The organism is Bacillus sp. SB49 (assembly GCF_000469135.2).
In the GTDB taxonomy this organism is placed as follows: domain Bacteria; phylum Bacillota; class Bacilli; order Bacillales; family Halobacillaceae; genus Halobacillus.
In genome coordinates, this window is the sequence record NZ_CP048117.1 from 1193679 (window position 1) to 1250520 (window position 56842).

General features: G+C 48.8%; 61 protein-coding genes (1 of these 61 running past the window's edge). 49 read left to right on the plus strand and 12 right to left on the minus strand.

From position 1 onward, the window contains the following. The 4 genes from preA to M662_RS06210 all read left to right on the plus strand — a co-directional run. Positions 1–351: the 3' portion of an NAD-dependent dihydropyrimidine dehydrogenase subunit PreA gene (gene preA / locus M662_RS06195; RefSeq protein WP_008636560.1), read on the plus strand. It extends 936 nt beyond the left edge of the window; only the last 351 of its 1287 coding nucleotides appear in the window; the start codon falls outside the window, past its left edge; it ends in the stop codon at positions 349–351. A 16-nt stretch (positions 352–367) separates the two neighbouring features. Further along, positions 368–1783, plus strand: coding sequence for a dihydropyrimidinase (hydA, locus tag M662_RS06200; RefSeq protein WP_008636559.1), 1416 nt, complete (start codon positions 368–370; stop codon positions 1781–1783). Positions 1784–1845: 62 nt separating this feature from the next. Then, entirely contained in the window at positions 1846–3339 is a 1494-nt protein-coding gene (locus tag M662_RS06205) for an NCS1 family transporter (RefSeq protein WP_008636558.1), read from the plus strand. 15 nt (positions 3340–3354) lie between these two features. After that, positions 3355–3591 carry a hypothetical protein gene (locus M662_RS06210; RefSeq protein WP_026578388.1) on the plus strand — a complete coding sequence of 79 codons (237 nt, stop codon included), beginning with the start codon at positions 3355–3357 and terminating at the stop codon, positions 3589–3591. Positions 3592–3745: 154 nt separating this feature from the next. Here the strand turns inward: M662_RS06210 and M662_RS06215 are convergent, their stop codons facing one another. Then, complete coding sequence (locus M662_RS06215) at positions 3746–4534, minus strand: helix-turn-helix domain-containing protein (protein WP_035388451.1); 789 nt, start codon at positions 4532–4534, stop codon at positions 3746–3748. 249 nt (positions 4535–4783) lie between these two features. Between M662_RS06215 and M662_RS06220 the strand changes: the two genes are divergently transcribed. The 13 genes from M662_RS06220 to M662_RS06280 all read left to right on the plus strand — a co-directional run bounded on the left by M662_RS06220 (position 4784) and on the right by M662_RS06280 (position 16174). Further along, entirely contained in the window at positions 4784–6373 is a 1590-nt protein-coding gene (locus M662_RS06220; protein WP_026578390.1) for a PucR family transcriptional regulator, read from the plus strand. Between the two features lie 344 nt (positions 6374–6717). Continuing rightward, complete coding sequence (locus tag M662_RS06225; RefSeq protein WP_026578391.1) at positions 6718–8058, plus strand: aspartate aminotransferase family protein; 1341 nt, start codon at positions 6718–6720, stop codon at positions 8056–8058. A gap of 119 nt (positions 8059–8177) precedes the next feature. Beyond that, positions 8178–8417: a phage holin family protein gene (locus M662_RS06230; RefSeq protein WP_236096542.1), complete on the plus strand. Its 240-nt coding sequence runs from the start codon at positions 8178–8180 to the stop codon at positions 8415–8417. Positions 8418–8523: 106 nt separating this feature from the next. Then, positions 8524–8847, plus strand: coding sequence for a PadR family transcriptional regulator (locus tag M662_RS06235; protein WP_026578393.1), 324 nt, complete (start codon positions 8524–8526; stop codon positions 8845–8847). After that, positions 8844–9392, plus strand: a complete 549-nt coding sequence (locus tag M662_RS06240; RefSeq protein WP_008636551.1) for an HAAS signaling domain-containing protein — start codon at positions 8844–8846, stop codon at positions 9390–9392. The genes M662_RS06235 and M662_RS06240 overlap by 4 nt, the downstream gene beginning before the upstream one ends. A gap of 2 nt (positions 9393–9394) precedes the next feature. After that, positions 9395–10279, plus strand: a complete 885-nt coding sequence (locus M662_RS06245; RefSeq protein ID WP_026578394.1) for a DUF4097 family beta strand repeat-containing protein — start codon at positions 9395–9397, stop codon at positions 10277–10279. Between the two features lie 247 nt (positions 10280–10526). Beyond that, positions 10527–10787, plus strand: coding sequence for a hypothetical protein (locus M662_RS06250; protein ID WP_008636549.1), 261 nt, complete (start codon positions 10527–10529; stop codon positions 10785–10787). A 69-nt stretch (positions 10788–10856) separates the two neighbouring features. Continuing rightward, positions 10857–14255: a hypothetical protein gene (locus tag M662_RS06255; RefSeq protein WP_026578395.1), complete on the plus strand. Its 3399-nt coding sequence runs from the start codon at positions 10857–10859 to the stop codon at positions 14253–14255. 62 nt (positions 14256–14317) lie between these two features. Further along, a complete protein-coding gene (locus tag M662_RS06260) occupies positions 14318–14491 on the plus strand; it encodes a hypothetical protein (protein WP_161484891.1) in 174 nt (57 codons plus the stop codon). 115 nt (positions 14492–14606) lie between these two features. Then, positions 14607–15176 carry a histidine phosphatase family protein gene (locus tag M662_RS06265; RefSeq protein ID WP_008636546.1) on the plus strand — a complete coding sequence of 190 codons (570 nt, stop codon included), beginning with the start codon at positions 14607–14609 and terminating at the stop codon, positions 15174–15176. Between the two features lie 48 nt (positions 15177–15224). Next, a complete protein-coding gene (locus tag M662_RS06270; protein WP_026578397.1) occupies positions 15225–15566 on the plus strand; it encodes a VOC family protein in 342 nt (113 codons plus the stop codon). A 25-nt stretch (positions 15567–15591) separates the two neighbouring features. Then, positions 15592–15933 carry a hypothetical protein gene (locus M662_RS06275; protein ID WP_051348953.1) on the plus strand — a complete coding sequence of 114 codons (342 nt, stop codon included), beginning with the start codon at positions 15592–15594 and terminating at the stop codon, positions 15931–15933. A 19-nt stretch (positions 15934–15952) separates the two neighbouring features. After that, complete coding sequence (locus tag M662_RS06280; protein ID WP_008636543.1) at positions 15953–16174, plus strand: hypothetical protein; 222 nt, start codon at positions 15953–15955, stop codon at positions 16172–16174. Positions 16175–16226: 52 nt separating this feature from the next. On the opposite strand, the gene M662_RS06285 is transcribed toward M662_RS06280, so the two are convergent. The 3 genes from M662_RS06285 to M662_RS06295 form a co-directional block, all read right to left on the minus strand. Beyond that, on the minus strand, positions 16227–17645 hold the full coding sequence (locus M662_RS06285; RefSeq protein WP_081694924.1) for a cell wall-binding repeat-containing protein: 1419 nt from the start codon (positions 17643–17645) through the stop codon (positions 16227–16229). Positions 17646–17762: 117 nt separating this feature from the next. Next, positions 17763–17966, minus strand: coding sequence for a helix-turn-helix domain-containing protein (locus tag M662_RS06290; RefSeq protein ID WP_008636523.1), 204 nt, complete (start codon positions 17964–17966; stop codon positions 17763–17765). 11 nt (positions 17967–17977) lie between these two features. Next, positions 17978–18544, minus strand: coding sequence for a DUF2975 domain-containing protein (locus M662_RS06295; RefSeq protein WP_026578398.1), 567 nt, complete (start codon positions 18542–18544; stop codon positions 17978–17980). A 167-nt stretch (positions 18545–18711) separates the two neighbouring features. Here M662_RS06295 and M662_RS06300 point away from each other — a divergent pair, with 167 nt between their 5' ends. Further along, positions 18712–19194: a PH domain-containing protein gene (locus M662_RS06300; protein ID WP_152522232.1), complete on the plus strand. Its 483-nt coding sequence runs from the start codon at positions 18712–18714 to the stop codon at positions 19192–19194. After that, the gene (locus M662_RS06305; RefSeq protein WP_026578400.1) at positions 19184–20704 is read left to right on the plus strand and encodes a PH domain-containing protein; all 1521 of its coding nucleotides are present in this window, start codon (positions 19184–19186) and stop codon (positions 20702–20704) included. The genes M662_RS06300 and M662_RS06305 overlap by 11 nt, the downstream gene beginning before the upstream one ends. A gap of 28 nt (positions 20705–20732) precedes the next feature. On the opposite strand, the gene rlmN is transcribed toward M662_RS06305, so the two are convergent. Then, entirely contained in the window at positions 20733–21818 is a 1086-nt protein-coding gene (rlmN, locus tag M662_RS06310) for a dual-specificity RNA methyltransferase RlmN (RefSeq protein ID WP_026578401.1), read from the minus strand. A gap of 222 nt (positions 21819–22040) precedes the next feature. Here rlmN and M662_RS06315 point away from each other — a divergent pair, with 222 nt between their 5' ends. Next, positions 22041–22520 carry a site-2 protease family protein gene (locus M662_RS06315; protein ID WP_008636517.1) on the plus strand — a complete coding sequence of 160 codons (480 nt, stop codon included), beginning with the start codon at positions 22041–22043 and terminating at the stop codon, positions 22518–22520. A 1-nt stretch (position 22521) separates the two neighbouring features. On the opposite strand, the gene M662_RS06320 is transcribed toward M662_RS06315, so the two are convergent. Next, positions 22522–22845, minus strand: coding sequence for a nucleoside triphosphate pyrophosphohydrolase (locus M662_RS06320; RefSeq protein WP_035388459.1), 324 nt, complete (start codon positions 22843–22845; stop codon positions 22522–22524). A gap of 184 nt (positions 22846–23029) precedes the next feature. On the opposite strand from M662_RS06320, the gene M662_RS06325 reads away from it, so the two are divergent. The 3 genes from M662_RS06325 to M662_RS06335 all read left to right on the plus strand — a co-directional run bounded on the left by M662_RS06325 (position 23030) and on the right by M662_RS06335 (position 24527). Continuing rightward, on the plus strand, positions 23030–23212 hold the full coding sequence (locus tag M662_RS06325) for a hypothetical protein (RefSeq protein WP_008636515.1): 183 nt from the start codon (positions 23030–23032) through the stop codon (positions 23210–23212). Between the two features lie 359 nt (positions 23213–23571). Further along, positions 23572–23937: a response regulator transcription factor gene (locus M662_RS06330; RefSeq protein WP_051348956.1), complete on the plus strand. Its 366-nt coding sequence runs from the start codon at positions 23572–23574 to the stop codon at positions 23935–23937. Between the two features lie 53 nt (positions 23938–23990). Beyond that, positions 23991–24527, plus strand: coding sequence for a hypothetical protein (locus M662_RS06335; protein WP_026578403.1), 537 nt, complete (start codon positions 23991–23993; stop codon positions 24525–24527). A 121-nt stretch (positions 24528–24648) separates the two neighbouring features. Here M662_RS06335 and M662_RS06340 read toward each other — a convergent pair whose 3' ends face one another. Further along, positions 24649–24771 (minus strand): YjcZ family sporulation protein, encoded by a 123-nt coding sequence (locus M662_RS06340; protein ID WP_008636509.1) that lies wholly within the window; start codon positions 24769–24771, stop codon positions 24649–24651. A 511-nt stretch (positions 24772–25282) separates the two neighbouring features. Here M662_RS06340 and ilvE point away from each other — a divergent pair. From ilvE to ilvA, 9 genes are all read left to right on the plus strand, one after another. Then, positions 25283–26185, plus strand: coding sequence for a branched-chain-amino-acid transaminase (gene ilvE, locus M662_RS06345; RefSeq protein WP_008636505.1), 903 nt, complete (start codon positions 25283–25285; stop codon positions 26183–26185). Positions 26186–26588: 403 nt separating this feature from the next. Next, positions 26589–28304, plus strand: a complete 1716-nt coding sequence (ilvB, locus tag M662_RS06350; RefSeq protein ID WP_008636503.1) for a biosynthetic-type acetolactate synthase large subunit — start codon at positions 26589–26591, stop codon at positions 28302–28304. Further along, positions 28301–28822 (plus strand): acetolactate synthase small subunit, encoded by a 522-nt coding sequence (gene ilvN / locus M662_RS06355; RefSeq protein ID WP_008636501.1) that lies wholly within the window; start codon positions 28301–28303, stop codon positions 28820–28822. Before ilvB ends, ilvN begins: the two co-directional genes overlap by 4 nt. A gap of 25 nt (positions 28823–28847) precedes the next feature. Beyond that, positions 28848–29879, plus strand: coding sequence for a ketol-acid reductoisomerase (ilvC, locus tag M662_RS06360; protein WP_008636499.1), 1032 nt, complete (start codon positions 28848–28850; stop codon positions 29877–29879). After that, positions 29866–31413 (plus strand): 2-isopropylmalate synthase, encoded by a 1548-nt coding sequence (locus M662_RS06365; RefSeq protein ID WP_026578405.1) that lies wholly within the window; start codon positions 29866–29868, stop codon positions 31411–31413. Before ilvC ends, M662_RS06365 begins: the two co-directional genes overlap by 14 nt. Before the next feature lie 16 nt (positions 31414–31429). Then, positions 31430–32536, plus strand: a complete 1107-nt coding sequence (leuB, locus tag M662_RS06370) for a 3-isopropylmalate dehydrogenase (protein WP_026578406.1) — start codon at positions 31430–31432, stop codon at positions 32534–32536. 24 nt (positions 32537–32560) lie between these two features. Further along, entirely contained in the window at positions 32561–33973 is a 1413-nt protein-coding gene (gene leuC / locus M662_RS06375) for a 3-isopropylmalate dehydratase large subunit (RefSeq protein ID WP_026578407.1), read from the plus strand. A gap of 4 nt (positions 33974–33977) precedes the next feature. Beyond that, positions 33978–34583 (plus strand): 3-isopropylmalate dehydratase small subunit, encoded by a 606-nt coding sequence (gene leuD / locus M662_RS06380; protein ID WP_008636491.1) that lies wholly within the window; start codon positions 33978–33980, stop codon positions 34581–34583. Positions 34584–34597: 14 nt separating this feature from the next. After that, on the plus strand, positions 34598–35557 hold the full coding sequence (ilvA, locus tag M662_RS06385; RefSeq protein WP_035388525.1) for a threonine ammonia-lyase: 960 nt from the start codon (positions 34598–34600) through the stop codon (positions 35555–35557). A gap of 105 nt (positions 35558–35662) precedes the next feature. Here ilvA and M662_RS06390 read toward each other — a convergent pair whose 3' ends face one another. Then, complete coding sequence (locus tag M662_RS06390; RefSeq protein ID WP_026578408.1) at positions 35663–36466, minus strand: alpha/beta fold hydrolase; 804 nt, start codon at positions 36464–36466, stop codon at positions 35663–35665. A 178-nt stretch (positions 36467–36644) separates the two neighbouring features. On the opposite strand from M662_RS06390, the gene M662_RS06395 reads away from it, so the two are divergent. From M662_RS06395 to M662_RS06415, 5 genes are all read left to right on the plus strand, one after another. Continuing rightward, complete coding sequence (locus M662_RS06395; protein ID WP_026578409.1) at positions 36645–37598, plus strand: ABC transporter permease; 954 nt, start codon at positions 36645–36647, stop codon at positions 37596–37598. Beyond that, positions 37588–38535: an iron chelate uptake ABC transporter family permease subunit gene (locus tag M662_RS06400; RefSeq protein WP_026578410.1), complete on the plus strand. Its 948-nt coding sequence runs from the start codon at positions 37588–37590 to the stop codon at positions 38533–38535. The genes M662_RS06395 and M662_RS06400 overlap by 11 nt, the downstream gene beginning before the upstream one ends. Beyond that, positions 38532–39287, plus strand: coding sequence for an iron ABC transporter ATP-binding protein (locus tag M662_RS06405; RefSeq protein ID WP_026578411.1), 756 nt, complete (start codon positions 38532–38534; stop codon positions 39285–39287). The genes M662_RS06400 and M662_RS06405 overlap by 4 nt, the downstream gene beginning before the upstream one ends. A 15-nt stretch (positions 39288–39302) precedes the next feature. Then, entirely contained in the window at positions 39303–40259 is a 957-nt protein-coding gene (locus tag M662_RS06410; protein ID WP_026578412.1) for a siderophore ABC transporter substrate-binding protein, read from the plus strand. A gap of 84 nt (positions 40260–40343) precedes the next feature. Continuing rightward, on the plus strand, positions 40344–41165 hold the full coding sequence (locus M662_RS06415; RefSeq protein WP_026578413.1) for a MerR family transcriptional regulator: 822 nt from the start codon (positions 40344–40346) through the stop codon (positions 41163–41165). A gap of 38 nt (positions 41166–41203) precedes the next feature. Here M662_RS06415 and M662_RS06420 read toward each other — a convergent pair whose 3' ends face one another. Beyond that, positions 41204–41404, minus strand: coding sequence for a hypothetical protein (locus M662_RS06420; RefSeq protein ID WP_026578414.1), 201 nt, complete (start codon positions 41402–41404; stop codon positions 41204–41206). Positions 41405–41550: 146 nt separating this feature from the next. Between M662_RS06420 and M662_RS06425 the strand changes: the two genes are divergently transcribed. After that, positions 41551–41973, plus strand: a complete 423-nt coding sequence (locus tag M662_RS06425; RefSeq protein WP_008636481.1) for a DUF1801 domain-containing protein — start codon at positions 41551–41553, stop codon at positions 41971–41973. A 121-nt stretch (positions 41974–42094) separates the two neighbouring features. Further along, entirely contained in the window at positions 42095–42358 is a 264-nt protein-coding gene (locus M662_RS06430) for a hypothetical protein (protein WP_008636480.1), read from the plus strand. Between the two features lie 316 nt (positions 42359–42674). Here M662_RS06430 and M662_RS06435 read toward each other — a convergent pair whose 3' ends face one another. Continuing rightward, positions 42675–43547, minus strand: coding sequence for an NAD(P)-dependent oxidoreductase (locus M662_RS06435; RefSeq protein ID WP_008636479.1), 873 nt, complete (start codon positions 43545–43547; stop codon positions 42675–42677). 184 nt (positions 43548–43731) lie between these two features. Between M662_RS06435 and M662_RS06440 the strand changes: the two genes are divergently transcribed. Beyond that, complete coding sequence (locus M662_RS06440) at positions 43732–44100, plus strand: nuclear transport factor 2 family protein (protein ID WP_008636478.1); 369 nt, start codon at positions 43732–43734, stop codon at positions 44098–44100. A gap of 284 nt (positions 44101–44384) precedes the next feature. Here the strand turns inward: M662_RS06440 and M662_RS06445 are convergent, their stop codons facing one another. After that, entirely contained in the window at positions 44385–44693 is a 309-nt protein-coding gene (locus M662_RS06445) for a hypothetical protein (protein ID WP_008636477.1), read from the minus strand. Between the two features lie 203 nt (positions 44694–44896). Between M662_RS06445 and M662_RS06450 the strand changes: the two genes are divergently transcribed. The 8 genes from M662_RS06450 (at position 44897) to M662_RS06490 (ending at position 54289) form a co-directional block, all read left to right on the plus strand. Then, positions 44897–45472, plus strand: a complete 576-nt coding sequence (locus M662_RS06450; RefSeq protein ID WP_026578415.1) for a TetR/AcrR family transcriptional regulator — start codon at positions 44897–44899, stop codon at positions 45470–45472. Positions 45473–45544: 72 nt separating this feature from the next. After that, the gene (locus M662_RS06455; protein WP_026578416.1) at positions 45545–48706 is read left to right on the plus strand and encodes a bifunctional cytochrome P450/NADPH--P450 reductase; all 3162 of its coding nucleotides are present in this window, start codon (positions 45545–45547) and stop codon (positions 48704–48706) included. A gap of 277 nt (positions 48707–48983) precedes the next feature. Next, positions 48984–50195 carry a formaldehyde dehydrogenase, glutathione-independent gene (gene fdhA, locus M662_RS06460; RefSeq protein ID WP_008636474.1) on the plus strand — a complete coding sequence of 404 codons (1212 nt, stop codon included), beginning with the start codon at positions 48984–48986 and terminating at the stop codon, positions 50193–50195. Between the two features lie 157 nt (positions 50196–50352). Then, entirely contained in the window at positions 50353–51369 is a 1017-nt protein-coding gene (locus tag M662_RS06465; RefSeq protein WP_026578417.1) for a C45 family autoproteolytic acyltransferase/hydrolase, read from the plus strand. 6 nt (positions 51370–51375) lie between these two features. After that, entirely contained in the window at positions 51376–52227 is an 852-nt protein-coding gene (locus M662_RS06470; RefSeq protein WP_026578418.1) for an alpha/beta fold hydrolase, read from the plus strand. Positions 52228–52289: 62 nt separating this feature from the next. Beyond that, the gene (locus M662_RS06475) at positions 52290–52733 is read left to right on the plus strand and encodes a cell wall hydrolase (RefSeq protein ID WP_026578419.1); all 444 of its coding nucleotides are present in this window, start codon (positions 52290–52292) and stop codon (positions 52731–52733) included. Positions 52734–52869: 136 nt separating this feature from the next. Continuing rightward, positions 52870–53973 carry a bifunctional histidine phosphatase family protein/GNAT family N-acetyltransferase gene (locus tag M662_RS19680; protein ID WP_328700175.1) on the plus strand — a complete coding sequence of 368 codons (1104 nt, stop codon included), beginning with the start codon at positions 52870–52872 and terminating at the stop codon, positions 53971–53973. A gap of 136 nt (positions 53974–54109) precedes the next feature. Further along, complete coding sequence (locus M662_RS06490; protein WP_026578420.1) at positions 54110–54289, plus strand: hypothetical protein; 180 nt, start codon at positions 54110–54112, stop codon at positions 54287–54289. A gap of 6 nt (positions 54290–54295) precedes the next feature. On the opposite strand, the gene M662_RS06495 is transcribed toward M662_RS06490, so the two are convergent. After that, a complete protein-coding gene (locus tag M662_RS06495) occupies positions 54296–54910 on the minus strand; it encodes a cupin domain-containing protein (protein WP_026578421.1) in 615 nt (204 codons plus the stop codon). A 485-nt stretch (positions 54911–55395) separates the two neighbouring features. On the opposite strand from M662_RS06495, the gene M662_RS06500 reads away from it, so the two are divergent. Further along, entirely contained in the window at positions 55396–56667 is a 1272-nt protein-coding gene (locus M662_RS06500) for a hemolysin family protein (protein ID WP_026578422.1), read from the plus strand. Positions 56668–56842: the final 175 nt, after the last annotated feature.

A 56842-nucleotide genomic window follows, 5' to 3' on the forward strand; every position in this document is an offset into this window, starting at 1 on the left:
CTCGTCGGCAAATCGGTCGGGAAGTATTCGGATTGGGGGAACCTTGATCTCAATCATCAGATTGTCGCAAAGATCAATAATGATGTGTGCATCAATTGCAATAAGTGCCACATCGCCTGTGAAGATACGTCCCACCAGTGTATCGATATGCTGAAGGATGAGGGCGGAAACGATATCCTTCGTGTCAGGGAAGAAGACTGCGTCGGGTGCAACTTGTGTTCGATCGTCTGTCCTGTCGACGGGGCGATCGATATGGTGGAGTATGCCAACGGCAAGCCGCCGATGACTTGGAACGAGCGGCAGACAGCCATCGGTGCCGCAGCAGCGTGTGACGTCGATTTAATCAAATAATATACGGAGGGATAGAATGAAGAAACTCATCAAAAACGGAATGATCGTAACGGCATCCGATTCCTACAAGGCCGATATTCTTGTAGAGAATGGAAAGATCGCTTTGATTGGTAACCAGTTATCCGAAGCGGGGGCAGAAGTCGTGGATGCGGAAGGGAAATACGTTTTTCCGGGCGGCATCGATCCGCACACTCACTTGGAAATGCCGTTCGGCGGCACGGTAAGTAAAGACGATTTTGAAACGGGGACCATTGCGGCGGCTCACGGCGGGACAACGACCGTGATCGATTTCTGTCTGACGAACAAAGGGAAACCGCTTCAGGACTCCATTGATGAGTGGCATGCAAAATCCAAAGATAAGGCGGTCATCGACTACAGTTTCCACTTGATGATCAGCGAAATGAATGAGAGCGTTTTGGAACAGCTTCCGAGCGTGATCGATGAGGAGGGCATCACTTCCTTCAAAGTTTTCATGGCTTACAAGAACGTGTTCCAAGCAGACGATGGAACATTATTCCGGACGCTGGAAGAAGCGAAGCGGCTCGGTGCGCTTGTCATGGTCCATGCGGAAAATGGAGATGTCATCGAACATCTTGTTAATAAGGCACTCGCAGCCGGCCAGACGGAGCCGATTTATCACGCGTTGACAAGGCCGCCGGAAGTGGAAGGGGAAGCGACCGGACGCGCTGCGCAATTGACAGGGCTTGCCGACTCCCAGCTCTATGTCGTCCACGTCTCCTGCGGACAGGCGGTCAAAGAGATAGCGGAAGCAAGGAAAAAAGGCTATCACATCATTGGAGAGACGTGTCCACAATATTTGGTTCTCGATCAATCCTATTTAGAGAAGCCGGATTTTGAAGGGGCGAAATACGTCTGGTCCCCTCCGCTCCGTGAAAAGGAACATCAGGATGTGCTGTGGAATGCTTTGAAAACAGGTGTGCTGCAGACGCTCGGTTCGGATCAATGTTCGTTTGATTTCAAAGGCCAGAAAGATATGGGCAAGGACGATTTTACGAAAATACCGAATGGAGGACCGATTATCGAAGACCGGATGACGATTTTGTTCTCAGAAGGTGTGAAGAAGGGCAGAATCAGTCTGAACCAGTTCGTGGATATCACATCCACCCGGATTGCGAAGACGTTTGGACTTTTCCCACAGAAGGGGACGATCAGCATCGGTGCTGATGCCGACCTCGTCATTTTTGATCCGGATATTGAGCGGAAGATTTCCGTCGATACAAGCCATATGGCTGCCGACTACAATCCTTTCGAGGGGATGGAAGTAACAGGACAACCTGTCAGCGTTTTGTCACGCGGATCGTACGTCATCAAGGACAAGGAGTTCGTCGGTGAAATTGGAAGCGGCAGCTACTTGAAGCGGGCCCGCTTTGGGGAAAGGAAAGAAAATCAGCAGGAACTGTACCAGAATTGATGGTCCGGCCGCCCTCTCCTAAGGGCGGCCGCCTCAAATTCATAAGTAGGAGGAGTCCGACTATGGACAAAAGTAACAACCATTTAAAGTCGCCGGACCTTATGCCGATTCCTCACCGCGAAAGGAAAATCAGTACGCTCGGATTTACATTCATGTGGGTTGGGATGGCAGTTGTGTTAGCCGCCTTTGCCATCGGTGGAGCAGGTGTTCAGTCCATTTCCTTGATTTGGGTCGTCCTCGGTACGCTGATTGGAACCATTCTGATCGGGCTTTTCATTACGCTCACGGCGGATATAGGTATTGAACATGGTATTTCCTTTCCTGTCTATATGAGAGCACCGTTCGGTACGATCGGCACGCACTTTCCCTCCATCGTAAGAGGAGTTGCTGCCTCGATGTGGTTTGGAATCAATACGTATTTCGGGTCGACGGCCATCAATGGAATTTTGAACATCCTCACAGGCTTTGATAACTGGTTCATCTGTTACGTTCTTTTTGCTTTATTTCAATTATTCAATACTGCGTTGGGTATTAAAGCTGTAGAGAAATTTGCTGATTTGGCAGCTCCAATCATTATCCTGATTGGCGTATGGATGTTCTTTAACCTGTCCGGAGAAGCGGCTGCTCAGAACAAAGACATTTGGTCATGGGTGGAAAGCCCGGTTACCGGAGGAGCCGCCTTCACAGCCTTTATGATCGTCGTAGTCGGAAACATGGGGTATTGGTCGACGCTTGCTGCCGATATTTCATCGATTTCCCGCTTCATCAAAGCTCCGAAGCATGAGCGGAACTGGGTGAAAAGGAATAAAGGTGCGCTCGTAGGCAGCCTCGTCGCCCTGCCGCTGACACAGACGTTCATTGTCGTACTCGGAGCGGTTTCCTATATTGCCGTTTCCAATTTCGACCCGGTCGTCGCCCTGCAGGAGTCTGCCAGCGGGCTCGTTCTTGGTATTCTTTTGCTTATGATTGTTCTCGCTCAATGGTCGACGAACGTCTCTGCAAATATTGTACCTGCTGCCACTATTTTCTCTAACGTGGGCGGACCGAAGCTGCCGTTTTGGGCGGGGGTATTTATGGCCGGTCTGATAGGGACTATCATTCAGCCGTGGAGTATTTTTAACCTGCTCATGTCCGTCCTGCTTATTGCTGCCGCAGTTCTTTCCGTCATAGTCGGCATCATTTTTGCAGACTACTATCTCCTGCGTAAACGGCGGATGAATGTTTACGATCTGTATGAACATAAAGGCCAGTACCGTTATGACGGGGGTGTGAATTGGGCCGGAATTATTTCCTGGGTAATAGGAAGTGTGCTTGCCTATTCCTTCAGTACGTATTCCTTCTTCGTCGGATTCGCTGCGGGTGCCGCCATTTATTATGTCCTTGCAAAATACTGGTACTTCAACAAACACCGGCAGGCAGAAATCGACAACCCTAGTGATGAGGACTACCTGGGTATTACAGTAGGCCGGGATTGGGAAATAGGGGAGCGCTTTGTCGAGGAACGGTTGGGTAAGAAAACCGGAACGGATGAATTTAAACCGAAAGCAGAAGCTTAAAAGGAGGAGATGGACATGTCCAGTTATCAGGAATTTGAAGCGGAACGGGAGAAAATCGATTTTTTACTGGAGCAGGGATATATCATCAAAGGGGTGACGGAGAATCTCGATGGTGCCTTCCTTGAGTTCGATTATCAGGGGAACGATTCCACGAGATCGAAAACGGAGAGGCTGCATATTCTCCATCCGGATTCCCGAAAATACTTTTCCACGATTCTTGTTCAGCAGCAGAAGAAGGCCGGGATTTTATAAGGCTGCAGCTGCGTGAGAAAAGTTCCTTGTTAGTAGACGAAGGGTAGATCGAGTGCTTTATGATAAAGAACGATTCTGCCTGTACCCCACGTTAAGGCAATTTAACGTTTCTGGACAACCTGAACAGCCGGCGTTAGCGCCGGCTGTTTTCTGTTTAAAACCATTCTTTCCATAATTTCCGCCATTTCTTCTCAGAGCGTGCTTGGAGAGCTTGGATATGTTGTTCATTATGCACAAGCAGTTGATAAGCGGCCAATACAGGGAGCGTCCGGAAGAGAGCTGCTGCACCAATTCCGATCAAAAGCACGAAAACCGGGTAGTATGCTGTTAAATACCCTTGTGTAATCCCGTTCTCCTCTAATGCAAAGGATAGAACCCCGATGATGATAAAAGTGATGCCGGCGCCGATCCATATAGAAAACCGCTTTTTTATCTGCTCGTATTGTTCCGTCAACTGACTGAGGTAAGTATGGTCGAACGTGAGCGGCTTTGTGGTTAGAACGTCGTACTTCTTCGATTCTTTGGACACGGCATAAATAAAGGTAAGCAGACCTGCACTCCCGAGCAGCACGATGAGAAATGCGTACACCGCCGGACGGGTGAAAAGTAAATAGGGGACAAAGGCAGAGGCTATCAGAACTGCACTCCAAGAAAACGGCCGTGCCATTTTCGTCATTTGATCAACGTATCCTTCCGCCATTTCATCACTGACGTAATAGGTTTCTGCTTCCGGTGCACTTGTTCCGTAGGACTGCTTTAATAGGTAGTCGATGGAAACTCCGAAATAGGTGGCGATCGTAAGAAGTTTTTCTGTATCAGGGTAACCTTGATCATTTTCCCATTTACTCACTGCCTGCCTTGTCGTATCCAATTCCTCTGCTAATGCCTCCTGCGACAATCCATCTTCTTTTCTTAACTTTCGGACCTTCTCACCAAACGTCATCTGTAAACCCCTCTCGTTTCTTATACTCTTATTGTATAGAAGGAAGGGAAGAGTTTCTATAAAATTCCAAAGGCATCTTGTCAACGGACGGTTGCGTTTATGTCATGATTAGGTGACATCGCGCTTCACCTGTGTAAATAGTCCGGCATGCAAGAAATGTATAGGAGGATTTTTCTGTTTTGTAAGATTTTCTCACAATTAATTAGATTTTTCTGATAGTTTGTAGTACTTTGGAAGAGGGGTATTTCTATGAAGTATCGCATTTCAATGAAGGATGTCTTGAACAGAAAGCACTTCGATTCTGCAAAGGTCATTGCAGGACATAATGGAATGAACCGCCTGGTCAAGTGGGTCCATGTATTCGAAATGATCGATGTACGCAGTAATTTGAAAGGCGGAGAGCTTGTATTATCCACCGGCTTCGGCTGGAAGGATGACGACGGGTTGTTTGTCCACCTTCTTCATCAGCTGATCGACCGGAAAGTCGCAGGCATCTGCATCGAGTTAGGCAGCTTCGTTCACGCCATTTCTGATGAAGCCCTGTCGATTGCAGAGGAAAATTATTTCCCGATCATCGTTTTCGAAGAGGAGGTCTCGTTCGTCGAGATTACTCAGGATATCCACGCCAATTTAATCAATCATCAATACGAACTCATTTCGAATCTGGAAGATTATGCGCAGCGACTGAATAAGCGCGTGCTTGCTATTGACAATTATTTTGAAATTCTTAAATATCTCCAGCAGTATGTCAACTGCCAGCTGGTTTATATTGCGAAAGATCATAAAGTCGTAACCATTCCCGGACTTCGGGAAGTGGATCGGGAGAAGGTTATTTCTGATCTGAACCGCCGGTCGAAGGAACAGTCGAAGCACGTGATCAAACAGCCGGTTCACGTTTTCGACCGCGAGTTCGCTTCGATCTATTTAGTGTGCAACCGGAGAGAGTTCGGTGAATTTGAATCCCTTCTCCTTGACCGGACAGCAACGGCGCTTGCTCAATATCTGCTCCGGGAGCTCTACACCGAGGAGAAGCGGAAAGCCAAGGAGACGGAATGGCTCGTCGAATGGCTGCAAGGGGTGCACACCATGGAGGAAATCAGAGATCATCTTACCCATTATAAAATCCGTTCGGAAATCTCCGGCGCTATCGTTTTGACCGTGAAGCTGCATATGAGTGAATCACAGGCCAACAATCCGGATATTACGTATTTAAATATGCTGCTTCATAACATTTTCGATCAGAACGGTTACTTCGTATTTCCTGTCGAGAAACGCCATTTGCTGACCTTTATTCTTCTCGATAAGAAGGACGGAGAAGAGTGGAAGCCGCGTTTGAAGAAGGGAATCGACCGGCTGCGCAAGATCAGCATGCTTCATGATTCGAGCATCGAATCCTTCCAAATTGCAGGTGGGAAATATGTGAAGCGTCTGGATCAATTATGGGAGAGCTACGAGACGGCCCAGGAGACACTCGGAATTCAGGATAAGCTTCCATGCGGGAACGAAAAGTATTTTTATGATGATATGCACATGTACCGGCTGATCTCCCTCGTACATAAACACAGCAGTCTCGACAGTCTCGTCCATGAATACCTGGAGCCGATCATTGACTATGATGAAAAGCATCATACGAATCTATTGGAAACGCTGCGGGTCTACTTAGCATGCAACGGATCCAAGAAGGAAACGGCCAGCCGGGTGTTTGTCGTCCGTCAGACGCTTTACCATCGACTGGAAAAGCTGGAAATGCTTCTTGGCGCTGATTTTATGGAGTCTGAGAAAAGGCAGGTCATCGAATTTGCCCTCCTCGCTCATGAATATCAGGAAACGATCCATTGAAAACACGTGTGTACCTGACTTGTTGAAGAGGGATAATAGGAGAAGGTGGTGTTTCCGGGAAAATGGGGCGCTCTCTACGGCACGGCAGGCGAGCCTTCTTCCTGCTTTCTCCTTTAGGTCGGAGTCTGCCCACTTCCCTGCTCCCTGTACTCAAAGGCTGTTCTTACATCCTTATATTTGTTGTTTTAAGTCTCTTAACCGGCTGAACAGAACGTATCCACTGGGATGCGTTTTTTTTATAGTCAAAATGTTTAAATGGAACGTTGAGTGTTTGACACAATGTCTAATGCGCCTGCCTTTGTCATATCAGATAATGGAAGTAACCAAATAAAGGAGGCGGCAAGATGGCAAAAGCGGATGTTAAAAGTGAACTGCACGCTCAGGATGAGAAGTATGTATGGCACGGCATGAAGCCGTACAATCCTAAGGAAACGATGATTGTAAAAGAGGGGAAAGGCGCCTGGATCACGGATGTCGACGGCAACCGTTATCTGGATGCGATGTCCGGCCTTTGGTGTGTGAATATCGGCTACGGACGGGAGGAGCTTGCCCGGGCGGCTTATGATCAAATCAAACAGCTGTCCTATATGCCGATGAGCCAGAGTCATGAATCCGCCATCAAGCTGGGGGAAAAGCTTAATCAAATGCTCGGAGATGAGTACGTTATCTTCTTCTCCAACAGCGGCTCGGAGGCGAATGAAGCGGCTTTCAAGATTGCCCGGCAGTATCATCAGCAAAAAGGGGATACCTATCGTTCTAAATTCATTTCCCGCTACAGGGCTTACCACGGCAATTCCGCCGCTGCCCTTTCTGCAACAGGTCAGGCCCAAAGAAAGTTTAAGTACGAACCGCTCGCCCCGGGATTCCTCCATGTCGCTCCGCCGGATACGTACCGGAATAACCACGATGAATCAGACCGATGGGGAGCGAAGGAAATCGATCAAGTGATGACATGGGAAATGAGCGAATCCATCGCCGGCGTCATCATGGAACCGATCATCACCGGAGGTGGAATCATTACACCGCCGGAATCATATTTAAAAGAAGTGAAAGCGGTATGCGAGAAGCACGGGGCGCTTCTGATCGTCGATGAAGTTATCTGCGGTTTCGGACGCACGGGCGAACCGTTCGGCTTCATGAATTATGGTGTGAAACCGGATATCATTACGATGGCGAAAGGAATTACGAGTGCCTATCAGCCTTTGTCTGCCACAGCTGTCCGCCGGGATATCTACGAGGCGTTCTCGGGGGAGGATGCGTATGATTTCTTCCGTCATATCAATACGTTCGGTGGTCATCCTGCCGCCTGCGCCGTCGCGCTGAAAAACATTGAAATTATGGAACAGGAGAATCTTTTCGATCGTTCGAAACAGTTGGGGTCCCTTTTAAGAAATGAATTATCCGACCGTCTCCAGTCCCACCCGCATGTCGGAGATGTGAGAGGGAAGGGGCTTCTTGTAGGGATCGAGCTTGTCCGGGATAAGGCATCGAAGGATCCGCTCGACATAAGCAAGGTGAATAAAGTCATCGGTTACTGCAAGGAGAAGGGGATCATCATTGGCAAGAACGGCATGACCGTTGCCGGGTTCAATAATGTTCTGACGCTTGCTCCACCGCTTGTCATCGAAGAAGAAGACTTGAATTTCCTGATTGAAACACTTGTAGAGGGAATTCAACAGATATAAGAAGAGCGTCCTGCTGATGGAAGCAGGACGCTTTTTGTCGTTGGCGTACTTGAAAGGATTGGCTGTGAATACGTATAAGTATATGTCTTAATAAAGAAATGAGGATGATGATGGACTTCATGACAGGGTTCACACCGTATGCAGGCCTTGCGCTCGTCCTTTATGCCATCCGGCAGACGGACAGGGTACCGAACCGGTTCATTCCGATTCTTGCTATCGTGCTCGGGGTTGCATTTTCTTTCTGGCAGAACGGCATTACTCCGCAGTCCACAGTGACAGGACTGCATTACGCCCTGCTCGGTATCGGGACGGTGGCAGGGATCAAGTATTTTTTGGAGAAAAAAGAAACCCAGGCTTAGCGGGTCCATGGAAAGTCTCAGGACTTTCATTTTTTTCATCCAGTACCTTGCAATGTTCACTACTGAGTGATATTCTTATACCAACAAATGGAAAGTTGGTGTCAGACTGAATATACAATTCAAGAAAGGGGCGCTTGAGCTGTGTGTGTTGATCTTGATTGCAGAGAAAGATCAGTACGGCTACGAGCTCGCTCAAAATATATCCGAACATATGGAGATCGGGGAGGGCTCGTTGTATCCCCTGCTCCGGAGGTTGACGAAAGAGGCGTACTTGGACACGTATATGGCTCCGTCGAGGGAGGGGCCGGCGAGGAAATACTACCAGTTGACCGAAGAAGGAACACAGAGGATGGAAACGCTCATGGAGGAATGGACGCGTTTAGCGGAAGCCGTCAATGGGTTGATGGATAAAAGGAGGATGAAGGAATGAAGAAGGCCGTATTCATGGATCGATTGGCACGGGAGCTGCGCGGTCTCCCGGAAGAGGAACGAAAGGAAATCTTATTTGATTACGAGGAACACATCCGCGTCGGGATGAAGGAAGGCAGGGAAGAGGAGGAGGTAATCCGTGAACTGGGGCACCCGAAGCAGGTAGCGAAGGAATATATCGCGAGTACATTGATAGAGAAGGCGGAGAAGCATCGCACCTTTCCGAATATCTTCCGTGCCATTCTGGCAAGTCTCAGTTTGAGCCTTTTTAACCTTGTCATCGTACTCGGTCCGGCACTAGGCATTCTCGGGATTTATGTCGGCTTGGTCGCTACGGCAGCAGCACTGGCATTGACGCCGTTTGCCTTCCTGTTCATGCTCATCACCCGGACGTATTCTAATATCTTTGCCGACTTTTTCATGGCGATGACGATGGGCAGCGGCGGCATCATGCTGATGATCGGTTTGTGGCATTTAGGTAAATGGCTGTATAAAGGAAGTTTGACGTATCTGAAATACAATAGGCATCTCATTAAAGGAGAATGAGCATGAAGAAGTGGTGGATCGTATTAGTCAGTGTGTTCGTCGTAAGTGGGATCGGGAGCATCGTCTCTTTATTCGTGATTGATGCGGAAGAAGTACAGGCAACAGAGAAGTACGACATATCAGAGCTGAAGAATCTTAAGATGGACGTGACATCGATGGATGTTCATCTCGTTCCTGCAGAGGGAGAGGAACTGACGTTGGTGTATAAGGGCCCTGCTAATAAACGGAATAAAGAGATGTACGCTGTAAAGGAAGGGAAAAGGACGTGGACACTTCAGCAGCTTGACTCCGGACCGTCTGTCAATCTCTCGTTCGGTCTTCAATCAAAAGGACCGGAAGTGGAGATCGCGATTCCTGAAGAACTGTTTGCATCCGTCACGATTAAAAGCGAGTCCGGCGATATCCGGATAGAGTCTCTGAAGGGGAAGGAGGCGGACGTAGATACTGCTTCCGGTGATTTTCAAATGGTAGACAGCGAGTTTTCCACCCTGCACTGGAAAACAGAGAGCGGGGATGTGTCGTTGGAACAAAATGAGGTAGGTTCGGGTGACTGGAAATCCCAAAGCGGCTCCTTCCGTTTCGAAGAACTGTCAGGGAAAGAGCTGGGTTTATCCACGCATTCCGGCGATGTGATCGTGAAGAAGCCTTCGATTCATGGAACGGCAGACATAAAGACCCACAGTGGGGATGTGGCTTGGGATTACCAAGGAAAGGAACCGAAAAATCTTGAGGTCCAATTCGCATCTCATTCCGGGGACGGCACCGTTCGTCTGGATGACCTCGTTTATGAAGAAAAGGAAGAGCACCGCTTGAAAGGGATGCGTGGAAGCGGTAAGGCGCCTGCTTTAACAGTAGATACGAAGTCGGGGGATTTCATTATCCGCTGACCGTCTCATTTACTTTTTTTGCTTTGAAGCGCCTGTTTCCCGCATCAAGCCCTGAAAAATGATGTCTTTCCACAGCCTGTTAGTCTGGTTCTTAGTATAGAACCGGACTTTTTTTATGTAGAAGAACAGCCGGGAAGTCCCTTATTTTATACAAATTTCGTCATAGAATTCCAAGCTGTGGTACGATAAGATAGAATTTCCATTTCGTGTATGTTACATCATAGATTAGTTGGGGGTTTTTGGTGCAATGGAAAGAAAAAGAATCTATTACATTTCCTCACTGGTATGCTTTTTGATCTGTATCATCGTCTGGATTCCGAATCTGTTCTTCCGGTCGGACAGCCCGCTTTGGATGGCTACCTTCCTGTTCGGACCAATCGGTATTCTCTTTGCCGCGTTTATTGAGAAGTATTGGCTGATGATCGTCAATACCGTCATGCTTTTCAGCTTCTTTTTGTTGATGGCGGTCAACTATTATTTGAATTACATAACGATCGGCCATCCATAAAGGCAGACCCACACGTCTGCATAAGCCGGAGCGTCCGTTTCGTAAGATAGAGGGAGAGGGGAGGATGCTATGAATCATTCATCAGAAGATACACAGCATGATGTGTTTAAAGAGAGATTGGCTCATCTTCGGAGGGAGGGTTACTTGTCCGAAGAAACGTATCGTACGGTCATGGATGCGAGTGTAAAGTACCTGCACGACAGAAGAGTGGAACGCGAGAATAAGGAGGACGTGCGTGTCGATCCCCCTGTACCGGTGCAGGAGAAGCCGTCTCCTGCTGTTAAAAAGCCGGAACCTGTAAGGAAATCAAAGGAAGAGGTCCGCGAGCGGAATATCACGTGGTCGCTCATCCTTGGTGTCGCGCTCCTTCTCATTACCGGGTTGATTGTTGCAACAAGCCAGTGGGACCAGATGGGGGCAGGGATGAAGGTGTTTTCCATCGCGTTCGTTTCTTTGTTCTTCTATAGTCTCAGTTATGGAACGCAGCGGTTCTTGAAGATCGAAAAGACGGCCTTCGCCTTTTTGACGCTCGGAAGTCTGTTGATTCCGATCGCTGTCGTCGCCATCGGGTATTTCGAGCTGTTCGGGAGCTTCCTCTCTTTGACGGGGGAAGGGAGATACCTGCTCGGATTTCTTGGTGCCTTCCTGCCGCTTCCTTTATACGTAAAGCATGCGTTCGATCATCAATCACGTCTGTATGTCTGGATATCGCTCGTCTTTCTTTCGTTGACGGTCGGTTTTGCATTGGGTGCTCTGCCGCTGTCGATAGACGTTTTCTATACGTTTCTAATGGTATTCAATGCAGGGCTGCTGGTGATTTATACGAAATACGGCACGTTTGACAAGTGGCGTCTGTTTACAAAAGAACTGCCTTTATATGCTCAGTTGAATTTGATCCTTTCGACGATGCTGCTTTTATTCTTTTTCGAAAATGAGGTGCTGTACAGCTTTAACCTTCTGCTTACCGCCTGTATTTATATGGCGATGGTATTCGTGTACCGTACGAAGGAATATCAGTTCGTCTTCTCCGTCATGTTCGTGTATGCCGTTTATCAACTCGTCGACCATACACCGCTTCAGGCTGTGGACGGGGTCGTTTACGCCGTCGCTGGAGGAGTTTATCTCGGCTTCGCCTATGCTTTCCGGAATCACGACTTTATTCAGAAGGTGTTCCGTTATACAAGTGCCGTCGTCTCGTTCTGTGCCTTCTTATATATCAGCTACGAGAGTGTTTTACTCAGAGAAGGCGAAAGTTCCTGGATGTTTGCCGCCGCTTATTTAGTCGTGGCAGGCAACTACCTTGTGCTGGCCAATCTGCTTCGTTATCCATTATTCAGCTACATGGCGCCGGTATTCTTCTATGTCGGCTTGTGGCAGGTATGGGAGCAGATCGCGGTCTTCCCACTGTTCCTGGAGCTGTTCCTGACGGCTGTTGTCACCCTCCTCTATGTCGGACTCTGGACGAAACAGCCTTGGCTCCAATCGGTGAAGGAAAGCAGTCTCGTGGTATCGGCAGTCCTTATGGCAGGAACCATCTGCTACAGCTTTTATGAAATTCTATACGGATACAGCGCGTTCCAGCTGTTTGTTGTCGGTTGTCTTGCCTATGTGGTGAAGTGGAAACAGTCGGCAGAATCTGTAGAAAAAGCTGTCGTATGGATCCAGCCGGCCTCCTGGCTTGCGGCCTCTGGTGCCTTGTATTTAAAGGTAATCGAGTGGGTGCCCGGCTATGCCGATACGTTCGGCGTCCCGTTCCACCTGGCTTTGACCGGTGTACTCCTTTGCCTGCTGCATCTTTTCTGGAAGCGGATCGGTGAGAACGGCCTGTCGAAGGCCAGCTTTAACATCGGTCAAGGTGCGTATATCTTCGGTATAATTTTTCTCGGTACGGCCGACGTGGACCGGATGTTCATCGCTCCGCTGATTTTACTTGGCGGCACGGCTATGCTGTACTGGCTCATCCGTTCCACCGGTCAGTCATCGCTTTGGATTGCGGTATCCATCGTCACTTTATTCTTTTACTTTTCATTAGCCGAACCGCTCTCACTAGAGAGCTTTGCGTCTTTACTTATCTTTACTGCGTTCGCCCCTGTAGTGATGGTCGCTCTTGGAGAGTTTGGACGCACGAAGTGGGAAGGGATGCAGCCAAACTTCTATTGGACCGGACACGCCGTCCATCCGCTTGTTATCCTCGCCTGTCTGTTTGATCAGGTCACACCCGAACCGGCGGTCCATCCCATCCTGCTTGTCGTTCCGGCCGCTGTCTATCTTTTCAGTGCATGGAAGGCAGAGAGGGAGTGGGAAATCAAGCTGATGCTGTACTTCGGGATGAGTGTAGTCTTCCTGTTTCTCTTCACACTGGGAAGCTATTATTCTCTGTATGAGGATGTGTTCAGCGGGTATACCTTCATGGTGGCAAGTGCGCTGTTTCTTGGTGCTTGGGCAGTCCTTCCCCTGGTTTGGAAAAGCCGCTTGGAATGGTATTGGATTCCGTTTTCCATCCTCGGTCTCCTGTACTTTACTGTCTTCCGACAGACGTGGGCGCCTTGGGAATTTCTCCTCCCGCTCGCCTATGCGGTTTCTATCCTTTATTTCCTGCACCGGAGAAATTGGAGCATCGTCCGATTTGCGCCGCTTTTGATTTTGGTCGATCTTCTGGAGAACCAGGCGTGGGATCGTGGGATCAAAATTGTTGTCGTCCTTGGATGTGTAGCTCTGCTTCTTGCTGCAGGGAAGAAATTCCACCGCATGCTCATCGGTTCTAATTATGAGGTGGACGCGTATTCTTTCTCTGCGCTTGTGTACCTGCTTTTCCTGAACGGTTTGTCGTTCGGTGATGATTCGGTATGGATTCGGATCCTTCCGCTTCTTGCTTTGACGGCATGGCTGTGGGTCAATGCATCCAAATGGATGGGACGGAATGCAGACAGAATTTCTTATACGGCCGGAGCCGGTAGTTTATACGCATCCTACCTGCTTATTCTTCTGGCATACGAGGCTTCCATTCCGGACATATTCATGGCGGAGCTTCAAGTGCTTCCGCTCCTTGTCGTACTCGCTCTCATGAGGAAAAAGCTGTGGTCGGATGCACCTGGTGTGATGAACAAAATCCAATTCGCCGCAGTCCTCCTTGTCGCTGCTTATCTCGTTGTTGACGCGATAAAGAGCCATACGATCTGGGATGCATGGATCATCGGAGGTCTTTCCCTTCTGTCGATGGTCGCCGGTATGCAGTTCAAAATCAAATCGTATTTCTTCGTCGGTATGGGCGTTCTTATTTTCAACGTCCTTTATCAAACCAAACCATACTGGGGAAACGTTCCATGGTGGGTGTACCTGCTGATGGCGGGACTTGTCCTGATTGCGGTTGCAAGTTACAATGAATGGCAGAAGCAGCAGGAAGGAAAGGACCGTCCGATTGAGCGGAAGCTGAAAGGTTTGTGGCATGCGCTGAAGAAGTGGAATTGATAGGGAACGTTTACCGGAAGGAATTCGTACATGTAGTAGCGAAACTTACAGGAGGGTTCTTTTTGAAAAAGAAAATAACGTTGGCTGTCATCGTCTTATTCGGGTTACTGGCCGGTCTTCTGCAATCGGACACACCGACAGAGAGTGTCGTATGGCTGATTGCCGGAGCCTTCGGGCTTTTGGGAGCCTTGACGCTCGGCACTAGTTATAAGGAACTGTTCAAAAGGGACGAATAGGAAGTAGAGAGCATATCCCTCGGATGATATGCTCTCTTTCTTCATACATAATGGTTACAGCTTCCAGATATGAAGGCCGGGAATAAGGGTCTCATCTCATGGGAGGAGGTTGGAGATGGAAATAGCTTTGATTCGACATGGGAAATCGGCATGGGTAAACAATGAACCCATCACCGGGGAGGAGTTCAACGATTGGGTTAAAGGTTATGATGCAGCTGGAGTAGTCGCGGAGAAGGAATATGACTTCTTTCTCGTAAGGAAAGTATCCGGTTCTGCATGCCTCTTCACCAGTCACCGGGCACGTGCCATTGAATCGGCAAAGCATCTGAAGGCCCGGGGAACGATTATTCAAGATCCGCTTTTTGATGAAGTGGATCTCCCGGAAATCGAGGGTCCGACGTGGCGGCAGCCTCCGAAGTGGTGGCTTGTCGCCTTGAGAATCCTTTGGAGATTCGGATATACGAACAATTGCGAATCGATTGATTACGCCCGTGCGAGGGCACACAAAGCTGCGGAAGTCCTGAGTGAGGCAGCAGCAGAGCATGGAGATACGGTGCTTGTAGGACACGGTATTTTCAACCGGTTGATTGCAAGGGAACTGCGCCGGGACGGCTGGTCCGGAAAAAGGAAGGCCAATACGGAGCATTGGAGCTGCACGATTTATACGAAAGAGGAGAGCGGGTAACAGAGCAGGGAACGCTCGCTTCGTCCTGAATAAGGAGGCATCTCGATTGTGTTGAAACGATTGGATACAGTATGTCTGATGGTGAAAGATATCGAACGGGCAGGTTGCTGGTACGAGAAATCTCTTGATCTTAAAGAAGTTTTCCGAGGGAACGGATACCGTGTCTTGGCTCCGGAGGCCGGAGGGGTGCCAATTACGCTGGAAGAAGGAGTTCCGGAGAGTGGAGGAAGTTATCCTATCTTCTTTGTTGAGGATGCAGAACAGGTCCATGACGCGTTGAAGCAGCGTGGAGTGAAAACAAGTGCGGTTCAAACAGATAAGGACAATCGCTTTTTCGACTTCTGGGATCCCGACGGCAATCGGATGCAGGTTTGTTATTACATAAAATGATAGTAGTTGGAAGGGGCTTGAATCGATGGGGAATATTATTAAGCGATTGATCGACGCGGGTTACCGTGTGACGAATGTTACCAAGAAATCAACGGAACTGGAACATGGACCGAGTGGGAAGTATCTCTACCTATTACCGAACAAAACGATAACCGTCGTTCTGGATCCGTTGACTGTCGAAGCGGACAAGGAATTGGAGAGAGCTTCCGCGGGCATGAATCATAACACGTCCTTCAAGCAGTTCCCGGTCCGTGATAATGGAGGGGCGGGGCCGATTACGTATGGCTATGCTTTTCGGTTCTCATCCGCAGAAGAGGCTTTTACTTTTATACAGCACGCATTAACAGTGCCTACGGAGAAAATTTAAGCAGAAAGAAGGTCTGTCTGTGAAAGAAAATATGACTTTTGCCTGGATCGCTTCCTGGTTTGCATTGGTCGGTCAGCTGTTGTTCTTCCTTATTGTTTCGTTACTTACAGGGAACTGGATGTACGCTATGTGGAGTTTTGTTGTAAGTATGGCCGCAGGAGTACCGAGTATGATCCGGACGTGGCAGCGCAGTAAGGTAATAAAAGCAGGGAAGGAAAACGCGTCCGATCCTATATCCTGACGCTTCAACCAATAGAAAGAGATCAGCCGGAATGGCTGATCTCTTGTTTTATTTATTCGAAAAGGGAGCGGATTTCGTCTTCGATTTTTTCACTGACTGCTCCGGTTCCTCCGAAAATCCGGAAGAAAGTTGTCTCATTTGCTTCAAAATAGGCTTTTACGCTTGGGGCAAGCTGCTTTTTCGGTGTCAGCAGCACCGGCTCGCCAAACGTATAGACAGATCCTGTGAGGGCATCTGCGAAATCTGCGCCTGTTGCGATCTGGACGAATTGGTTATCCATCTCGAACGTCTCTGCAACTGCAACGGATGTTTCATAACGGTCGGACCCAGCAATCCGTTGCGCATCCGGAAGCTTTTTAAATACGCCTGCGCTGATGGCTCCCCTGCCGCCGACTGCGAAACTATGCTCATACTGCTTCAGCTGTTTTTCTGTCGCTTTCGGCAGGGAATTTTTTTCTGTCAAAAGGATCGGCAGGCCGTAAGTTGCTGCAACCGGAGCAGCAGATAAGGCGTCCGGGAAGTTACGTCCGTAGGTAACGATGGCAGCGTCGGAAGGCGGAAGCAGCTCGGCGATGGCGGCTGCTGTTTCAAACCGGTCCGTTCCGCTTACCCGTTCTACTTCCAGACCAAGATTCTTCTTCAAATAGTTCTCCACATCTTTGGATACAGCACCCGTACCTCCGAGTATGGTCACCCGTTCCGTATCCAGCGTTTCCAGTGCGTATTCCGTCACTTGTGGCAGCTTTCCTTTCTTTGTCAGAAGAATCGGGGCATCCATCCAGGATGCCAGCGGTGCACCCGCGAGGGCATCAGGATAATCTGTGCCTGTAGCAAGGACGACATCTGCCGCCGGATAGCCACCGGTTTTACGAATAGCGATCTTAGCTGCTGTTTTGTAACGATCGGCTCCGGAAATACGTTCGATTTCTGCCTGCGGTACATACACATAAGCAGTCACGCCGTATTCTTCCCCGTTATCCAGATTTGCCAGGTCGGAAGCCTCGATATAATAGGTGCCGGGGTGGACCGTGTAGAAAGCGCCGAATCCATACTCATCTATTTCCTCGAACTCCGCTTCGATTCTGTTTCCATCGGCATCATAGAGGACGCCGTTCAGCTCCATTTCCGTTCCATCTTCCAAGGTCGAAAATACACCGGTAGATAACTCCACCGGGCGGTCGCCGATGACTTCGATCTTATACATGTCTTTGTCGGAATCGGTCAACGTGCCAATAATGAAGCTGTCGATCTCGAGGGATTGAGCCTGCTCGAATGTGTCATTCGGCTCTTCTTCATAGGTGATGGACCAGTCTTCTTCGGCTGCGAGCTGCACTTTGTGCTCCTTACTTTCCTGATATGCCTTCCACATTTCCGGCGTTTCTTTTTCAAATGCTGCGGCAGGGGTAGCAAGGACGGTGGCTGCGATCAAAAAGGATGACGCGATGCTGAAAGTCTTTTTCATTCGTTTCATGTTCTCCTCTACTGGAAAAAATTTATAATACTAAGAGGATTATAGCGGATGCATGTCTATGAAGCTATCGCTATTTTTGTAGAAATTTGTAGAATGCAGGGTTTTGTTTTTGAGAAACTATTCCTCTACGTATTCCAGCAGGTCACCGGGCTGGCAGTCGAGTGCCTTACACAGCGCGTCAAGCGTCGTGAAGCGGACAGCTTTCGCTTTTTCATTTTTCAAGATTGACAGGTTGGCGGGAGTGATCCCGACCTTTTTCGAGAGTTCGTTCAGCGACATTTTTCTTTTTGCCATCATGACATCCAATTGAATTCGTATCATAGTAAACCGCCTTATATCGTTTTCTTATTCTCTTCGACTGCGCGGACGGCTGTCTTCAATGCGGAGGCGATGATCAAAAGCACGATGCCCCCGAAAAGCATATCCAAGTGATAGAGGCTGGTGAATTCGATTGAGCCGTTCCGGACATCAAGCGCCGTAATGGCTGCAGAAGAAAGCCGGGAATCCATATATCCAAATGCTGTTCCAAGAATGGAAACGGTAAGGCCGAAGCGGAACAATACCGTAACGTTTGACTCCGTGAATAATCCGGCATGATGAATGTTTTTCAACAACTGGTGAAGGAACCATAAAAATAAAAGGGCAAAGACCGTCATCGTCGCTTCTGATGCAAAAGACAGCCAGCGGAAAGAAGGTTCCGTATAGACAACGGGTGTGGTGTCGAAGTGCAGTTCGAAATAAGTATAAAGCGGATCGAAGGCGCCGAGCGAAGCGGTGAAGGCGCTGTTTGGGTACCATATGTAGCCGATATTGGAGGCAAGCATGAAGATACTGAGCAGACACACCAAATAAAAAAGCACCAAAGCAGCTACCGACCCTATTTTATATAACGGGTTCATAGTTTGGGAAATCCCCTTTCAACGTGTAGTAGAGCTCTAGTAACTATACCAAAATTTATTTAATTCAACAATTATTTATTGTTTATCGATAAAAATATATTGCTTTATTTGAAACATTCCATTAAATTGAAATCAGGAAGAATAAAGGAAGGGGGAGAGTGGAAGGGATGAAAACAGAAAACAGAGTCTCGGAAAAAGCGGTTAAATTAGCCGTCCTAACAGAAGCGCTGGCAACCTTTGCCGTGCTCGGTATCCTTGCTGTGCTGATGTATGTGGATCATGTGTACGGTTGGGCGGACTGGATCGGATGGATGCTTTGGAGTATCCTCCTCTTTGTCTTTCTTTCCCTGCCGGTGTCCATCTATCATACCCGGTTATTGTACAGAAATTGGGAATATGGTTGGAATGAGGAATTTCTGCATATGCGAAAGGGCGGTCTCAGGCAGAAGCTGTGTCAAATCCCAATGAGTAAAATCGTATATGTTCAGATGGATCAAGGGCTGCTTCAGAAGAAGGACGATTTGTGGACAGTCAAGGTACGGACGCTCACTTCCGTTCATGACATTCCTTACCTCAGCAGGGCACATGCGGAAGAACTGAAGGAGAAAGCGGCGCGGTTCGGAAGCGTGAAGGAGGAGGGTGACTATTAAAGCACAGCGGGAGCATCCAACGGTTTTCGTGTTTGATTTTTTGCACTTCCTTGTAAATGGTCTGTTTTTCTATGTCCTCCTGTTTTGGATTAAGGGAGACAGCGTGGGATGGTTTTTTGAGTATGCGAGGTATGTCTACATAGGTGGAATCACCGTAAGCCCATTGTATCTTTTCTTCCGCTGGTGGGGGACAAAGTTTTCGTTGGGAGAAGGGTATATAGAGTGGCAGAGGGGGTTGGTTAGAAGAAATAAGGAGACGCTCCCATACGACAGCATCACCGGGGTGGAGAGAAAATCTCCATTTCTGTATCAGCTTTTCGGGAGGACGATGCTTCAATTAAGATCGTCACAGGAAGGGGAATCAGAATGGGTTTTCCGCTCCCTGACGCTCGGGGAAGCGGACCGATTGGAAGCTCTGTTTCAATACGGATGGAACGTGGAGCGAAAAGAGGAGGAGAAAACGTCTGCCGTCAAGGATCATCCTCCGGCCGCAGAAGAGTGGAAAGCAGCAAATCCGGGCAGGGTTGTACATTTCCAGGCAGGGAAGAAGGATGTGATGATGGCGTCTTTCACTTCCTTAAGCTTCGTTTTTTTTATCCCCTTTCTTCTTTCGCTTTTTTCGAAGTTTTTTGATATGAACTGGATGGATGTATGGAACTGGATACATGAGGATCTTACACCGTTTCAAGTATCTGCGTTCATTATCGGCTGTATGATTGGGTCGGCGGTGTTCGGAATCTTCCGCACGTATAAAAAGTATGGAAATTATAGAATCGCGTCAGATGAAAGGCATCTTTACATAACAAGAGGAAGCGTGGAAGAGAAGACGATTTCTTTTTCCAAAGCTTCCGTTCAGGCTGTCATTATCCGGCAGGGGTTATGGAAGCGAATGACTCGAACAATGAAAGTGACGTTCATTCTTGCAAATACAGGGGAAGAGGAGGAGGAAGACCGTGCTTCCCTTTTTCCGTACTTACCGGAACGGCAGGCGAGGGGAATGCTCTTTCATCTACTTCCCGAATATGCGGTGAAACCGAAGATGAGAAAGCCTGTGATGAGGATGACCGCGGCTTTCTGTTTCATCGTCGGGGTACTGTTGATTTTCTTATCCTGGGTGCTTTTCTCGATAGATTTACCTTTATACGCTGCGGGACTGTTCGGTCTTTGCGTAATTTTATTCTGGACTTTCCTTCATCATTATCCTGTAAACGTGGGGTGGGAGGAGGATGTGATCGAAATCCGGAGCGGCGTTTTCCAAAACCGGACGTATTTGACGAAAGCCGGCAGGATTACGGAGGTCTGTTCAACAAGCTGGCCGTGGCAGCGGGCCGCCGGCACAGCAACGATTCAGATCAGAAATCGGTCGAAACATGGGAAGACGGTGAATATGAAGGACCTGCGGAGAAGGGATGCCGCCGCTCTTCAACACTGGTACAGCCGCCGAAAGCAGTATGTCATCTATGAGCACACACAACCCCCGTTTGAAAGAGGTATAGGAGAAGAAATCTAATAAAGCACGAGGCCGGGGCCTCGTGCTTTTAGTTTGTTTGTGTATTTTTCTTTTTGCGTGCTTTTTCTTTTTCAATCTGTTTACTTCGCAGCTGTCCGCAGGCAGCGTCGATGTCGGTGCCGTGCTCGGTTCGAACACCACAGTTGATACCGCGGTCCATCAGTGTTTGGTAGAACGTAAGGATGGCATCCTTCTCGCTCCGGTCATACGGATGGTCGGCCACCGGATTGTAAGGAATCAGGTTGACGTAGGAGAGGTGACGCTTGTCCCTCAGCAGTGCTGCCAACTGTTCTGCTTCTTTCTTGTGATCGTTGACGTCTTTCAACAAAATGTACTCGAAGGTAATTCTGCGGTTCGTCTTTTCCAAATAGTAATCAATCGCAGGCATCAGCTTCTCCAGAGGATAAGCCTTATTGATCTTCATAATTTTCGTACGCAGCTCGTTATTTGGAGCATGGATGGAAAGCGCCAGGTTGATCTGGATGCCTTCATCAGCGAAATCATAGATCTTCGGTGCAATGCCGCTTGTCGATACCGTGATATGACGCGCACCGATACATAATCCCTTCTTGTCATTAACGACTTTCAGGAAGTCGATCAAGTTTTCGTAGTTATCGAAAGGCTCGCCGATTCCCATGACGACGATGTGGCTTACGCGCTCGTCTTTGCCCTTTTTGTCCAAATATTGTTGGACCTGCATGATCTGCTCCACGATTTCTCCACTGGAGAGGTCACGGTTTTTACTTAGAATTCCACTCGCGCAGAAGGAACAGCCGATGTTGCAGCCGACCTGTGTGGTCACACAAACGGATAACCCGTAATTAAATCGCATCAGTACCGTCTCAATAACATTGCCGTCTGCCAGTTTAAACAAGAACTTAACCGTTCCATCCTTCGATTCCTGCATGATTTCCTCTGTCAGCGTTTCAATCGTAAAGTGTTCATCAAGCAGATCAATGAGGGATTGGTTGACGTTCTTCATTTGGGAGAATTCGGTCACACGCTTCTGGTACAGCCAGTCCCATACTTGCTTTGAGCGAAACTTCTTCTCGCCATGTTCCGTAATCCAGTCCGTCAGTTGTTCAAATGTCAATCCGTATATGGATCGTTTCATAAATACGCTCCTCTGTAAAAAAAATCACTATTCCAATCATAATCGATTTGATACCGGTGCACAACCCGCAAGGAAGTGTTGGAACTATTGCGACAATAGGCCGGATTATTGGAGAAGTTACCAAAAGCTGTGACCATCGATTCAGTTTTCCGAGATGTGGTTTGTCCCCGGAAAAAAGGGGAACCTTCCTGTTACATCTAGCTTTAGCAGGGAGGAAGACCGATGTTTACATGGAATGATGTTCCGATGTTCATTATAAATTTCTTTTTGATACTGCCTTTGGTTACGCTGATTCACCAGGCAGGGCATGTGTTGGTTGCAAGGCTGTTTGGAGGAAAGATCAGTTTCTGCATTGGTACCGGGAAAAAGTGGTTCTGTTTAGGGCCGCTGGAAGTGCGGAGGATGTACTTCATGGAGGGATGGTGCCAATATGAGAAGCTGCGCTATAACAAAAAATGGGCGCACGTTGCTATTTATTTGGCAGGCAGCAGCTTCAACCTGATCATCATCCTGATTTTGAATGCCTGCATCATCAGCGGAGTGCTGCCTGTCGATCTATTTTTCTATCAGTTCACCTATTTCTCTGTGTACTTTATTTTCTTTTCCCTCTTTCCTTATCGGACCGGAGACGGGAAACCGAGCGACGGAATGGCGATTTATGATGTCATCCGCTACGGAAAAGCAGCGGACCCGATCGATTGATTCATTCGCCGGCATCGATGAGTAACGTCTTTGTGAGAAATCCGCCCATCACTTTCCGACGATGCTGTCTGATGTGCTCCAGCTCTTCAATGGAGGCGCCGTGTGTATAGGATAACGCATGGACAACCTCTAGGATATCCGCCAGCGCCGTCAAAGCATGGCGGTTTTCTTCTGTTTGATGGTAAGCATCGACTTCCTCTTTCAGGCGGTTTCTTAGAAGATGTTCATATTCCTCTGTTTCCAATGTCCTCGTCCGGAAAGATTTCCCCTCGCTTTCCAGCTGATTCGGAACGTAGTCTCTTACTAACCGTTGATGTTTCACCAATGACCCACTCTCCTTTCCATTATACCCATCCTTATCCTTTTTCTTTGAGGAGAAAACACTTATTTTCGCACATGGATGGAAACGGGAAGAAATAAATGGAAGGAAATAGTCGTGAATAAGAGGAATATTCGATAAAGGTGTAGAATTAATTTCTATATCCCATACATTCTAGGAGTTGATACGAATGCTTCTCCCATATTTATCCCATGGTACAGGTGGAAAGAGGTACGTGCTGATCGACCGCTTGAAGTATTACGGGTACACGGAAGACCCTTTAGGCAAACGGACGGAAGAAATGACGCTCCCGGAGCTTGAACAAACATTCATCAACTTGGAATATAAAAGAGAAACAGCGTGGAAAACGTAAAGAAACAGCCGTGGAAAAGGATCCACGGCTGTTTTTCGTCTGCGTCGGAGGTGTGCAGTGATGACATACATGGTGGCTCCGTCGCTATCGATAGTATTATCGTTATTTCAATATAATATACAAAAATAATCATCTCCCTGAACCAAACAATGATATAATCCCCGTAAATATGTAGTTTATAATCGTTTGATATGTTATTTGATTTTAAGTAAATCACTATAAAAATAATATTAATATTGTATTTTTATCCAAAAATTACTACTAAGGGGTGGTTTTTTACCCTTGAGGAGTAGTGGGAAAGTATTAGTCCGAATGATACATTGTAATTAAGAGGAAAACTGAAGAAAGCGGGGGTAGTCATGAAGAAAATCCAGTCGTTCGTGATGACGGAAGAGGAAATGAGAACGCTATCGAACAGCTTGGAATACGCATGGAAAAATGACAACACGCTTGACCAACTGGAAAGGCAAAAAGTGAAAATACTGCTTCGGGATCTTCAGTCCCAGCTTCCGGCGGAACCTTGCGCCATCTCCAATACGCTGACCTACAGCGAACACAAAATCTTCACCCTCCTGCTCAAAGGTGTGACGAACATAGAAATCGCCAAAACACTATACATATCAGCCAATACAGTAAAAAGCCACACCAAAAACATCTATAATAAGCTCGGTGTGGAAAACCGGGTGGACCTTATCATTAAATATAAAAACGTCGAAGGTCTTTAAGCGCACCAAACGGCTCTGTTGTTGCTCTGGTTTATTTAAAGGGAGGTAATCGGATGATTTATGTCGTCCTGTACGCCGTCTTGTTGAATGCCGGTCTCTTAATCAGCCTCATGGTATTCGTCCATAAGTTCAAGAAGAAAGACGGCATCATCGATTCATTGAAAAAGGAGAAGAAAAATTGGGAGAAACAGATCAAAGAGGCGAAAAAGGTCACGGTCGATCCGAACTCCTACAATGTTGATGTGACAAAAACAGACTGCCAGGTGACGATTTCCCAAATTGATAATGTAAAGTATAACAATCTCGTCGACAAATATTTTCGCGGGGCCGTCAGTAATATCACAACATCGAGTTTAACGTTTACAAGTCCCATCAGTCTTCCTATTCAGGAAGGGATTTTTATTCAAACCGTTTTTACACTTAATGGAGAATCTTTTGATGTAAAGGCTAAACTCATGAAGAAGCAGGAAGACCTGACTACAGGGACAAATATCTACTGGGCCAAGTTCACGCTGATCTCGGCCAAGGACCAGGAACGACTGCGTGCGGTTATGTATCGGAAAGAAATCGAAACGCGTAAATACATTTAATTTTGATGGAGAACCAGAAGGTGGTGAATACTTCTGGCTCCATTTTTTTATGCAATGGAAAGATGCTTCTACTTAGAACAGAACCACTTAAAACGGGTAGAGGTAGTTCTGTCCATCAGCATCAGCACTTATAGAAAGACGCTCCAACAATGATCAAAAGGATGAACAATACAACGATCAATACGAAAGTGCTACCTCCGCCATAACCGTAACCGCCGTATCCACAGCCGCCATACCAGCCCATAACTTTCACCACCTTTTCTTTTCCTATGTGACAAAATATGTCGCAGAGGGCGTATGTGGAAGGGCGGATGACTATTTATAGAAAAAGTAGCCGGAAGAACAGGGGCAACCCCCTCTATGCCCTGTATATTTGGAAGGGTATTTCCAGTTGGTTTTTTTACGTCTCCAGCCTGGGCTGTCCTTGGGAAAAGAAGATAAAAAAGAAAAAAAGAAAGCCTGTGTTGGAACGATCAGGACAGTCACAGCAACAATGAAAGCGCTTTTAGCATAATCGGAATAATGGAACTGTTCAGAAAATTTACTCAAAACCTGTTGACCTTCTTTCGAAATCGGTTTAAAGTAGTCCTCAATCAACCACATCGATTATCTTCGATCGGCCGGTTGGTTCATGTGGAAAGACCCGAATGGGACCCTTATAAAGGTAAACAGGAATGACCTTTTAGGGTCCATATTTTCAAAGTGAATCTTTTACGATTTCAAACATTAAACTATAAAAGAAAGGAGTGCTGAGAATGAGCAGCCAGTGGATTTATTTAAGCGGCCAGTATGTGAAAAAGGAAGAGGCCGTCGTTTCCGTCTACGATCACGGTTTCTTATATGGAGATGGGGTGTTCGAAGGTATTCGAGTCTATGAAGGCAACATTTTCAAACTCGATGACCACCTGAATCGACTCTACGATTCAGCTAAATCGATCCTGCTTGATGTCCCATATGAAAAGGAGGAACTGGCGGAGATTATCGCGGAGACGGTCCGCCGCAATGAACTGGAAACAGCTTACATCCGTGTCGTCCTCTCCAGAGGATCCGGCAACCTGGGCTTAGACCCGCGGAGCTGTTCCAATCCCCGATTGGTTGTCATTGCTGAAGCACTCGCTTTGTTCCCGAAAGAACTATATGAACGCGGGGTAAGGCTCGCGTCGGTCGCCAGTCGGAGAAACCGACCGGACGTCCTTCCGCCGCAAGTGAAATCATTGAACTATTTGAATAATATCCTCGTTAAGATGGAAGCGAACCAAATGGGTGTGGATGAAGCTCTGATGCTTAACGATCAAGGATATGTTACCGAAGGATCCGCAGACAATATCTTTATCGTCAAAAACGGAAAAATCCTCACACCTCCTACGTATTTGGGAGCACTCGAAGGGATCACCCGCAACGCGATCATGGATCTTGCCGAGGAGAAGGGCTATGAGATCAAAGAGCAACCGTTCACAAGACACGATGTGTACGTGGCTGATGAAGTATTCCTGACTGGAACTGCAGCAGAAGTCATCGCCGTGGTGGAAGTCGATCAAAGGAAAATCGGCGATGGTTCTCCAGGCGTAGTCACCAATCACCTGCTTTCGGAGTTCAGGAAAGTAACGACCACAGATGGATACAAAGTGTACAGCAGTGATAAAGCGCACGTAAGCTAACGTTCGTTGACAATTGAATGATGACGAATACGTCGATAGGAATAAAGGAATAAGAATTTGTATTCCCAGAGAGCCGGGGTTGCTGGAAGCCCGGAAATACAACTTATTCTGACATCGTCCTTGAGTGTCCATGCTGAACAGAATCTCAGTAGGCAGGACCAGGTGTTTCACCGCACCTGTTATCAAAAGGAATCCATATCCGGATTCCATGAGGTGGAGCTTTCGGGCTTCATAAATGAGGGTGGTACCGTGGAAAACATAGAGACCTTTTCACCCCTCACTTTCTGATATCACTTGTCGTGGTGTCGGAATCTGAGGAGGGGGAAGGTCTCTTTTTTATTCGACTATCGAAATAAATTGGAAGAAGCATAAGCTTTTAAGCATAAATGCAGGAGGGATGTAAATGAAGGCACAAGCAAGCGTGGAGGAGCAGACCATGACGAAAACAGGTGCTGATTTGCTCGTCGAAGCTTTGGTGGAGGAAGGCGTTGATACATTATTCGGATATCCAGGTGGAGCTGTCTTACCGATTTACGATGCCATCTACCGCGCCGAGGGGAGCTTCGATCACGTGCTCCCCAGGCACGAGCAGGGCGCAATCCACGCAGCGGAAGGGTATGCACGTGTTTCTGGACGGGCGGGAGTCGTCATCGGCACGTCCGGACCGGGAGCGACGAACCTCGTGACGGGAATAGCCGATGCCATGATGGATTCCATTCCTCTCGTCATTTTCACAGGGCAGGTAGCGAAAGGGGTCATCGGTACCGATGCCTTCCAGGAATCGGACATCATGGGGATCACAACGCCTATTACGAAGCACAATTATCAAATTCAGGAAATTGAAGAGCTTCCGCGAGTGGTGAAAGAAGCATTCCATATCGCGACGACCGGCCGTCCGGGCCCTGTTGTTGTCGATATCCCGAAGGACATCAGCTCGACGGTTCACCATAAGAAGATCGATAATGATTTCCATCTTCCGGGATACCAGCCGACGGTCAAACCGAACCCGCTGCAGATCAACAAGCTGCACGAGGCGCTGGTTAAGGCAGAGAAGCCGGTCGTGCTTGCAGGTTCCGGCGTCATTCATGCACAGGCATCGGAGGAATTGATCAAATTCGTCAGAAATTATCAGCTTCCTGTGACGACAACGCTCCTCGGGCTCGGAAGTTATCCCGGCAGTGATGATCTGTCGATGGGGATGGCGGGCATGCATGGAACGTATGCAGCGAACATGGCTTTGTACGAATGCGACCTTCTTATTAATATAGGTTCCCGCTTCGATGACCGTTTAACCGGTAATCTCAAGCACTTTGCCCCGCATGCGACCGTCGCCCATATCGATATCGATCCGGCGGAAATCGGAAAGAACATCCCGACGCACATTCCGATCGTATCGGACGCCAAGGCAGCGCTTGAATCTCTGAATGATAAACCGGTGGAAGGCCTTCATCATGAAGGCTGGATGGATGGTATCACTCGAAATAAAACGGACTTTCCGTTATGGCACGACCTTCCGGAAGAAGATATCGTTCCCCAATGGCTGCTTCAGAAAGTCTACGAATACACGGAAGGAAATGCAGTGGTGACGACGGATGTCGGCCAACACCAAATGTGGGCGGCGCAGTATTACGCGTTCGATAAACCGAATCGCTGGGTAACATCCGGAGGACTCGGAACGATGGGATTCGGTTTCCCGGCAGCCATCGGAGCTCAGCTGGCCGATCGGGAATCAACCTGTATCGCTGTTGTCGGTGACGGAGGATTCCAGATGACGCTTCAGGAACTATCCGTCCTGCAGGAGCGCAGGCTGCCTGTCAAAGTGCTGATCGTCAACAACCAGGCGCTCGGTATGGTGAGACAGTGGCAGGAGAAATTTTACGAAGAGCGTTACTCGGAATCTATCATCGATACCCAGCCGGATTTCGTTAAGCTTGCAGAAAGCTATCAGATCCCCGGGTACAAAATTGAGACGCAGAGTCAGCTCGAGGAAGTTCTTCCAAGAATACTGAAAGACGACCAGCCTGCCGTCATCGACTGCCGCGTTCTGCAGAAGGAGAACGTCTATCCGATGATCGCACCAGGCAAAGGACTACACGAAATGATTGGGGTGAAACGATGAAGCGGATTGTCACAGCCACCGTCCATAACCGAAGTGGTGTATTGAACCGGGTGACCGGGCTGCTTGCCAAAAGGCAGTTCAATATTGAAAGCATTTCCGTCGGGCGGACGGAAACAGAAGGCGTATCCAAGATGACCTTCGTCGTCGAAGTAGAGGATGAGCGGAAGCTGGAGCAGCTCACCAAACAGCTTCATAAGCAGATCGATGTTCTGAAAGTATCAGACATTACAGACAAAGCCATCGTCGCCCGCGAGCTTGCGATGGTGAAGGTGATCAGCAATCCGCAGATCCGCAGTGAAATTCAAGGGATCATCGAACCATTCCGGGCTTCGATCATCGATGTCAGCAAAGAAAGCATCACCGTTCAGGTGACCGGTAAATCGGATAAAGTCGATGCACTGATCGACCTCCTCCGCCCATACGGCATCAAGGAATTAGCAAGAACTGGACTTACCGCTTTCACTCGCGGCCATCAGCCGCAGGTGACGGAAATAAAATCTTATTCACTACTAAAATAATAAAACGAGAAGGGATGAATGAATAATGGCACATGTTTACTATCACAACGATATCAATGATGAGGTACTAAAAAATAAGAAGGTAGCTGTCATCGGCTACGGATCTCAAGGTCATGCCCACGCACGTAACTTGAAAGACAGCGGTTTTGACGTTGTCGTCGGTCTTCGTAAAGGAAAGTCTTGGGATCAGGCTGTGGAAGATGGAGTCGATGTGAAGCCTGTCGCTGATGCGGTGGAAGGAGCAGACCTTGTCATGATCCTGCTTCCGGACGAATATCAGCCGAAAGTGTATGAAGAGCACATCAAACCGAATTTGAAAGCCGGAGCAGCCCTTGCTTTCGCCCACGGTTTCAACGTCCACTTCAACCAAATCGTACCGCCTTCCGACGTTGACGTTTTCTTAGTCGCTCCTAAGGGCCCGGGTCACCTTGTCCGCCGTACATTTGAAGAAGGTGCCGGAGTACCTGCTTTGATCGGAGTCGAGCAGGACGTGAGTGGAGAAGCGAAAGAAATTGCTCTTGCCTATGCTAAAGGAATCGGCGGCGGTCGTGCCGGCGTATTGGAAACATCGTTCCAGGAAGAAACGGAAACAGATTTGTTCGGGGAACAGGCTGTGCTGTGCGGGGGACTTACAAGCCTTGTGAAAGCAGGATTTGAAACGTTGACAGAAGCCGGTTACCAGCCGGAAGTTGCCTACTTCGAGTGTCTGCATGAGCTGAAGCTTATCGTTGATCTTATGTACGAAGGCGGACTGGAAGGCATGCGCTATTCCATCTCCGATACAGCTCAGTGGGGCGATTTCGTTTCCGGACCACGCGTTGTTGATGAAACGACGAAAGCCCGCATGAAAGAAGTATTGACGGATATCCAGACTGGTAAATTTGCAAAAGGCTGGATCCTAGAGAATCAGGTCAACCGTCCGGAATTCACAGCTATCGAAAACCGTGAAAACAATCATCAAATCGAGAAGGTGGGTAGAGAGCTCCGTGCGTTAATGCCTTTCGTTAAGAAGTCACAATCTAAAGAAAAGGATGTGGTCGCACATGGCTCGCGTTAAGGTTTTCGATACGACGCTTAGGGATGGAGAACAGTCCCCGGGTGTCAACTTGAACCGTTTGGAGAAGTTGGAAATCGCCAAGCAGTTGGAACGTCTGGGTGTGGATATCATGGAAGCAGGTTTCCCTGCTTCCTCCCAGGCGGACTTTGATTCAGTCAAAGAGATTGCTGATACGATCCGCGGTTGTTCGGTCACCGGACTTGCAAGAGCGAATAAAAAGGATATTGATATCGCGTGGGAAGCCTTAAAAGGAGGCGCGGAGCCCCGTCTTCACGTTTTCATCGCGACATCCCCGATTCATATGACACACAAGTTGAAAAAGACGCCGGATGAAGTCGTCGAGAAAGCGGTGGAAATGGTCGCTTATGCGAAGGAGAGATTCCCGCATGTCCAGTTCTCCGCAGAGGATGCTTTACGGTCCGATCGTGATTTCCTCGTCCATATCATCGAGAAAGTGATCGATGCCGGGGCGAGCGTCATCAACCTTCCGGATACGGTTGGTTATACGACCCCGGATGAAATCGGCAGCCTGTTCCGCTACGTACAGGAGAACGTTCCGAATATAAATCAAGCAGTCTTGTCCACGCACAACCATGACGACCTTGGTATGGCCGTCAGTAATTCCCTGGCAGCCATCGAAAACGGAGCCCGCCAAATTGAAGGGACGATCAACGGAATCGGGGAACGGGCCGGCAACGCCGCTCTGGAAGAAATCGCCGTCGCTCTTCAGATCAGGAAAGATCGTTTTGATTTGGAGACAGGTCTTGTATTGAAGGAGATCAAGCGTACGAGTGAACTTGTCAGCCGTTTGACAGGGATGATGGTTCCCGGGAATAAGGCGGTTGTTGGACGTAACGCCTTCGCGCATGAGTCCGGCATCCACCAGGACGGTATGCTGAAGGAGTCCTCCACTTATGAAATTATTACACCGGAAATGGTCGGTGTGGAAGCAACAAACATGGTGCTTGGTAAACACTCCGGCCGCCACGCTTTTAAACAAAAGGCAGAAGAGCTCGGCTTTGAGTTGAATGAAACGAAGCTTCAGGAAGCGTTCGAATCGTTCAAGACGTTGACAGGCAAGAAGAAAGAGGTCACGGATGCGGATTTGTTTGCGATTCTGATCGATACGCAGACAGAGCATGCGGACCAGCCGAAATACGAACTGAAGGCATTCCAAGTCCAATATGGAAGCATCAATCGTCCGACTGCTACGGTTCTCCTGACGACGCCGGAAGGTAAGGAAGTGGAGAAGGCAAACACGGGAGAGGGAAGTGTAGAAGCGATTTATAATACGCTCGACGATCTGATCGAAGCGGACGTACATCTCGAGGACTACCAGCTCAGCTCTGTCGGAAGAGGGCGGGATGCTCTTGCAGAGGTCCACGTCCAAGTATCCGTCGACGGGGTGACGGCATCCGGACGCGGCTCGGCGCAGGATGTGCTGGAAGCATCCGCTCATGCTTTCTTGAACGCAGTGAACCGAACACTTTACCAGCGGAAACGTTCTGCTGATTATGAACAAATCCAAGTATGAACAAAGGGGGATGGACATGGAGAAACATATCGTGCTACTACCGGGAGACGGCATCGGTCCTGAAGTGACGAAGGCGGCAAAAAACGTACTGGAAGCCATCGCAGACCGATACCAGCATTCCTTCACATTTGAAAGTCATGACATCGGAGGTACAGCAATCGATCAACATGGAACGCCGCTGCCGGATGATACCGTCAAGGCGGCAAAAAAAGCGGACGCTGTGTTCTTAGGCGCCGTCGGGGGTCCGAAATGGGATCAGCTCCCTGGACATCTGCGGCCGGAGAAAGGCCTGCTCGGCATCCGTAAGCAGCTTGGGCTGTTTGCGAATCTACGCCCGGTCAAAGCGTTCCAACAGTTGCTCCATGCATCGCCGTTGAAAGAAGAAGTGGTGAAAGAAAGCGATCTTCTGATTGTCCGGGAACTGACGGGAGGCCTTTACTTCGGCCAGCCGAGCGAGCGCCGCAACGACGGGAAAGAAGTGGTCGATACCCTTGCCTATGAACGCAGGGAAATCGAACGAATTGTAGATCAGGCTTTCCAAAGTGCCCGCGTGCGGAAGAAGCGCGTCACTTCTGTGGATAAAGCGAACGTCCTCGAGTCGAGCCGCATGTGGCGCGAAGTCGTGGAGGAGAAGAAAGCGGAATATCCGGACGTGACGGTCGAGCATATGCTCGTCGATGCGGCAGCAATGAAGCTTGTGACCAATCCGGCATACTTCGACGTCCTTGTGACAGAGAACATGTTCGGAGATATCCTGAGTGACGAAGCCTCCGTATTGACTGGTTCCCTCGGCATGCTTCCATCCGCAAGCCTCAATGAAAAAGGTGTCGGCCTTTACGAGCCGGTCCACGGCTCCGCGCCTGATATCGCCGGCCAGGATAAAGCGAATCCGCTGGCAAGTATTTTGTCCGTCGCCATGATGCTGAAGCACTCCTTCGGTATGGAGGAAGAGGCGGAGCAGGTGGAGACAGCCGTTCAGGAAGTGCTTGGAGAGGGGTATCATACACAGGATATCCATTTGTTAAAAGGAAAACAGGTGAGCGGCAGTGAATTGGCTGCCAAAGTCGTCGATCAAATCCGTGCCAGTGATACGACGGAAAATATTATGCGCTGTTATGTATAAACAGGAAGAAGGGAGCGGAACGGAATGAGTCAACCAAAAACAATCATTGAAAAAATTTGGAATCAGCATGTCGTCCACGAAGAAGAAGGGAAACCGAGCCTCCTCTATATCGACTTGCATTTGATTCATGAGGTGACCTCTCCCCAGGCGTTCGAAGGGCTGCGTATGAGCGGGAGAAAGGTGCGCCGCCCGGATCGTACTTTTGCCACGATGGACCACAACGTTCCAACGGTCCATCGTAATGTCATCAAAGATGCGGTATCGAAGAAACAGATGGAGACTCTTGAAGCGAACTGTAAGGAATTCGGTGTCCGCCTGGCGGACATCCATCATCCGGATCAAGGGATCGTCCACGTCATCGGCCCGGAACTTGGATTGACACAGCCCGGGAAAACGATCGTCTGTGGAGACAGCCATACATCAACACACGGGGCTTTCGGAGCCCTTGCTTTCGGTATCGGTACCAGTGAGGTGGAGCACGTCCTTGCAACCCAGTCTCTCTGGCAGGCCAGTCCGAAAACACTTCAGGTGAAGGTGGAAGGAAGACTTGGAACTGGGGTAACAGCGAAGGACTTGATTCTCGCCATCATCGGAAAATACGGCGTTCGTTTTGGTACTGGTCATGTCATCGAATATACCGGCGAAGCCGTTCGCAATTTGACGATGGAAGAGCGGATGACCGTCTGCAACATGTCGATTGAAGCGGGTGCCCGGGCAGGTTTGATCAGCCCGGATGCAACGACGATCGATTACCTGCGGGGTAAGCGTTACGTACCGGCTGGAGAAGACTTCGAGGAAGCGGCAGAGCAGTGGCTGTCCCTTGCTTCTGATGAGGGTGCGACTTACGACCAGACGCTGACGATTCATGCCGATGAAATCGAACCACAGGTAACATGGGGCACAAACCCGTCACAATGTGTACCTGTCGGTGGAAGCGTTCCGGATCCGGAGAAAGTGACGGAGGACCGCGACGGCATCGAGCGTGCGATCGATTACATGGGTCTGGAACCGAACCAGGCCATTGAATCGATTCCGGTTCAGCATGTGTTTATCGGATCCTGTACTAACTCCCGATTAAGTGACCTAAGAAGAGCAGCAGAAATTATCCGTGGCGGCAAAGTCCACGAAGGAGTTCGTGCACTCGTAGTACCTGGATCGAAATCGGTCAAGGAGGCGGCAGAGCAAGAAGGCCTTGATACGATCTTCCTGACGGCCGGCTTTGAATGGCGCGATGCCGGATGCAGCATGTGTCTGGCGATGAACGACGATATCGTCCCGCCGGGTGAGCGTTGTGCATCCACTTCGAACCGTAACTTTGAAGGGCGTCAGGGTAACGGAGCGAGAACTCACCTGGTCAGTCCGGAAATGGCGGCAGCCGCGGCTCTTGAAGGACATTTCGTCGACGTCAGAAAATATGCCAGTGCCGTAGGAGGTTGAGCAGATGGAACCGATTAAACAGCATACAGGACTTGTCTTTCCTTTAAACAGGGAGAACGTAGATACCGACCAAATCATACCGAAACAGTTTCTGAAGCGGATCGAACGGCAGGGCTTCGGTCAATTCCTATTTTATAACTGGCGTTTCCATGACGATGGGACGCCACGCGAAGACTTTTCTTTGAACGATCCGAAATACGACGGGGTCTCCATTCTCGTCGGAGGGGAAAACTTCGGCTGTGGGTCGTCCAGGGAACACGCTCCCTGGGCCATTCAGGACTTCGGTTTCAAAGTCGTCCTTGCGCCGAGTTTCGCCGATATCTTTTACAACAACTGCTTCAAGAACGGAATTCTTCCGATTCAGATGCCGAAGCCGGTTGTGGATCAGCTGATGGAAAAGGCGGAAAAAGGAAAGTACGAGCTCAAGGTCGATCTTGAGAATCAAGTCATCGATGACGGCGATTTAGAGGTATCCTTTGATATCCAGGCCTACCATAAAGAGATGCTTTTGAATGGTTGGGACGAAATTGCTGTGACGCTGACGTATGAGGATAAGATCGACCAGTACGAAAACAAACCAAAAGGAGTGAAGACGTTGGGGATTTCTTAACGCTGGCTAAAGTGATGGATGCACAGGAACAATTACAGGAGGTGGTGCATCGTACACCACTTCAAACATCATCGACCTTCAATGCGAGAACCGGTCAGACGGTCTATTTGAAGATGGAGAATCAGCAGAAGACAGGAGCTTTCAAAATAAGAGGTGCGTCGTATAAGGTGGCTTGTTTGACGGAGGAAGAAGCGTCCTGCGGCGTGATTGCGGCATCCGCCGGCAATCACGCACAGGGTGTCGCTTATGCGGCGGCAAAACGCGGGATAAGGGCCGTTATCTTCATGCCCGAGCATACACCGAAAGCAAAGGTGGAAGCGACGGAAGGATATGGAGCACGCGTCGTCCTGACAGGCGAGTCGTTCCAGGAAGCCTATCAGGCCGCTCTGATCGAACAGGAGCGGACGGGAGCGACATTCCTTCACCCGTTCGATGATTACGAAGTTATGGCAGGACAGGCGACGGTGGCTGTCGAAATGCTTCAGCAGCAGCCCGATTTGGATCGGATTTTCGTGCCTGTCGGCGGCGGCGGGCTGATCAGTGGTATCGCCTTTGCAGCCAAGCAGCTGAAGCCGGAGATCCGTATCGTGGGTGTCCAGGCTGCCAAAGCGCCTTCGACGTATAACGCTCTTTATAAGAAAGGTCCGGAGAAGCTGACATCTGTTCAGACGATTGCTGATGGTATCGCGGTGAAGGAGCATGGGAAATTGACCTATACGTGCATCCAGAAATACGTGGATCAAGTAATCACGGTGGAAGAACACGAAATTGCCGAAGCGATGCTGCTGCTTCTTGAAAGAGAGAAGACGCTGGTGGAAGGTGCAGGCGCAACGGCTCTTGCCGGTCTGCTTCGTACATGCGGTTCGTTGGACAATGAACATTGCGGTGTCGTTATCAGTGGTGGAAACGTGGATCTTTCGCGTCTGCCTTTGATCCGTGAGCTGGCTAATCCGAAAAGGATGGTCATCGCCTGAGATGACCGATCGAGGCAGTGGATAGTTTTCCCTGCCTCTGTTCCTTTTAATCACAGTAAAAGAGCCCGGTCTCTGCAGTCAGAGATTCGGGCTCTTTGTGTTTTCTTATTTCAGGAGATCAATCAGAAGCTGATTGAACTTTTCTTTTTCATCGTAAACCATCCCATGGCCGCTGTTTTCAAAAGGGACGAGTGTGCTGTCCGGAATATTCTGGTCCATCACTTCTGAAAAAGCGAAGTCGCAGATTTCATCCTTCTTCCCATGGATGAGGAGGGTAGGGACGTTTATCTGTCTGAGCTCGTCGCGCAGGTCTTCATCCCGCAGTGATTCGGCGCAGGCGATCGTTCCGTGCGCGGATGCCTCCAACCCAAGACCGAGGAACCATTCTTCAAATGATACCGACAACTCGGAATGGTAGAAACCGGAGCCGAAGTCTTTCAAGGCGGCAGGGCGGTCATTCTTGATCGCTTCTATCAATTCATCTACTTCCTCCGTTTCCATGCCGTACGGGTATCCGTCTCGTTTTGTAAAGCTCGGGGCAGCCGCGCCGGCAAGAATGAGATGGGCTAATTCCTCTCCGGCATATTTTGTTGCATAACGGACAGCGATCGGTCCACCCATGGAAAATCCAACGAGATAGAAGTCCTTCAGCTGCAAGTATTGGGTGACCGTCTTCACATCATGAGCGAGCGTATCATAATCGTAGCCGGAAGCCGGTTTATCCGATTTGCCGAAGCCGCGCATGTCGATGCCGATGAAACGATAGCCCTGCTTCGGCAGTTCGTTCATTTGGTATTCAAACATTTTATGGTTGAGCGGCCAGCCGTGCAGAAATACGATCGGCTGTCCTTCTCCGATATCCTCTACATATAACTCTACCTGGTGATCTACTTCAATATAGTGGGACATGTCGCAGCAAAACTCCTTTTTAATGAGATGCTAGGATTATTCCCTCTGCTCCATCAATTAAACTAAATTGACTTTTTGTCCATATGCTATTGACCTTCCACCTACTGGAGACTTTATAGTATTATTTGTAATAGATAATGATAATCGTTATCAATTAAAAACAGGAAGAGTCGATCGTATGAAGCGTAGGTATTTATTCATTCTTTTAGCGGTACTGTCTTGGTTATCGCTCGTCATCGGTGTTTCGGATCTGCCGATGCTCCAAGTACATACATGGGATGAATCGCAGTGGAAGGTATTCTGGGTGAGCAGATTCCCGCGGCTCGTCAGTATCCTTATCGCCGGCATGAGCATGGCGATCGGCGGATTGATCATGCAGCAGCTGAGCAGGAACAAGTTCGTATCCCCGACGACTGCCGGAACGATCGATTCCGCACGGCTCGGAATCGTTGTGGCGCTTCTTTTGTTCTCATCAGCGAGCCCGTTAATCCAGACGTTGATTGCGTTTCTCTTCGCATTGGCGGGGACGATGTTGTTTATGAAGATTCTCGATGGAATCAAGCTGAAGGACGCAATCCTCATTCCGCTTGTCGGGATCATGCTTGGGAATGTCATCGGTTCGATCACGACATTCTTCGCCTATCAGTATGATTTGATCCAGAGCATCGGATCATGGCTTCAGGGCGATTTCTCAATGATTTTGAAGGGGGACTATGAGCTGCTTTATCTCAGTATCCCGCTTGTCATTCTCGCATATCTCTTTGCGCATCGATTCACGATCGCGGGAATGGGCGAAGATTTCTCGAAGAATCTCGGGATGAACCATAAGCAGGTCGTCTACATAGGTTTGTTCATCGTCGCACTGATGACTTCGGTCGTTGTCCTGACGGTGGGATCGATTCCTTTTCTTGGCTTAATCGTCCCGAACATCGTCTCAATCTACAGGGGAGACCATTTAAAGAACAGTATCAGCCATACGGCGCTGCTTGGTGCATTATTTGTCCTCGTCTGTGACATTATTGGAAGAATCATTATTTATCCGTATGAAATCCCGATCGGCGTGACGGTCGGAGTCATCGGAAGCGGTCTGTTCCTTTATTTATTGTTTAGGAGAAAAGCGTATGCGGCATAAGTACAAATTCATTTTATTAACCACGGCAGCTGTTCTGTTCATCGCTTTGTTCCTGTTCACAGATTTGCGGCATGTCGAATATGTCCTGCCGAGACGGCTCATGAAGGTTTCGGCGATCATCCTGACGGGAGCGGCAATCGCCATCGCAACACTCGTGTTCCAAACGATTACGAACAACCGGATCCTCACACCGAGTATGATCGGTCTCGATTCCTTGTATATGCTGCTGCAGACGGCATTGATCTTTTTGTTCGGCTCAGCGAATCTGACTTTCTTAAACAACTACGTCAACTTCGGGCTGTCGATCGTTCTGATGATCGGCTTCGCGCTGATCTTGTATAAACTGTTGTTCAAAGGGGAGGGACGACCGATCTATTTCCTCCTCCTTGTCGGTATCATTCTAGGGACGTTCTTCTCGAGCCTGTCCTCTTTCATGCAGGTACTGATCGATCCGAACGAATTCCTTTTGATCCAGGACAAGATGTTCGCGAGCTTCAACAATGTCCAGACAGAGCTGCTGGTAATCAGTGTGATCCTGCTGGTCCTTGCGTTCCTTTATTTATGGAGATTCATGAAATATTTAGACGTTCTGTCCCTTGGAAGGGATCATGCCGTCAACCTTGGGGTGCCTTATGATGCAGTAATCAAGCAGCTTCTCGGAATCATTGCCGTATTCATTGCTGTCGCGACTGCTCTTGTCGGTCCAATTACGTTCCTCGGCCTGCTTGTTGTCAATATCGCCTATCATTTCATTCCGACTTACCGGCACAGGGATTTAATGGCGGCTTCTGTACTGATCTCGATCATCGCCCTCGTCGCCGGTCAATGGATGGTGGAGCACGTCTTCACATTTTCGACGACGATCAGTGTCATCATTAACTTCGTCGGAGGCTTATACTTCATCCGACTTTTGTTAAAGGAGAATCGATTACGATGAATGTATTATCTGTGTCGAAAACATACGAAAACAAAAAAGTGGTGGACGATGTCTCAATTGATATTCCAAAAGGTAAAATCACCTCGTTGATCGGGCCGAACGGAGCCGGAAAAAGCACCGTCCTTTCCATGATGAGCCGGCTTCTCTCAAGTGATACCGGTTCGATTATGATCGAAGGCAGGGAAGTAGAGGCGTGGGATTCACAGGAGCTTTCCAAAAAGCTCGCCATCCTTCGTCAGTCCAACCACCTCACTGTCAGACTCACAGTCAGGGAGCTTGTTTCTTTCGGCAGGTTCCCTTATTCGAAAGGACGATTGAAGAAGGAGGATTGGCAGAAAGTAGACGAAGCCATCGACTATATGGAACTCGAGGATATTCAGGATCAGTTCATTGACCAGCTTAGTGGCGGTCAGAAACAGCGGGCTTTCATTGCAATGGTCATTGCGCAGGATACAGAGTATATTCTGCTTGATGAACCGTTGAATAATCTGGATATGAAACACTCAGTCCAGATTATGAAGGTACTCCGCCGGCTTGTCGATGAGCTTGGCAAGACCGTCATTGTCGTCATACACGATATCAACTTCGCAAGCGTCTACTCCGACTACATCGTCGCACTGAAGGACGGTAAAGTACGGAACCAGGGACCTGCCGAAGATATGATCTGCCGAGAGTGTCTGAGTGATGTCTATGACATGGACATTCCTGTACAAAACATCAATCAAAATAAAATATGCGTCTATTTCGCATAAGAAGAGGTGGAGAATATGAAAAAATCATTAATAAGTTTGTTGTCTATGCTTACCCTTGTTTTATTGTTGGCTGCATGCGGAAACAGTGGAGAAGCGGAAGAGAAAGCTTCCGCAGATGAAGAGGGGAAGAAGGAAGAGGTTACGATTGAACACGAGCTTGGAGAAACGACGCTCGAAAAGAATCCTGAACATGTCGTCGTTTTTGACTTCGGTACATTAGACACGCTGGACTCTCTGGGTGTGGAAGTGACAGGGCTTCCTCAGATGAACATCCCTTCTTACTTATCCAAATTCGAATCGTCCGACTATAAGAATGCCGGGGGATTAAAAGAACCTGACTTTGAAGCGATTTATGATATGGACCCTGATTTGATCATCATATCCGGACGTCAGGCTGATCTATATGAAGACTTTAAAGATATTGCTCCGACCATCTATGTGGAGCTGGACGCGGAGAATTACATGGAATCATTCAAAGGAAATGTAGAAATGTTTGGTAAGATCTTCGATAAAGAAAAAGAAGCAGAAAAACAGTTGCTAGATGTCGAGGAGAATATGAAGGCCCTCCAAGAGAAGACAGCCGATATAGATGGGAAAGGATTAATCACACTATCCAACGGCGGAAAAGTAAGTGCGTATGGACCGGGCTCCCGATTTGGGATCATCCATGATGTATTCGGCGTCCCTGCGGTGGATGAAGACCTGGATGTTTCGACACATGGGCAGAATGTTTCCTATGAATATATTGCCGAGAACAATCCTGACTATTTGTTCGTCGTCGACAGAGATGCTGTAGTGAACGGAGAAGCTGCAGCCAAACAGACGATCGAGAACGACCTTGTCAAAGAAACAACGGCATTCAAGGAAGATCAAATCGTTTATTTGGACCCTGACATTTGGTATTTATCCGGCGGTGGATTGACTTCCGTTCAGATGATGGTGGATGAGATCGACAGTGCCGTCTCGAAATAAGGGGGATTCGGAAGCGGGGGATCATTCCTCTGCTTCTTTCCTTCTATTATAATAAATATAAAAAATGAGATAAGGAGGGAAGGGATGAAACGGAAATTCACCATTGGTCAAATGTCGAAGCTGCATAACCTTCCCGTCAAGACTCTCCGTTATTATGATGAGATCGACCTTTTTAAACCGCATGAAGTGGATAAGCGGACAGGGTACCGCTATTATTCCATAGATCAATTCGAGCATTTAAATACGATTCATTATTTAAGAGAGCTTGGCATCCCGTTGAAAGAAATCAAGGATGTATTTGATAGGAGAGATGTCGACTTCTTTTATCATCTGTTGAAACGGCAGGAAGAGGAAGCGGACCGACAGATCAAGGCTCTTCAGAAAGTGAGGCGCCGGGCGCGCAACCGTAAGGAGGAACTGCAGTGGGCAAAGCAGCTGCAGACATGGAATGTACCGATTATTAAAAGAATTCCCGAGCGCCACATTCTGGAGTGGCGGGAGTGCATACGTACAAAGGAAGAGTTGGAACTTGCGCTGCGATCGCTTGAGAACAAGTGTGGGAAGCGTGCATCCATCTTCATCGGTGGTGTCGCTCTGACTGCGGACGTCGGAGAAATCAAGGCAGAGGACACCTATGCCCACCAATCGCTTCTTCTTCTCTCGGAAGAAATGGCAGATGGACCTCATGCCGCCGTCCTTCCAGACCAAGAGTATGTCTGTCTTTACTGCAAAGAGAAACGTGTGACGGTCAAGGACCATTATGAGACAATCTTCCATTATTTAAATGAGGAAGGCTATGAAGTGAACGGGGAGGCGATCGAGCGGGTGATCATCGATGATTATGTGACGAAAAACCCGGAGGAATATCTCTCGGAAATTCAAATACCTGTAAGGAAGATACAGTGAAACCCGGGAATGGAACCGTCCCGGGTTTTTTCATGTTCTTATTCACATTCAAAAAATGTCACGCTTAGACCGGACTTCTCTATACGAGGAAGACCGCCGGCATCGTAGCAGGCATTTACGAGCCCTTCCACTTCCATATGAGAGGCCCGGATGTCCCACCCGATCAAACCGCCGATCCCGATAACAATACCAGTGGTGAACATAGCGAAAACACGGCTTCTTGTCCAACGGATGCTCAAAAAAAGCCCAACCTTTCTTATAAAACTACTGATTCTCTACTTACAAGCATAATATTCCATTAGGTTGGGGGCAAGTCCATTTGGGAAAGAAAAGCAGGAGAATGCCTCTCCAAAGGAGAAATGTTTTTAAAAGGAGGGGATGGTCGATGGCTTATGAACAAAAAACAAAGCCGACAGAGATGGATGTCGACAGTTTCATTGATTCCGTCGAGCAGCCGAGGAAGCGCGAAGACGCCAGGGAGCTTGTAAAGATCTTTGAGGAGACGACGGGTTATGAAGCCCGTATGTGGGGGGCGAGCATCATCGGTTTTGGGACCTATCATTATAAATATCCGACGGGACATGAAGGCGATGCACCCCTCGTTGGATTCTCCCCGCGCAAAGCGAACATCAGCCTGTATTTTGCGACCGGAGATCCGGATCGCTCTGCACGGCTTGCGGACTTAGGGAAACATAAGACCGGAAAAGCATGTGTGTATATTAATAAACTCGCCGATGTGGACACCCTTGTTTTGAAGAAGCTGATCAGGCAGTCCGTCGCTTTTCTTCAGAAGACGTATCCTGAATAAGTTTTTTTCGAAATAATTAGATAAATAGACGGGATTCCAGTTGAAAATAAACCGGAGCTCTTATATCATATTGACTATAAAGAGAATACGAGTATGGGATTTTTCTCAGAGGAGTGTAGCTATGTTAAAAGAATCGGATTTTCCTACAGATGAATTGAAAGAACAATGGATTAAAGTGCGTAATAGAAAGCTGGAAGAGATGGCACAATACATCCAGCGTTACTTCCATCTGATCAAAGTAAGGGAAAACAAGAACAGCTACGAGGTCCAGGGGTATTTCTACCAGCCGGGATTCGGCGAAGTGAAGATGGCCTTCGAATTCAGCTATGAGAATGTGGCCAAGTTCACCGACCTCTTTGACGAACCGATTGAAGATATAAAGTGAGAGAATGGATTCTTGGAGGAGAGTAGGGCTACGGGGAATGGGACGCTTTCCACGGGGCGGCCGGTGAGCCTCCTCATCGCGTTGCTCTTCCGGTGTCTCACCTGTTCCGCTAATCCCGTTGGCGTCTGTCCATTCCCTTCCGCCCTTTGCGGAAATTTTCCTTCAATCATTCGTTTCGTTATAAGTAAGATGAAATGGAGTTTAAAAGGGAACCGGTGTACTTACGTTATAAATATGGGTTTCTGTTTGAGTTTTGCAACAGTTTGAAAAAAAGCCTTCATCCCCAGTGGATGAAGGCTTTTTTTCATGATAAAGGTCAGGACTGCATCATTCGGTAATAGTCGTAGATGGCCTGGGTTCCTTTGTCTTCGCCCCCGGCCTCCTGGAAGCGGTCGTACAGTTCCTTGGCGAGTTTCAAACCTGGAACAGGAATGTCCATGGCCTCGGCGGATTCGATAGCGATCGCCATGTCTTTGATAAAATGCTTCACATAAAAGCCCGGTGCGAAGTCCTCGTTGATCATACGCGGTGCAAGATTGGACAAGGACCAGCTCCCCGCCGCTCCTGCTTCGATGCTCTTCAGGACACGCTTCGGGTCAAGCCCCGCTTCTTCGGCATATAGAATGGCCTCTGTAACGCCCAGCATGCCTGCTGCAATAGCGATCTGATTAGCCATTTTCGTGTGCTGGCCGGCACCGGCCGGACCTTGGAGGACGATATTTGCTCCCATCACTTCCAACACTGGACGGACGGCGTCATAATCGGCTTGTTCTCCACCAACCATGATGGTAAGCGTCCCGTTTCTCGCGCCGATATCCCCTCCGGATACGGGAGCATCGAGAGCGTGGATGCCTGCAGCCTTCGCCTTATCCGCGATTTTTGAAGCAAGGGCAGGAGAAGAAGTGGTCATATCGATGACGTAGGTACCTTCTGTTGCATGCTCTAAGATGCCGTTTTTTCCGAAATAGACTTCCTCAACATCTGTCGGATAGCCGACAATCGTGAGGATGATGTCCGAGCGGCGGGCAAGCTCTGCAACACTATCCTCCCAGACCATCCCTTCCTTCAAGAGTTCTTCTGCCTTCGCTTTTGTTCTTGTGTAAAGATGGATATCATAGCCTGCTTTTTTCAAATGACGGGCCATGCTTTTACCCATGACGCCTGTTCCGATGAATCCGATTGTAGTCATTGCGGACATTCCCTTCTTATGTAAATGATGGTTGAAACTCGGCTTGAAGAGGAAAGAAAAGTATGAAAAATATAGGAAAAGTATAGCAGGAAACCTCGTAAGGACACAAGAAATGATAGAATGAAATGTAAATTAGTGGAATAAGGTAAAGATATATAAAAGTTAGTTTGGGAGGCAGAGAAGCATGGTCATCGATACGAAATCACACTTTAAGCAGTTGGAAGAGAGTCATTTAAGAACAGATGTAAGAGAATCGCCGGAAAAGTTAGGGGAGATCCTTGCGGAAGATTTTTGGGAAATCGGAAGCTCAGGAAAGAAATACGATAGAGAAGCATGTCTGAAAGGCGTGGTCCAGGGGGAGATGGAGCTCTATCATTTTGAAATCCAATCGCTCGCCGATGATACGGTGCTGACCACCTACTACCTTAAGGAGAAGACAAGGGAACGCAATACCCTTCGCAGTTCCATATGGAAGCTGATGGAGGGGCGCTGGCGCTTGTTCTTCCATCAAGGCACCATCACAGATCTGAAGGTGGAAGAGTACGCTCTGTAAACAATATAGGTTCGATCTCTAGCCGCTGCCTGTTTGGATTGCTGTAATAAGTAAGGAACAACGAAAGAAGATCTGAGAATTACTTTAAAAAACAAATAAAAAAACCTTCCGGCCAAGAGGCCGGAAGGTTTTTGGTTACTTCTCTTTATGGAAAAAGTCAGTGAATGCGTGGAAGATCTCCGCACTTTGGTAGATAAATAGAGAACCTGCAGTAAGTGAGAACATTCCAATCATAATCATACGAAACCATAGCATCGCTTTTCTCCTCCTTTGATCATTATCGTTCAATGGGTCAAAGGAGTTTCGCTCACATAATTAGATTGATAGAATATCGGGGTAAGGAACACCCGTCTTCGTGTCTGCGACTGATACGCCGCAGTGTAAACAAGAAGAAGTGTGGCGGCCAGAATGGTAATAGATGTGACCGCAATGGCGTCTTTGTTCAGGGATAGGTCCCCGGAGGACTCTCCGTTATCCAAGACGACATTCTTCTGGATATCCACCTGCATACTCGGGCTGTGCACATGATGGACCATGACCATCGACGCGACCAGGATCAACATGGCTGTCAATATCTTAAGCTGTTTATTCATCCTCGCCCCTCCTTGTAAGTGGATAATGTTAATATTATATAACAGACCATCTGAAAATTGAACTGTTTTGATTGTAAAGATTTCTGAACAGCTGTTCAGGTCCTTTTTCATAAGTCCTTTGATTTATTGAAGCAAGTGGTAAAATGTACTAAAATTTATTTAGGAATGAATGATCATTCCGCTTTTTGGAGGAGAGAATCACCATGAAGACAGCAACTACGAAACGAGACGACATTCTGGACAGCGCCTTGACCCTGTTCGCCGAGCGCGGCTATGATGCCACGACGATTCCGATGATTGCGAAGGATGCGAACGTAGGGGCAGGGACGATCTATCGGTATTTTGATAATAAGGAAGTCCTCGTTAATACGCTGTTTCAACAGTATGTGCATGTGTTCATTACGATGCTTAAAGAAGGGTATCCGACTGACAAAAGTATCCGGGAACAGTTCCATCATCTGTTCCAGCGGATGGTCCGGTTTACGAACGAGCATGACCATGCTTTATACTTCCTGAAAACACATAATGCTGCTTATTTTTTGGATGAACGAAGTGAAGAAGCGTTTACGGAATTGTGGAGCATCCTCCGCGACTTCGTGGAGGAAGGGAAGAAAGCGAAAGAAATACGCGATTTGCCGACAATGGCCTTGATTGCCATTATTTTCGGCAGTTTTCTCGAATTGCAGCAGCTGATCCGCTCTGGTGATCTGAAAGTGGATGAAGCGCTTCTCTGTGGAGTAGAAGACAGCTGTTGGGACGCTGTGCGCCATCATTCCTGATGGGGCGGAGCTTCCTTAACCCACAAACGGAATGAACGTTCATTCCGCAATTATTGAAAGAGGTGACGGTTCATGACTCAATACAATCAACTGCCAAGACCGAAAACATATGGACCATTAGGAAACTTACCGGCCCTGGATAAAGAAAAGCCTGTCCAGACGTTTATGAAGATGGCGAAAGAACTCGGTCCGATCTATCAATTTGAGTTCCCTGGACGGACGAGTACATTCGTATCCAGTGCGGAACTCGCAGCGGAGATCTGCGATGAGAAACGCTTCGATAAAAGTGTTGGTCCTGCACTCCAGAAAGTACGGGCCTTTGGAGGAGACGGACTGTTTACGAGTGAAACAAGCGAGCCGAACTGGAAGAAAGCCCATCAGATTCTTCTGCCGAGCTTCAGTCAGCAGGCGATGAAAGGCTACCATGACAAGATGCTCGACCTCGCCACCCAGCTCGTTCAGAAGTGGGAACGATTGAATGCAAGCGAAGAAATTGATGTCCCGGAAGATATGACGCGCCTGACCCTGGATACGATCGGTCTGTGCGGATTTAATTTCCGTTTCAACAGTTTTTACAGAGAGGATATGCACCCGTTCGTCGAGAAAATGGTGCGTGCTCTTGATGAATCCATGAGCCAGACACAGCGGCTCCCATTCCAGGATAAACTGATGCTTAAGACGAAGAAACAGTTCGAGGCGGATATCGATGATATGTTCAAGCTTGCCGATGAGCTGATAGCGGAGCGGAAACGGAATGGAGATAACGGGGAAAACGATCTGCTATCCCATATGCTGGAAGGGAAAGATCCTGAGACGGGCGAAGGACTGAGTGATGAGAATATCCGTTATCAAATGCTCACCTTCCTCATTGCCGGACACGAAACGACGAGCGGTCTGCTTTCCTTTGCGCTTTACTTCCTTATGAAGAATCCCGATAAGCTTCAGAAAGCCTATGAAGAAGTGGATGCCGTGCTCGGCGATGACGTTCCGGATTATAAGCAGGTGAAACAGTTGAAATATGCCCGCATGATCCTCAATGAAACACTGAGACTATGGCCGACCGCGCCGGCGTTCACCGTCTATGCGAAGGAAGATACGACACTGGCAGGTAAATATTCCGCTCAAAAAGGAGAAGTGTTCACGCTTTTGACTCCGGAATTGCACAGAGATACAGCCGTGTGGGGAGAGGATGTCGAAGCGTTCTGTCCGGAGCGGTTTGAGGATCCTTCCAAAATTCCTCACCATGCATTCAAACCGTTCGGTAACGGGCAGCGTGCGTGTATCGGACAGCAGTTTGCCATGCATGAGGCGACGATCGTCCTCGGTATGGTCCTTCAGCAGTTCGAGCTGATTGACCATACGAACTACGAGCTGGATGTGAAAGAAACGCTGACACTGAAGCCGGAAGGGCTGACGATGAAGGTACGCCCGCGTGTGGAGAAAACGGCCTTCTATAACCCGGAGGCGAAAGGGCAGGAAACAAAAGCACATGATACACCTGCCATTACGAATGACGGACACGGGACGCCGCTTCTGTTCTTATATGCATCCAATATGGGGACAGCGGAAGGAGTCGCCCGTGAGCTTGCTGAAAAAGCATCTTCCCTGGGGTTTGCAACGGATGCGGCCCCGCTCGACAGCCGCACCGGGGATCTGCCCGAAGAAGGAGCGGTTATTTTCGTTTCTGCTTCTTATAACGGTCACCCTCCGGACAATGCTGTTCGATTCATGGAATGGATTTCAACCGCAGAAGAAGGCGCGTTGAACGGCGTTTCCTACACGGTGTTTGGATGTGGAGACCGCAACTGGGCGACGACTTACCAGAAGGTTCCACAGGAAATTGATCGTTATATGGAAGCGAAAGGTGCAGAACGGATCGTTCCGCGCGGGGAAGGGGATGCCGGCGATGATTTTGACGGTGACCTCGAGAAATGGCAGGAGAAGCTGTGGGACGGTTTGGCTGCTCATTTCGAATTGGAAGTGAAAGCAGGAGAGAATTCCACAAGCTCGATTGCTCTGAAGTTCGTCAGTGGAACGTCCTACACACCGGTAGCCCGTGCTTACGACGCCTTTACAAGTGAAGTAGCAGCGAACCGCGAACTGCAGAAATCAGGCAGCCGGAGCACCCGTCATCTTGATATCAAGCTTCCTGATGGAGTGACTTACCAGGAAGGTGACCACCTTGGTGTGCTTCCGGAAAATGGGGAAGAGCTCCTCGCTCGTGTCTGCACCCGCTTTGATGTGAAAGCGGAGGATTACGTCCTGCTTGAAGAGGGTTCCGGGAAGGCGAAGCACCTTCCATCCGGACAGCCGATCAAGCTTGGGGACCTGCTTGCTTCCCACGTCGAACTGCAGGAACCGGCAACGAGAGCTCAGATTCGTGCCCTTGCTGCCTGCAACCCTTGTCCACCGCATAAAGTGGAGCTTGAGGAACTGTTGGAAGACGAAACGTATAAGAGCGAAGTGCTGAAAAAACGCCGGACGATGCTGGAGCTGTTGGAGATTTATCCTTCCAGTATGATGGAATTTGACCAGTTCCTTGCGCTTTTGCCGGCACTAAAAGTCCGTTACTATTCCATTTCCAGCTCCCCGGCTAAAAACGACAGGGAAACGAGTATTACCGTGTCCGTCGTCGAAGATGAAGCGTGGAGCGGGACAGGAATTTACAAAGGAGTAAGCTCCAATTACCTTGCCGACCGGAAGCCGGGAGACCGGATCGCCTGTTTCATCCGTACACCGGAAACGGCTTTCCACCTGCCGGAGAGTCTGGAGACGCCGATCATTATGGTCGGTCCGGGGACTGGGGTCGCCCCTTTCCGTGGTTTTCTGCAGAAACGCAGCCTTCAAAAACAGGCAGGTAAAACGCTTGGAGAAGCGCACCTGTACTTCGGGTGTCGTCATCCGGAAGAGGATTATCTTTATGAAGAGGAATTGCAGGCAGCGGAAGCGGAAGGAATCGTCACTCTTCACACCGTCTTCTCGAGAGTCGGTGCAGAGAAATGCTACGTCCAGCATATAATGGAAGAGGATGCAGCGAAGCTGGTAGACCTGCTTGACAATGGTGCGCATCTCTACATCTGTGGAGACGGAAGCAGGATGGCACCGGATGTGACCGCAATGCTTCAAAGAAGTTATCAACATATCCATGATACGGATGAGCAGACAGCCGTCGAATGGCTGAATCAACTTGAGAAAGAAGGCCGCTTTGCCAAGGACGTCTGGGCAGGTGCCTGATTGGAACGCCTCCTGATTTTTCAGGAGGCGTTTTTTCTTTGATGGAAAAGTGGTTTTTCTGTTGAAGAGCGGGCTCCGGCTTTCCACGGGCTCTGCTGTTCCCTTTATCCACTCCCAGCGCCCAGCAGCTGAAATGCCTTTTGTTTATACTTACATAAAAGGGAATCGTTTACATTGTTGCGGATCGGGGAAAGTACCAGCATGCTGTCTTTTTTTGGTAGGTGGAGCTTGGCGGAGAAGTCAAGGGTGTCATTTAACAAATAAGGGAGGAATCGTCATGGGTGGAAATCGTGCGGTGGCCTATACAGGAAACGGTGGCGTGACGGTAAAGGAAATTGATTTTCCAGAATTGGTATTGCGGGATGGTCCGGGAGTGAATCCAAAGAATGTCGGCAGGAAGTGTGAGCACGGCGTTATATTAAAAGTGGTCTCGACAAATATTTGCGGAAGCGATCAGCATATGGTCCGTGGACGGACGACGGCCCCGGAAGGACTGGTGCTCGGCCATGAAATAACCGGAGAAGTGATGGAAACGGGAAGGGACGTCGAATTTGTGAAGAAAGGGGATCTCGTCTCCGTTCCATTTAATATAGCCTGCGGGCGCTGCCGCAACTGTATCGAAGGGAAGACGCATATTTGTCTGAATGTGAACCCCGACCGGCCGGGGTCGGCCTACGGGTATGTCGATATGGGCGGATGGGTCGGCGGTCAGGCGGAATATGTCATGGTCCCCTATGCAGATTTCCAAGTATTGAAGTTCCCGGATAAAGACGAAGCGATGGAGAAGATGCTGGATTTGACGATGCTCTCTGATATTTTCCCGACCGGTTTTCATGGTGCTTATACGGCCGGGGTACAGATGGGTTCGACGGTTTATATTGCAGGTGCCGGCCCGGTCGGTCTGGCCGCAGCCCATTCTGCCCAGCTTCTCGGGGCATCGACCGTCATTGTCGGGGATTTAATAGAAGAAAGACTGGAGCAGGCGAGAAGTTTCGGCTGCGAAACGATTAATGTTGCCAAGCATGATGATCTATCCGAACAGATTGATCAGATCCTCGGTGCTCCGGAGGTGGATGCCGCTGTCGACTGTGTCGGCTTCGAAGCGCACGGACATAACCACGAGGAAGCTCCTGCCGCGGTGCTGAATTCGGCGATGAAGGCGGCGAAGGCCGGCGGTGGCCTCGGTATTCCCGGACTCTACGTCACGGAAGACCCGGGCTCCTCTGATGAGGATGCCCGCCGTGGGACGCTGAAGCTTGATTTCGGCCTCGGTTGGGCGAAAGCACAAACCTTCGTTACTGGTCAGACGCCTGTCATGCGCTATCACAGAGGATTGATGATGTCGATTTTGAAAGGGAAGGCGCAGATTGCCAAGGCGGTGAATGCGACCGTGATCGGTCTGGACGAAGCTCCTCAAGGATATGAAGCGTTCGATGACGGTGCGGCGAAGAAATTCGTCCTTGATCCACACGGACTCTTGAAGAAATAGAGGGTGGAAAAAGCGCCTCGGAAACGGGGGGCTTTTTTCTGATGGCGGAGGTTTCTTCCGACCTGTCCTCATCACGCACGAAGGGACAGGACGGAGGGAGGTCGAAAGGATTACACTAGAAGGGAGGAACCAGTGGTTTCCTTAGAGGAGGAAAGGCATGACTGAATTTTATGTAGATGTTTTACAGGTGCGGAAAGACGCATTTCTAGCCGGGGAAGAGCTGGGGAGATACTGGCGGGACCTTCCGATGCTCGACAATATAAAAGCGATGACAAAGGAATCGATTGACATGGAGGAATGTCGAGCCATCTTCCGTCATTTCGATCCGGTCCTCCTTGAAGAGCTTGAGGGCATGGCAGCCGGCGTGGGTATTTCTTATGCGGAAGCGGCCGCCTTGTTCAGCGGATATGACGTCCCGAAAGCGGAGGGAATGGGCTGTTCTGCTTTGTTGACACCTGGCTATTATGTGCGGAATTATGATTTTACTCCCGCTCAATACGAAGGTGTTTTTCTCCTTCAGCAGACGAAAGATGTCCTTGCAACTGCCGGCTATACGCTGCAGCAGTTGGGAAGGCATGACGGCGTCAATGAAGCCGGGGTGGTCATCGGACTGCATTTCGTCAGTCATCACAGCTACAGGGAGGGCGTTTCCCCATGGCTTGCCGTTCGAATGGTGCTGGATCAGTGCCGGAACGCAGAGGAAGCGGTCGATGTATTGAAAGAGGTTCCACATGCTGCCTGTTACAACTTTTCGGTCGGGGACGACACGGGAGCCCGCGTGATTGTGGAAGCATCTCCTGGCAGGGTAGTCGTTCATCGCTCGGATGATGTCCTTGGCTGTTCGAATCATTTCGATAGTACTCCTTTAATGGATAGAAACCGAAAGAATGTCCACGTTTCACAGAAAAGAAAGCAGGACATGGAACAGCTTGTCCTGCCGGATCAGAAGGCAGCGTTCGATCATTTTCGGAATCCGGATTCTCCCCAATTCTTCCATCATTATAGAGAAATGTTCGGAACGCTGCATACCTTTTCTTACCATTACGAGACAAAAAGAATCCTGACGACGATTGCGCGGTCACACGAAGTGCTGGATGTACAATGGGAGGAATGGGTGCGGGGGACGGATATCGATACGGGGAAGATGAAAGGCAGAATTATAGAAGGGGGCTGAAAGGAAATGTGGAAGAGAGAGGTAGTGTCTACGAAAAGAGGAGCTTTCGAAGTGTTTACGAAAGGAAAAGGAGCACCGTTATGTGTGACCCATCATTATTCCGAATTCAATGAAACGGGAGATTATTTCGCGGATACGTTCACGGAAACCCATACCGTTCATCTTATTAACCTGCGCGGGGCAGGGGGTTCGGTTGAAGCGGAAGAGCCTTATCAACTCGGCATGCTTGAGACGGTGTTTGATTTGGAAGCGGTCCGGGAAGCGCTGGACTATGAGAAGTGGGCATTTGCCGGCCATTCCATCGGCGGGATGCTTGGTGTCCTTTATGGTATTTTCTTCTCGGAAAAATTGAACGGGGCTGTTATTACAGGCTCTGCAGCCAGAGACTACGCTACGCTTTCTCCGGCGTGTATTTACAACCCCTCCCACCCGCAGTTTGAGAAGATGCAGCAGCTGATCGAAACGTTGAAGCTCGATACGCTGTCGGAAGCGGAACGGAAGGAGCGGACAATGGAGCGGACGAAACTCTCCCTCGTTGATCCGGATGCGTATCCGGCTCTCTTCGATAAACCGATACATAAGCGGATCGCTTCAGAACGGCTGAATTTCTTCAACCGTGAATTCCCTTTATTTGATGTGACGAGGAAGCTCCCGTGGATCACGACGCCCGTTTTAATTCTTTGTGGGAAGTTTGACGTGCAGTGTCCGCTTGAATACTCCGTAGAAATGGAGCAGCTCATTCCGGATGCCTCTCTGATCGTTTTCGAACAAAGCAATCATTATCCATTCCTTGAGGAGCAGGAGAAATTCAAGGCGGAAATCCAACGCTTCACAGAGACGCTTGCCGCCCGTGCCTGATCTTCGTGAAAAACGTGGCATGAATGCCTGCTTCTGTCATAGAATATTCGTGGGGTGAGAATATGCCGAGAGTGAAATATACAGATGCAGATGTCGCTTTGATGGCGAGGATGATGCGGGCCGAGGCGGAAGGGGAAGGGAAGCAGGGCATGCTGTACGTCGGAAACGTCATTGTCAACCGGGCCAAGGCGGACTGCCTTGACTTCCGGGATGTGCGGACGATCCGTCAGGTGATATTCCAAGTGCAGGGCAACAACTACTCTTTCGAAGCGGTCCAAAAAGGGAATCTGTTCTACAACCGTGCCCGTTCCATCGAAAAAAGGTTAGCGAAAAGAAACCTGGATTACTGGCGGGAACATCCGGCGAAGTATGCTCTTTGGTATTTCAATCCGTATGGGCCGTGTCCACCGACGTGGTACGACCAGCCGTTCGCCGGCCAGTTCAAGAACCACTGCTACTATGAGCCGCAGCCGAACACGTGTGACAGTGTTTATATCGGTAACTAGAGGAAGAAACGATTATCCGAGCCCGGGTAATCGTTTTTTTTATTGATGGAGAGTGGGAAGTGGCTTGGAAAAGGAAAAGGACGGTGCAGCATCGAATAATATCTAAGATGTATGTTTGGAAAAGGGAGGATTTACAGTGGTCACGATATACATAACCAGGCACGGGGAGACCGTGTGGAACAGGGAAAAACGAATGCAGGGATGGCAGAATTCACCCCTGACGGAACAAGGGGAAAAGGATGCCGCATCGCTTGGAGACAGGCTCCGGAGTACCGAATTTGCCGCCGTATATTCCAGTCCGAGTGGACGGGCGCAGCAGACGACCGAGTTGATCCGGGGAGAGCGGAAAATCCCCGTCTATCTGGAGGAAAAGCTGAAGGAAATTCACCTTGGAGAATGGGAAGGACGGACGCAGGAAGAAATCAAAACGGACTTTCCGGAAAGCTTCGACATGTTCTGGAACGCACCACATCGTTATCTTCCCCACGGTGGAGAAACGTTTGAGGCATTTCGATCACGAATTGACGCCTTCCTGAATTCGCTGGCATATCATTCGAATCAAAACGTGCTGATCGTCGCACATGCAGTCGTCATTAAATGCATGATGCTGATACTGAACGGGAAACCGCTCGCTTCTTTATGGGATCCGCCGTTCATCCATGGGACGAGCGTAACCGTCGTCCGACTGGAAGACGGGCAGTGTGAGGTGCTTCTGGAGGGGGATACCTCTCATATAAATAGAAATGAAGGAAAGGGAAAAGCGATGCAGATTGTTAGAATGAAGGAAAAGCACGACCGGGAGATGGAGCGGATTATTAAGCAGTCCCTGGAATCGTTCGGGTTGGATATCCCCGGCACTGCTTATTATGATCCTGAGCTTCCTCACCTGTCCCATTTTTACGAGAGGACACCGTTTGCTGAGTATTGGGTGGCGCTGGGTGATTCAGGGGAAGTGTTGGGCGGTGTCGGAATCGCACCGTTTGCTGAGGAAGAAGGAGTCTGTGAACTGCAGAAGCTGTATGTGAAGCCGGAGGCGCAGGGGCGGGGAACGGCTAAAGCACTGATGGAGACGGCTCTGGATTATGCGGCCCGCCATTACGAGTACTGTTATTTAGAGACAGTAGAGAAACTGGAGGCTGCCAACCGTCTGTACCGGAAGTTCGGCTTTTCCTTATTGGAAGAGGCGCTGGCCGGTTCCGGACACGGGGCGATGGACAGCTGGTATAAGAAAAAATTGTAAAAATCCTTTATGGCTGGAGCGTCGTCTCCAGCTTATTTTATTTGCTTTCATACATCTATTTAAAATGAGAATCATTTTCAAATATAGTGAAACGAACAAGCTCCCTCCTTCGTAGATAGAGAAGGAGGTGGACCGAATGAAGGATGAATCGTTTCATTATTGGATCGCCGGCACCGCCCTTGGCTCCTGGCTGCTTCATTTCGCTGGAAACCTCGATTTCTATGAAACAGAAAAAATCATTTCCGGCATCGTGTTTAGTTTCATCACCGTAATTATTTATGTTCTCCTTACCTTCTTCTATTACCGGCGGAGGTAGATGGTTTTAGTACATATAGGGAGGATAATAGTAGACGGGGTGGATATAAGCGGCCTGCTGCGGGTACCTCCATTGTGCACCGGTTCTCCGGGTGCAGTTGGAATAAGAACCGATATAGGTGCTCGGCTGGATCGGTGCCGTTACTTCCTTCCATTTCTGTTCGTCCATGCAGTACGTGTGCGCCATGACCTCCGGCGGGGTAAATTTCAAGATATCAGAGCCGAGAATCACTTCCGGATTCGGTGCATCGAATATGGCGAGCAGGTGGGTGTCGTCGGCCGTTGCGACTTCATAATGCCACCATCCCTGAGGGACGTTTGCGACCTGCCCCGGGGTAATAGGGAAATGCAGCAGCTCTTTCGTGAACGGTTGAAGAAGAGAAACAGTGGCGGCACCGGAAATGCAGTAGACCAGCTCTGCTGCGTTTTGATGGTAATGCGGCTCTACGACGTTCCCTTTTGTCAGAAATATATCCAGCAGGGACGAACCTTCCAGCGTATTCAGCTGCTTCTGACCTAAGATGTTGATTTTGTTATGAGCGTCTTTTGTAAACAGAGGACTTGTATTGACATCAAAGAAATAGTCGGCTTCAGAAGAAGTGGGATCCGCGTTTCCTGTCATACCTCTCACCTCATTATCGTTGTTGTAGTAACGTATGAATCCGGAGGAAAAAGGTGCATCACGCCTGTCGCCGCAGCATAGACTACAGCGGGGAAAAGACCCGATTGACGTTCCGCGGTGAATAGGGTATGATAGTCTCACTTACCACAGGTCATACCTGTGGGAACAGGATCGTGTCATCCTCCAAAGGGGAGTAGCTTACAGTGATGTCGACAATACGTGGTCATGGAAATGATCGCCGGCTAAACTGGCAACGTACCGTTGTTTGCGAGACCTTTGCCATTTAAGGTAAAGGTCGGAATCTCATACATGTAGAGACCTTTACCCTGGTTATAAACGGTGAAGGTCTTTTTTGTATTCCAATAAAGCCGTTCCCCGGCGGATCTGTATCAGGGAGGAGAAAGCCTATCGAGGATGGAGAACAGCGTCTTGTGGACAAATGGATCAAGGAAGGATACACATATTATGAATAAAGGGGATAGGTTATGGAAACGTCGATGAAGCTTGCAGCAGTGGCTCTGTTGATTCTATTGACAGCGTTCTTTGTTGCAAGCGAATTTGCGATTGTAAAGGTAAGGAAGAGTAGGTTGGAAGCACGGGCAGACGAAGGGAACAAGCGGGCGAAAGCGGCTCTGAAAGTGGCAGGGAACCTCGACTATTACTTGTCTGCGTGTCAATTGGGAATCACGATCACGGCACTTGGACTGGGGTGGCTCGGCGAACCGACGCTGGAAGTCCTGCTTCATCCGCTGTTCAGCGGCCTTGACTTACCATCTGGTTTATCTCATACGATCAGCTTTGCTATCGCGTTTTTCATTATCACGTTCTTACATGTGGTATTAGGAGAATTAGCGCCGAAAACGATGGCGATCCAAAAGGCAGAATCCATTACACTGATGCTTTCGCCTCCATTGATTATTTACAGTAAAATTATGTACCCGCTGATCTGGCTTTTGAATGGATCAGCCAATATGCTGATCCGTTTGTTCGGATATAAGACTGCGAAAGAGTCGGATGACGTGCATTCGGAAGAAGAACTGCGCCACATCCTGTCTGAGAGCTACGAAAAAGGGGAAATCAACCAGTCGGAATTCCAATATGTCGAGCGCATATTCGACTTCGATGATCGCCTGGCCAAAGAAATCATGGTCCCCCGGACGGACGTCGCCGTTGTGGATGTGGAAGATCCTTTAGAGGAATCCCTCTCTTTCATCAAAGAAGAGAGGTACACGAGGTACCCCGTCATTCAGGGGGATAAAGACCATGTGATCGGTGTGCTTCATATTAAAGAGCTCTTTCGTCAAGACGCTGTCGATTCGCTGGAGAGGTTCATCCGTCCGGTGACGAGCGTGTTTGAGAATATACCGATTCGTGAACTGCTTGTGCGGATGCAGCAGGAAAAGACGCAGCTCGTCCTGCTTACAGATGAGTATGGTGGCACGTCGGGAATCGTTACGGTCGAAGATATCATTGAAGAAATCGTAGGAGACATCCGGGATGAATTCGATGAAGAAGAGGAAGAGATCGTCAAGGAAGAAGACGGGAGCTTTCTGATCGATGGGAAAGTGTCGATCGTAGACGTGAACCACTACTTTGAACTGGAGCTCGAGAACGGAGATGTCGACACGATTTCGGGATGGATTCTGAAAAACGATGTCGATGCCGGAGAAGGTACGATTCTTCAGCACGGCCCGCACAGCTTCGAAGTGGCGAGCAAAGAAAACGGGCAGATCAGAAAAGTGAAACTGTCGTTATAATTGAAAAAAGCGTGCTTCCGATAAGGGAAGCACGCTTTTTTTACGGGTGTTCTTTTCCTTTTTAAGGATTTTTACTAGTTATTTAGAATCTTTATATTATCATTATCATCCATTTTTTTCTGTTCAATTATTAATTTATGTAAGAAATATACTTTTATATAAGTCTTTTTAATCT

Excerpts from the sequence above, each read along its gene's own strand:
- M662_RS06215 (WP_035388451.1), bottom strand. The coding sequence starts at position 4,534 with ATGACGTTTGGTGAGAAGGTCCGAAAGTTAAGAAAAGAAGATGGATTG.
- M662_RS06335 (WP_026578403.1), top strand. The coding sequence starts at position 23,991 with ATGATTTATGTCGTCCTGTACGCCGTCTTGTTGAATGCCGGTCTCTTA.
- ilvA (WP_035388525.1), top strand. The coding sequence starts at position 34,598 with ATGGATGCACAGGAACAATTACAGGAGGTGGTGCATCGTACACCACTT.
- M662_RS06450 (WP_026578415.1), top strand. The coding sequence starts at position 44,897 with ATGAAGACAGCAACTACGAAACGAGACGACATTCTGGACAGCGCCTTG.
- M662_RS06245 (WP_026578394.1), top strand. The coding sequence starts at position 9,395 with ATGAAGAAGTGGTGGATCGTATTAGTCAGTGTGTTCGTCGTAAGTGGG.
- M662_RS06250 (WP_008636549.1), top strand. The coding sequence starts at position 10,527 with ATGGAAAGAAAAAGAATCTATTACATTTCCTCACTGGTATGCTTTTTG.
- M662_RS06220 (WP_026578390.1), top strand. The coding sequence starts at position 4,784 with ATGAAGTATCGCATTTCAATGAAGGATGTCTTGAACAGAAAGCACTTC.
- M662_RS06395 (WP_026578409.1), top strand. The coding sequence starts at position 36,645 with ATGAAGCGTAGGTATTTATTCATTCTTTTAGCGGTACTGTCTTGGTTA.
- M662_RS06490 (WP_026578420.1), top strand. The coding sequence starts at position 54,110 with ATGAAGGATGAATCGTTTCATTATTGGATCGCCGGCACCGCCCTTGGC.
- leuB (WP_026578406.1), top strand. The coding sequence starts at position 31,430 with ATGGAGAAACATATCGTGCTACTACCGGGAGACGGCATCGGTCCTGAA.
- M662_RS06295 (WP_026578398.1), bottom strand. The coding sequence starts at position 18,544 with ATGAACCCGTTATATAAAATAGGGTCGGTAGCTGCTTTGGTGCTTTTT.
- ilvB (WP_008636503.1), top strand. The coding sequence starts at position 26,589 with ATGAAGGCACAAGCAAGCGTGGAGGAGCAGACCATGACGAAAACAGGT.
- M662_RS06255 (WP_026578395.1), top strand. The coding sequence starts at position 10,857 with ATGAATCATTCATCAGAAGATACACAGCATGATGTGTTTAAAGAGAGA.
- M662_RS06430 (WP_008636480.1), top strand. The coding sequence starts at position 42,095 with ATGTTAAAAGAATCGGATTTTCCTACAGATGAATTGAAAGAACAATGG.
- M662_RS06285 (WP_081694924.1), bottom strand. The coding sequence starts at position 17,645 with ATGAAACGAATGAAAAAGACTTTCAGCATCGCGTCATCCTTTTTGATC.
- M662_RS06240 (WP_008636551.1), top strand. The coding sequence starts at position 8,844 with ATGAAGAAGGCCGTATTCATGGATCGATTGGCACGGGAGCTGCGCGGT.
- M662_RS06390 (WP_026578408.1), bottom strand. The coding sequence starts at position 36,466 with ATGTCCCACTATATTGAAGTAGATCACCAGGTAGAGTTATATGTAGAG.
- M662_RS06290 (WP_008636523.1), bottom strand. The coding sequence starts at position 17,966 with ATGATACGAATTCAATTGGATGTCATGATGGCAAAAAGAAAAATGTCG.
- M662_RS06400 (WP_026578410.1), top strand. The coding sequence starts at position 37,588 with ATGCGGCATAAGTACAAATTCATTTTATTAACCACGGCAGCTGTTCTG.
- M662_RS06275 (WP_051348953.1), top strand. The coding sequence starts at position 15,592 with ATGGGGAATATTATTAAGCGATTGATCGACGCGGGTTACCGTGTGACG.
- M662_RS06230 (WP_236096542.1), top strand. The coding sequence starts at position 8,178 with ATGACAGGGTTCACACCGTATGCAGGCCTTGCGCTCGTCCTTTATGCC.
- rlmN (WP_026578401.1), bottom strand. The coding sequence starts at position 21,818 with ATGAAACGATCCATATACGGATTGACATTTGAACAACTGACGGACTGG.
- M662_RS06315 (WP_008636517.1), top strand. The coding sequence starts at position 22,041 with ATGTTTACATGGAATGATGTTCCGATGTTCATTATAAATTTCTTTTTG.
- ilvC (WP_008636499.1), top strand. The coding sequence starts at position 28,848 with ATGGCACATGTTTACTATCACAACGATATCAATGATGAGGTACTAAAA.
- M662_RS06340 (WP_008636509.1), bottom strand. The coding sequence starts at position 24,771 with ATGGGCTGGTATGGCGGCTGTGGATACGGCGGTTACGGTTATGGCGGA.
- M662_RS06445 (WP_008636477.1), bottom strand. The coding sequence starts at position 44,693 with ATGAATAAACAGCTTAAGATATTGACAGCCATGTTGATCCTGGTCGCG.
- M662_RS06465 (WP_026578417.1), top strand. The coding sequence starts at position 50,353 with ATGACTGAATTTTATGTAGATGTTTTACAGGTGCGGAAAGACGCATTT.
- M662_RS06405 (WP_026578411.1), top strand. The coding sequence starts at position 38,532 with ATGAATGTATTATCTGTGTCGAAAACATACGAAAACAAAAAAGTGGTG.
- M662_RS06425 (WP_008636481.1), top strand. The coding sequence starts at position 41,551 with ATGGCTTATGAACAAAAAACAAAGCCGACAGAGATGGATGTCGACAGT.
- M662_RS06365 (WP_026578405.1), top strand. The coding sequence starts at position 29,866 with ATGGCTCGCGTTAAGGTTTTCGATACGACGCTTAGGGATGGAGAACAG.
- M662_RS06495 (WP_026578421.1), bottom strand. The coding sequence starts at position 54,910 with ATGACAGGAAACGCGGATCCCACTTCTTCTGAAGCCGACTATTTCTTT.
- M662_RS06205 (WP_008636558.1), top strand. The coding sequence starts at position 1,846 with ATGGACAAAAGTAACAACCATTTAAAGTCGCCGGACCTTATGCCGATT.
- M662_RS06300 (WP_152522232.1), top strand. The coding sequence starts at position 18,712 with ATGAAAACAGAAAACAGAGTCTCGGAAAAAGCGGTTAAATTAGCCGTC.
- M662_RS06265 (WP_008636546.1), top strand. The coding sequence starts at position 14,607 with ATGGAAATAGCTTTGATTCGACATGGGAAATCGGCATGGGTAAACAAT.
- leuD (WP_008636491.1), top strand. The coding sequence starts at position 33,978 with ATGGAACCGATTAAACAGCATACAGGACTTGTCTTTCCTTTAAACAGG.
- M662_RS06470 (WP_026578418.1), top strand. The coding sequence starts at position 51,376 with ATGTGGAAGAGAGAGGTAGTGTCTACGAAAAGAGGAGCTTTCGAAGTG.
- hydA (WP_008636559.1), top strand. The coding sequence starts at position 368 with ATGAAGAAACTCATCAAAAACGGAATGATCGTAACGGCATCCGATTCC.
- ilvE (WP_008636505.1), top strand. The coding sequence starts at position 25,283 with ATGAGCAGCCAGTGGATTTATTTAAGCGGCCAGTATGTGAAAAAGGAA.
- fdhA (WP_008636474.1), top strand. The coding sequence starts at position 48,984 with ATGGGTGGAAATCGTGCGGTGGCCTATACAGGAAACGGTGGCGTGACG.
- leuC (WP_026578407.1), top strand. The coding sequence starts at position 32,561 with ATGAGTCAACCAAAAACAATCATTGAAAAAATTTGGAATCAGCATGTC.
- M662_RS06330 (WP_051348956.1), top strand. The coding sequence starts at position 23,572 with ATGAAGAAAATCCAGTCGTTCGTGATGACGGAAGAGGAAATGAGAACG.
- M662_RS06415 (WP_026578413.1), top strand. The coding sequence starts at position 40,344 with ATGAAACGGAAATTCACCATTGGTCAAATGTCGAAGCTGCATAACCTT.
- M662_RS06210 (WP_026578388.1), top strand. The coding sequence starts at position 3,355 with ATGTCCAGTTATCAGGAATTTGAAGCGGAACGGGAGAAAATCGATTTT.
- M662_RS06410 (WP_026578412.1), top strand. The coding sequence starts at position 39,303 with ATGAAAAAATCATTAATAAGTTTGTTGTCTATGCTTACCCTTGTTTTA.
- M662_RS06455 (WP_026578416.1), top strand. The coding sequence starts at position 45,545 with ATGACTCAATACAATCAACTGCCAAGACCGAAAACATATGGACCATTA.
- M662_RS06475 (WP_026578419.1), top strand. The coding sequence starts at position 52,290 with ATGCCGAGAGTGAAATATACAGATGCAGATGTCGCTTTGATGGCGAGG.
- M662_RS06225 (WP_026578391.1), top strand. The coding sequence starts at position 6,718 with ATGGCAAAAGCGGATGTTAAAAGTGAACTGCACGCTCAGGATGAGAAG.
- M662_RS06435 (WP_008636479.1), bottom strand. The coding sequence starts at position 43,547 with ATGACTACAATCGGATTCATCGGAACAGGCGTCATGGGTAAAAGCATG.
- M662_RS06325 (WP_008636515.1), top strand. The coding sequence starts at position 23,030 with ATGCTTCTCCCATATTTATCCCATGGTACAGGTGGAAAGAGGTACGTG.
- ilvN (WP_008636501.1), top strand. The coding sequence starts at position 28,301 with ATGAAGCGGATTGTCACAGCCACCGTCCATAACCGAAGTGGTGTATTG.
- M662_RS06440 (WP_008636478.1), top strand. The coding sequence starts at position 43,732 with ATGGTCATCGATACGAAATCACACTTTAAGCAGTTGGAAGAGAGTCAT.
- M662_RS06500 (WP_026578422.1), top strand. The coding sequence starts at position 55,396 with ATGGAAACGTCGATGAAGCTTGCAGCAGTGGCTCTGTTGATTCTATTG.